The sequence below is a fragment of the Micromonospora rubida genome, from assembly GCF_009908295.1.
Taxonomy (GTDB): Bacteria; Actinomycetota; Actinomycetes; order Mycobacteriales; family Micromonosporaceae; genus Micromonospora; species Micromonospora rubida.
Genome location: NZ_JAAALO010000007.1, coordinates 287,285 through 343,006, shown reverse-complemented (window position 1 = coordinate 343,006; position 55,722 = coordinate 287,285). Strand labels below are relative to the sequence as shown.

Annotated in this window: 33 protein-coding genes and 1 pseudogene (1 of these 34 running past the window's edge); 15 read left to right on the top strand and 19 right to left on the bottom strand. The window is 72.9% G+C overall.

Annotation, left to right across the window (positions count from 1 at the left end; all coding sequences use genetic code 11):
- Window positions 1-456 precede the first annotated feature (456 nt).
- The 3 genes and pseudogenes from GVV04_RS25050 to GVV04_RS25040 all read right to left on the bottom strand — a co-directional run.
- Window positions 457-1,524 carry an ABC transporter permease gene (locus GVV04_RS25050; RefSeq protein WP_161691047.1) on the bottom strand — a complete coding sequence of 356 codons (1,068 nt, stop codon included), beginning with the start codon at window positions 1,522-1,524 and terminating at the stop codon, window positions 457-459.
- Window positions 1,521-2,414 (bottom strand): ABC transporter ATP-binding protein, encoded by an 894-nt coding sequence (locus GVV04_RS25045; protein ID WP_161691045.1) that lies wholly within the window; start codon window positions 2,412-2,414, stop codon window positions 1,521-1,523. Before GVV04_RS25045 ends, GVV04_RS25050 begins: the two co-directional genes overlap by 4 nt.
- Window positions 2,415-2,495: 81 nt before the next feature.
- Window positions 2,496-2,804 (bottom strand): annotated as a pseudogene (locus tag GVV04_RS25040) (response regulator transcription factor); the annotation flags it as partial.
- Window positions 2,805-2,906: 102 nt separating this feature from the next.
- Here GVV04_RS25040 and GVV04_RS25035 point away from each other — a divergent pair.
- Window positions 2,907-4,253 carry a lanthionine synthetase LanC family protein gene (locus tag GVV04_RS25035; RefSeq protein ID WP_161691043.1) on the top strand — a complete coding sequence of 449 codons (1,347 nt, stop codon included), beginning with the start codon at window positions 2,907-2,909 and terminating at the stop codon, window positions 4,251-4,253.
- Window positions 4,254-4,320: 67 nt separating this feature from the next.
- On the opposite strand, the gene GVV04_RS25030 is transcribed toward GVV04_RS25035, so the two are convergent.
- The gene (locus tag GVV04_RS25030; protein ID WP_328822562.1) at window positions 4,321-5,898 is read right to left on the bottom strand and encodes a Na+/H+ antiporter; all 1,578 of its coding nucleotides are present in this window, start codon (window positions 5,896-5,898) and stop codon (window positions 4,321-4,323) included.
- Window positions 5,899-6,045: 147 nt separating this feature from the next.
- Complete coding sequence (locus GVV04_RS25025) at window positions 6,046-6,837, bottom strand: hypothetical protein (RefSeq protein WP_161691041.1); 792 nt, start codon at window positions 6,835-6,837, stop codon at window positions 6,046-6,048.
- 229 nt (window positions 6,838-7,066) lie between these two features.
- Between GVV04_RS25025 and GVV04_RS25020 the strand changes: the two genes are divergently transcribed.
- Complete coding sequence (locus tag GVV04_RS25020) at window positions 7,067-9,184, top strand: discoidin domain-containing protein (protein ID WP_161691039.1); 2,118 nt, start codon at window positions 7,067-7,069, stop codon at window positions 9,182-9,184.
- 87 nt (window positions 9,185-9,271) lie between these two features.
- Entirely contained in the window at window positions 9,272-11,329 is a 2,058-nt protein-coding gene (locus GVV04_RS25015) for a glycosyl hydrolase family 28-related protein (protein WP_161691037.1), read from the top strand.
- Between the two features lie 736 nt (window positions 11,330-12,065).
- Here the strand turns inward: GVV04_RS25015 and GVV04_RS25010 are convergent.
- The 6 genes from GVV04_RS25010 to GVV04_RS24985 all read right to left on the bottom strand — a co-directional run bounded on the left by GVV04_RS25010 (window position 12,066) and on the right by GVV04_RS24985 (window position 17,339).
- Entirely contained in the window at window positions 12,066-12,275 is a 210-nt protein-coding gene (locus GVV04_RS25010) for an MbtH family protein (protein ID WP_161691035.1), read from the bottom strand.
- A gap of 216 nt (window positions 12,276-12,491) precedes the next feature.
- Entirely contained in the window at window positions 12,492-13,028 is a 537-nt protein-coding gene (locus tag GVV04_RS25005) for a flavin reductase family protein (protein WP_161691033.1), read from the bottom strand.
- Between the two features lie 103 nt (window positions 13,029-13,131).
- The gene (locus tag GVV04_RS34545) at window positions 13,132-14,679 is read right to left on the bottom strand and encodes a GMC family oxidoreductase (protein ID WP_161691031.1); all 1,548 of its coding nucleotides are present in this window, start codon (window positions 14,677-14,679) and stop codon (window positions 13,132-13,134) included.
- A 52-nt stretch (window positions 14,680-14,731) separates the two neighbouring features.
- The gene (locus tag GVV04_RS24995) at window positions 14,732-15,946 is read right to left on the bottom strand and encodes a beta-ketoacyl-[acyl-carrier-protein] synthase family protein (RefSeq protein WP_161691030.1); all 1,215 of its coding nucleotides are present in this window, start codon (window positions 15,944-15,946) and stop codon (window positions 14,732-14,734) included.
- Window positions 15,943-16,185 (bottom strand): acyl carrier protein, encoded by a 243-nt coding sequence (locus GVV04_RS24990; protein WP_161691028.1) that lies wholly within the window; start codon window positions 16,183-16,185, stop codon window positions 15,943-15,945. Before GVV04_RS24990 ends, GVV04_RS24995 begins: the two co-directional genes overlap by 4 nt.
- 26 nt (window positions 16,186-16,211) lie before the next feature.
- Entirely contained in the window at window positions 16,212-17,339 is a 1,128-nt protein-coding gene (locus tag GVV04_RS24985) for a beta-ketoacyl-ACP synthase III (RefSeq protein WP_161691026.1), read from the bottom strand.
- 212 nt (window positions 17,340-17,551) lie between these two features.
- Here GVV04_RS24985 and GVV04_RS24980 point away from each other — a divergent pair, with 212 nt between their 5' ends.
- From GVV04_RS24980 to GVV04_RS24955, 6 genes are read left to right on the top strand one after another with little or no spacing between them, the layout of a single operon-like run.
- Entirely contained in the window at window positions 17,552-18,442 is an 891-nt protein-coding gene (locus GVV04_RS24980) for a DUF5829 family protein (protein WP_328822561.1), read from the top strand.
- 14 nt (window positions 18,443-18,456) lie between these two features.
- On the top strand, window positions 18,457-23,583 hold the full coding sequence (locus GVV04_RS24975; RefSeq protein ID WP_161691022.1) for a non-ribosomal peptide synthetase: 5,127 nt from the start codon (window positions 18,457-18,459) through the stop codon (window positions 23,581-23,583).
- Entirely contained in the window at window positions 23,580-27,971 is a 4,392-nt protein-coding gene (locus GVV04_RS24970; protein ID WP_161691020.1) for a MupA/Atu3671 family FMN-dependent luciferase-like monooxygenase, read from the top strand. The genes GVV04_RS24975 and GVV04_RS24970 overlap by 4 nt, the downstream gene beginning before the upstream one ends.
- Before the next feature lie 6 nt (window positions 27,972-27,977).
- Window positions 27,978-32,300: a type I polyketide synthase gene (locus tag GVV04_RS24965; RefSeq protein WP_161691018.1), complete on the top strand. Its 4,323-nt coding sequence runs from the start codon at window positions 27,978-27,980 to the stop codon at window positions 32,298-32,300.
- Window positions 32,297-33,529: a metal-dependent hydrolase family protein gene (locus GVV04_RS24960; protein WP_161691016.1), complete on the top strand. Its 1,233-nt coding sequence runs from the start codon at window positions 32,297-32,299 to the stop codon at window positions 33,527-33,529. Before GVV04_RS24965 ends, GVV04_RS24960 begins: the two co-directional genes overlap by 4 nt.
- On the top strand, window positions 33,438-35,174 hold the full coding sequence (locus GVV04_RS24955) for an acyl-CoA carboxylase subunit beta (RefSeq protein ID WP_456238325.1): 1,737 nt from the start codon (window positions 33,438-33,440) through the stop codon (window positions 35,172-35,174). The genes GVV04_RS24960 and GVV04_RS24955 overlap by 92 nt, the downstream gene beginning before the upstream one ends.
- A gap of 10 nt (window positions 35,175-35,184) precedes the next feature.
- Here the strand turns inward: GVV04_RS24955 and GVV04_RS34540 are convergent, their stop codons facing one another.
- On the bottom strand, window positions 35,185-38,013 hold the full coding sequence (locus GVV04_RS34540; protein ID WP_161691012.1) for a helix-turn-helix transcriptional regulator: 2,829 nt from the start codon (window positions 38,011-38,013) through the stop codon (window positions 35,185-35,187).
- A 285-nt stretch (window positions 38,014-38,298) separates the two neighbouring features.
- Here GVV04_RS34540 and GVV04_RS24945 point away from each other — a divergent pair, with 285 nt between their 5' ends.
- The 5 genes from GVV04_RS24945 (at window position 38,299) to GVV04_RS24925 (ending at window position 45,216) form a co-directional block, all read left to right on the top strand.
- A complete protein-coding gene (locus tag GVV04_RS24945; RefSeq protein WP_161691010.1) occupies window positions 38,299-39,381 on the top strand; it encodes a ferritin-like domain-containing protein in 1,083 nt (360 codons plus the stop codon).
- Between the two features lie 37 nt (window positions 39,382-39,418).
- Window positions 39,419-40,981: an AMP-binding protein gene (locus GVV04_RS24940; protein WP_161691008.1), complete on the top strand. Its 1,563-nt coding sequence runs from the start codon at window positions 39,419-39,421 to the stop codon at window positions 40,979-40,981.
- 2 nt (window positions 40,982-40,983) lie between these two features.
- Window positions 40,984-42,240 carry an MFS transporter gene (locus tag GVV04_RS24935; RefSeq protein ID WP_161691007.1) on the top strand — a complete coding sequence of 419 codons (1,257 nt, stop codon included), beginning with the start codon at window positions 40,984-40,986 and terminating at the stop codon, window positions 42,238-42,240.
- A gap of 151 nt (window positions 42,241-42,391) precedes the next feature.
- Entirely contained in the window at window positions 42,392-43,348 is a 957-nt protein-coding gene (locus GVV04_RS24930; RefSeq protein ID WP_161691005.1) for a hypothetical protein, read from the top strand.
- Window positions 43,349-43,527: 179 nt separating this feature from the next.
- On the top strand, window positions 43,528-45,216 hold the full coding sequence (locus tag GVV04_RS24925; protein ID WP_161691003.1) for an AfsR/SARP family transcriptional regulator: 1,689 nt from the start codon (window positions 43,528-43,530) through the stop codon (window positions 45,214-45,216).
- A gap of 90 nt (window positions 45,217-45,306) precedes the next feature.
- Here GVV04_RS24925 and GVV04_RS24920 read toward each other — a convergent pair whose 3' ends face one another.
- From GVV04_RS24920 to GVV04_RS24890, 7 genes are read right to left on the bottom strand one after another with little or no spacing between them, the layout of a single operon-like run.
- Complete coding sequence (locus GVV04_RS24920) at window positions 45,307-46,047, bottom strand: response regulator transcription factor (RefSeq protein ID WP_161691001.1); 741 nt, start codon at window positions 46,045-46,047, stop codon at window positions 45,307-45,309.
- The gene (locus GVV04_RS24915; protein WP_161690999.1) at window positions 46,044-47,318 is read right to left on the bottom strand and encodes an ATP-grasp domain-containing protein; all 1,275 of its coding nucleotides are present in this window, start codon (window positions 47,316-47,318) and stop codon (window positions 46,044-46,046) included. Before GVV04_RS24915 ends, GVV04_RS24920 begins: the two co-directional genes overlap by 4 nt.
- A complete protein-coding gene (locus GVV04_RS24910; RefSeq protein ID WP_161690997.1) occupies window positions 47,318-48,865 on the bottom strand; it encodes a condensation domain-containing protein in 1,548 nt (515 codons plus the stop codon). The genes GVV04_RS24915 and GVV04_RS24910 overlap by 1 nt, the downstream gene beginning before the upstream one ends.
- A complete protein-coding gene (locus GVV04_RS24905) occupies window positions 48,862-50,115 on the bottom strand; it encodes a cytochrome P450 (protein ID WP_328822560.1) in 1,254 nt (417 codons plus the stop codon). The genes GVV04_RS24910 and GVV04_RS24905 overlap by 4 nt, the downstream gene beginning before the upstream one ends.
- Window positions 50,112-51,866, bottom strand: coding sequence for a non-ribosomal peptide synthetase (locus GVV04_RS24900; protein WP_161690995.1), 1,755 nt, complete (start codon window positions 51,864-51,866; stop codon window positions 50,112-50,114). Before GVV04_RS24900 ends, GVV04_RS24905 begins: the two co-directional genes overlap by 4 nt.
- On the bottom strand, window positions 51,863-52,600 hold the full coding sequence (locus tag GVV04_RS24895) for a thioesterase II family protein (protein WP_328822559.1): 738 nt from the start codon (window positions 52,598-52,600) through the stop codon (window positions 51,863-51,865). Before GVV04_RS24895 ends, GVV04_RS24900 begins: the two co-directional genes overlap by 4 nt.
- Window positions 52,590-53,411 carry a thioesterase II family protein gene (locus tag GVV04_RS24890; protein WP_161690993.1) on the bottom strand — a complete coding sequence of 274 codons (822 nt, stop codon included), beginning with the start codon at window positions 53,409-53,411 and terminating at the stop codon, window positions 52,590-52,592. The genes GVV04_RS24895 and GVV04_RS24890 overlap by 11 nt, the downstream gene beginning before the upstream one ends.
- A 334-nt stretch (window positions 53,412-53,745) precedes the next feature.
- Here GVV04_RS24890 and GVV04_RS24885 point away from each other — a divergent pair, with 334 nt between their 5' ends.
- On the top strand, window positions 53,746-55,722 hold the 5' portion of the coding sequence (locus tag GVV04_RS24885; protein WP_161690991.1) for a non-ribosomal peptide synthetase. It continues 1,182 nt past the right edge of the window; the window shows 1,977 of its 3,159 coding nt (coding positions 1-1,977); its start codon is at window positions 53,746-53,748; its stop codon lies beyond the right edge, outside the window.

The window sequence follows — 55,722 nt, the reverse complement described above, 5'->3', positions numbered from 1 at the left end:
AGTGTTGCCAAAGGAATCCCAACCAGCCGAAACCCTAAAGTCCGACCAGTCCGGGGTATAAATCATAATTGGCACTGGCTTATCAAGCACCCTGTTGAGTTCTCAAAGAACAACCACACACCATCCGAGCACCCCCACCAGGAGGGCCCCATCCGGGGCATTTCGTTCGTCCCGCACCCGCCGCTCTCGCGCCGGGCACTTTTACTACGTTACCCGCCGATTTCCGCCGTGTCAAACCGGTGTAACCCGATCCGACCTGCTTCCACCCAATTTACGGGCACCATTCGGCGACCGACTTTCGTCGGGCACTTTCTGGGGTTCGGCAGGCCGCCCGCCGTGGTCTCCCACTTGGCGTCCGTTTCCCTGCCGGGGCGAAACATTACCCCCTCCCCTCCGGCCCGCCAAATCGGCCCCTCCCCCAAACGGGAGGGGGCCGACCGGCGACACGGACCTCGATCAGCCGACCGACTCGCGGTCACGCCATGCGCGGCGCAGCGTCACCCGCCCGTTGGTCCGCAGCAGGGCGCCCTCGTACAGCCGGGCGCCTCCGGCCAGGCAGGCGGCGGTGGTCGCCAGCAGCACCAGCAGCGACAGGATTGGCTCCCAGCCGGCGGCGTCACCGGTGAACAGCCGCAGCGGCATCGCCGTCGGCGCGGAGAACGGGATGTAGGACAGGATCCGCATGGCCAGCGGGTTGTCGTTGAGGAACATCACCGCGAAGAACGGCAGCATCACCACGAGCTGGACCGGCATCGACACCCCCGCGATGTCCTCCTGCCGGCTGGCCAGCGCGCCGGCGACGGCCCACAGCGCGGCGAGCATGACGAAGCCGATCACGAAGAACGGCACGAACCAGCCCAGCGCCGGGCCGAGCAGCGGCAGGATCCCGCCCCCACCGTCGGCGATCCGCATGCCGGCGACCGCCACTGCGACGATCAGCGCGATCTGCCCCAGGGCCAGCACGCCGCCGGCGATCACCTTGCCGGCGAGCAGCGCCCGGACCGGCACGGCGGCCACGAGGATCTCCACGATCCGGGTCTGCTTCTCCTCAGTCACGCTCTGCGCGATCTGCACCCCGAAGAGCTGGGAGGTGAAGAAGAACGTCATGGCGAAGGCGAGCGGGACGAGGAACGCGGCCACCGGGTCCACGGTGTCGGGGTCCAGCAGCCGCACCGGCGGTTCGGTGCTCAGCGCACGGAGCACGTCGGCGGGGCGCTCGTCGAGGGCGAGGACCTGCGGGCCGGCGACCACCGCCGCGTCGACGTCGCCGTCGCGGACCAGCCGCTCGGCGGCGGCGTCGTCGGCGACCGGGCGGACGTCCAGGCCGGCCTGGCGCATCGCGTCGGCGTCAGCCGGCGTGGACACCGCCACCGACGTGGGCGTGCCGGCGAGCAGGGCCGGGAGGATGGCCGAGCCGGCGGCGAAGAGCAGGAAGAACAGCGTACTGATCAGGAAGGTCTTGTCGCGCAGCTTGACGCGGATCTCGCGGGCGGCGACCAGGCGGACGGCGGCGAAGGTGGTCACTGGGTCAGCTCCCGGAAGATCTCGGCGAGGGAGGGTGCGACGGGGCGGAAGGCGCGCACCGGGCCGCGGTCCAGCGCGGCGTGCAGGACGCGCTGGTCGTCGTGGCCGGGCGCGAGGTCGAACACGGCGCGGGCGCCGTCGAGGTCGACCAGGGTGATTCCGGGCTGGTCCCGCAGCCACCCGAGGTCGTCGTCCGCCACCAGCTCGTAGCGGGGCCGGGTGTGCGCGGCGCGCAGCTCGTCGCGCGGGCCGGCGGCGCGGACGGCGCCACCGGCGATGACCACCAGGTCGTCGCAGAGGCGCTCCACCACGTCGAGCTGGTGACTGGAGAACAGCACCGGCACGCCCGCGGCGGCCCGCTCGCGCAGCACGGTCACGAGGGTGTCGACGGCCGCCGGGTCGAGCCCGGAGAACGGCTCGTCGAGCACCAGCACGTCGGGGTCGTGGACCAGGGCGGCGGCGATCTGGGCGCGCTGCTGGTTGCCCAGGGACAGCGTCTCCACCAGGTCGCCGGCCCGTTCGCCGAGCCCGACCCGGTCGATCAGGTCCGTGGTGTTGGCGCGGGCCCGCTCGGCGGTCAGGCCGTGCAGCCGGCCGAGGTAGACGAGCTGGTCGCGGGCGCTCATCTTCGGGTACAGGCCGCGTTCCTCGGGCAGGTAGCCGAAGCGGCGGCGGGACTGCGGGGTCAGCGGGGCGCCGCGCCAGGTGACGGTGCCGGAGTCGGCCGCGAGCACGCCGAGGATGATCCGCATGGTGGTGGTCTTGCCGGCGCCGTTGGCGCCGACGAAGCCGGTCATCCGGCCGGCCGGGACGTCGAAGGAGACGTCGGTGAGGACCCGCCGGTCGCCGAAGCTGCGACTGACCCCCTCGACGCGGAGCAGATTGATCATGCGTTGGACGCTAGCCGCCGTCGGGGTCTCCTGCCGTCCGGCCGGAGGCGGACCCCGGCGTCCGCCGCGCGGTGGACCGGCTCACCCGCCGGGGCGTACCACCCCGTGCTCGTACGCGAAGACCACCGCCTGCGTGCGGTCGCGCAGCCCGAGCTTGGCCAGCACCCGGCTGACGTGGGTCTTCACCGTGGCCTCGCCGAGGTACAGCGCGGCGGCGATCTCGGCGTTGGTGACGCCACGGCCCAGCAGCTCCAGCACCTCGCGCTCGCGTGGGGTCAGCCCGTCGAGCAGGGTCGGGTCGGTCCGGGGCGCGCGGCCGGCCGGGGCGGCGAAGGTGGCGATGACCCGTCGGGTGATCTCCGGGGCGAGCAGGGCGTCGCCCCGCGTCAGCCGGGGCGGGCATAACCGGTGGGGTGGCTGGTCAGCCGCCCCTGGATGCACCCCGGCGCGGCCACCGCCAACGCGTGCCGCGCCCGTCGATACGGTAGCCGGATGACAGACGTAGTCGGGTACCGCGAACTGGGCGAGGCCGGGTGGGCGTGGGTGCTCGGCCAGGTCCGCGAGGACGACGGTCCGTGGCTGCCGGAGTCGGTCGCCGACGACGGGCCACCGGACGGGCCGGCCGGGGACCGCGACTCGCTGTACGCCGGCATCGCCGGGCTGGCCCCGGTCCTGGCCGAGGTCGAGCGGCACCGGGCGCTGACGGACGCCGAGCGGTCCCTCGGGGCGGGGATCGTGACCCGGCTGTCGGCCGGGGCGGCGGTGCGCGTCGAGCCGTCCCTGTGCGACGGGCTGGCCGGGGACGTGTTCGCGCTGCGACTGCTCGCCCCCGGACAGGAGGGGATCGCGCTGCGTCGGCTCGCCGAGCTGCGTACCCCGGCGGGGTGGGACACCACCCTGGACCTCGGGCCGGACCACCGTGGGCCACTCACCGATCTGATCATGGGTACGGCCGGCGTGGTGCTGGCCGCCGCCTGGGCGGGTGGCGAGGCCGCCGCCCCGATCATGTCGACCGGCGGGGAGGCGCTGCTGCGGGTGGCCGAGCCGACCGCCGCCGGGCTGGACTGGCGCCTGCGGCCGGGGCACTCGTCGAGCACGCCGAACTACTCGCACGGCACGGCGGGGGTGGCCACGGCGCTGGCCGTCGCCGGGCACGCGCTGGGCCGGGACGACTTCCTCGACGCCGCCCGCGCGGGCGCCCGGCACCTGCTCGCCGTGGGCTGCCTGGACGACGACGGTTTCGTCGTGCCACACACCATCCCCGCCTCGCGGCGGGAGGTGGAGCCGGTGACGTACGGCTGGTGCCACGGGCCGACGGGGACGTCGTACCTGTTCGCCGCGCTGGCCTTCGCCGGGGTCGAACAGGTCGCCGGGTTCACGGTCGGCGAGCTGCGGGAACGCTGCCTGCGTTCGGTGCTCGCCGCCGGGCTGCCCCGCCGGCTCCGCCCGGGTTTCTGGGACAACGACGGCCGCTGCTGCGGCACCGCGGGGGTCGGCGACATGCTGCTCGACGCCGCCCAGGGCTGCCCCGATCGGGCCGGCGCGGAGCTGCTGCTGCGGTCCGCCCGGACCATGGGCGACGCGCTGGTCGAGCGGGCGGTCCGCGACGACGCCGGCGCCCGGTGGCGGTTCGTGGAGCACCGGCGGGATCCGCCCCTGCTCCCACCCGGGACGGCGTGGATGCAGGGTGCCGCAGGGATCGCCGCGTTCCTGCTGCGCCTCGCCCGGGTGTGCGAGGCCCCGACCACCGCCGTCGTCGTCGACCGGCCCGAGCAGTGGTGGGCGGTCCCGCAGCCGCTGCGGGTCGCGTCCGCCGGTGGTGGTGGCGCGACGGTGTGAGGTCGGCGGCACACCGCGACCCCGGTGCTGCCCGTACCCGGTGGGGTGGCGGAGGCGCGGGCGGTCGTCACTCGGGGGCGGCCGGGCCCAGCAGCCGGATCTCCTCGATGTCGAGCGCGGCCTGGAGTTCCCGCAGCACCGTGTCGTCGATCTCGTTCGCGTCGCGCAGCCGGGTGATCTCGCGGCGCTTGCGTTCCAGGACCGCCAGCCGTAGCCGGCGCTCGAGGTCGCGGGCCCGCTCGGACTCCTCCCCCACGTCGGCGGCCCGGATGCCGTCGAGGTGGGCCTGGTAGTCGAGGCGCACCCGGTCGACGGCCTCCGGCGCCGCGCCCAGCCCACCCGCCACCTCCGGCAGCGCCGCCAGCCCGACCTCCGCCGCCCGCAACCGGGCCCGACGCGCCTCGTCGACCCGCTGCTGGTCCCCGACGAGGCCCGCCCACCGGACCACGAGCGGGAGGGTGGTGCCCTGGACCAGCATGATCAGCACGATCACCACCGCCGTGCAGAAGATGATCAGGTCACGTTCGTGGACCGGATCCCCGGCTGGGGTGGACAGCGGGACCGCGAGCGCCGCGGCCAGGGACACCGCGCCCCGGAAGCCGGCCCAGCCGGCGGCCGTGCGGATCCGCCACCCGACCCGCAGGGCCCGCTGCGACCTGCGGCGGTCGATGAGCTCCAGCAGGTACGCCGACAGGTGCAGCCAGGCCATCCGGGTCGCCAGCACCGTGGCGGCGACCACCACCGCGATGACCAGCCCCCGCGCCAGAGACGTGCTGGTGACCCCGCGCAACGCGCGGGGGATCTGCATCCCGAGCAGCACGAACAGCCCACCGTTGATCAGGAAGGTGCTCAGGTCCCAGAAGGCGAGGGCCATCAGTCGGGAGGGCGCGCGGATCACCCGGGGCCCGGCGTAGGCGAGCACCAGGCCCGCGACCACCACGGCGAGCACGCCACTGGAGTGCAGCTCCTCGGCGATCAGGAACGCGACGAACGGGGTGAGCACGCTGAGCGTGCCCTCCCGGAGCGGGTCGTCGAGGCGGCGGCGTACCAGGACGACCAGGCCGCCGACCGCCAGCCCGGCCGCGACGCCGCCGAGGAACGATCCGGCGATCCGCTCCAGGAGCGGGAGCGGCCCCGGCGGGGCACCGCCGGTGATCAGGCCGACCGCGACGGCGAAGAGGACCAGCGCGGTGCCGTCGTTGATCAGGCTCTCCGCGCGCAGGATGTTGAGGAACCGGCGGGGCAGCCGCTTGGCCAGGCCGGCGACGGCGGCGGCGTCGGTCGGGGCGAGCACGGCGCCGAGCACCCAGGCCGCCGGGCCGGCCACCCCGACCGCCTGGGCGACCCCCGCCACCGCGACCATGGTGACCGCCACCAGCGCCACGGCGAGCAGGACGATGACCAGCAGGTTGGCGCGTAACTCCCGCAGGCTGACGGTGAGGCTCTCCCGGTAGAGGATCGCCGGCAGGAACAGCAGCAGCACCACGTCCGGTTCGAGCACCACGTCGGACAGTGGCGGGGCGAACGCCAGCAGCACGCCCATGCCGATGAGCAGGACGGGCGGTGCGACGCGGTAGCGCCCGCCGAGGGTGGTGCCGAGCAGCACGGTGGCCGCCAGCACCACGATCAGCACGAGCCCTTCCACGTCGTCCCCTCGTCGCCCCTCACCGTCGGCGGGCGGCCGGCCGGGTCGAGGGGTCCCGGGGGCGCCCGCCCCACCATGGTTCTACGGCGGCCGGGTGCCGGAGGTTGGAACCGGCCTATTGGCGCGACCGGCACCGCCGGGCCGGGGTCAGGAGAAGCGTTCGATCGTGACGGGGATGAGTCCCTGCATCCGCAGCGCCGCGGTCAGCTCGCGCAGCAGCGGCCCGAGCGGGTCGGCACCGCCGGCGAGGTCGGCGCTCAGGTCGAGGCACCAGGGACCGCCGGCGCCGATCCGGCGCAGGTGCCAGGTGAAGGAGTCGGCCCCGACCCGGCGGGAGGCGACCCCGATGACCCTCGCCTCCGGGTCGGCGGGGTCACCCGTGCTCGCCATCCGCCAGCCGCCGCGCAGGTTCGCCAGCCCGTCCGGGCGCAGGTCGGCGGCGAACAGGACCCGGTAGACGCGGCTGTCGCGCATCCCGGCTCCGGCCGGGTGGGGGTTGAGCCGCAGCGGGGCCGCCCTGGACAGCGGCTGCCCGTCGTGGAAGTGGCCGCGCAACGCCTCCTCGCCGGGCAGTTCGCCGCCGCCGAGCAGGCGGTAGGCGGTCGCCGCCTCGTGCCGTGGCACCCCGACCACCCGGCGGCGCAGGTGGGCGTCGACCCGGATGCTCCGGCTGAAGGCCGCGCAGTCCCACCAGTGGCCGTCCGCCGGCGTCCACGCGGCGGAGTCGAGGCGCACCGCCGCCCAGTCCTCGCCGAGCACGAACTCCTCGACGACGAGCCCTTCCGGCGCGGCGACGCTCCCGCCCGGGCCGTCGGGGTGGACGAGGTAGTAGTCGAGCGCCGGCTGCGGTACCGGGGCGGCCGGCCCGGGCCGGTGCACCGCCACGGGGGCCTGCGGCGTGCCGCCCGGCCGGCTCTGCTCCGCGTGCCATGTCGTCACCGCAGCATTGTCGACCGGGGCCGCCCGCCGGCCCGGACGACTCGCCGCCGCGCCGTACGGCCCGTCGGGCGGAGGCGGGGCGACCCCGCCACGGCGGACCCGACCCGCCGGTTTCTTTCATTGCTCGGTCGAAACGTTTCTCTTACACGTTCGACTCTTGCACGCGGCAGTCCACTGCTGACACGATGACCGTCGATGCATCTTCGAAACGAACGGAAGGAGCAGGGCCATGGCGGTGTCCCGTCGGAGACTGATCGGATCCCTCGCAGCGGGATCCGCCCTCGCCGCAGCCTCCCCGACCGACCTGGTGTCGGCCCTTCGCGGCACGGCCCTCGCGGCCAGCCCGCCCGGCGACGTCGTCGGCAAGATCTCGGTCGGCTACCAGGGCTGGTTCAGCTGCCCCGGCGACGGGGCGCCGATCGGCGGCTGGTGGCACTGGAGCCGCGACCGGTTCCAGCCGCCGGCCCCGGCCAACACCACCATCGTCTCCTGGCCGGACATGCGGGAGTACGCCCGCGGCTACTCCACCGCGTACCCGGCCCTGGGCAACGGCCAGTCGGCGCAGCTCTTCTCCTCCTACGACCAGCAGACGGTCGACACCCACTTCCGCTGGATGCAGGAGTACGGCTGCGACACCGCCGCCCTGCAACGGTTCAACCCGGTCGGCGACGAGGGGCCCACGCGCGACGCCATGACGGTCAAGGTCCGCGGCGCGGCCGAGCGCTTCGGCCGCAAGTTCTACATCATGTACGACGTCACCGGCTGGACGTCGATGCAGACCCAGATCAAGGACGACTGGACCAACCGGATGTCCGCGCACACCGCCTCCCCGGCGTACGCCCGGCAGAACGGCCGGCCCGTGGTCTGCATCTGGGGCTTCGGCTTCAACGACGACGGCCGCCCCTTCGCGCCCGCCGCCTGCCTCGACGTGGTCAACTGGTTCAGGGCCCAGGGTTGCTATGTCATCGGCGGCGTGCCGACCTACTGGCGGCAAGGCATCAACGACTCCCGGCCGGGCTTCTCCGAGGTCTACCACGCGTTCCACATGATCTCGCCGTGGATGGTCGGCCGCACCGGCACCCTGGACGGGCTCGACTGGTTCCACACCAACGTCAACGTTCCCGACCAGGCCGACTGCATCACGCACGGCATCGACTACCAGCCCTGCGTGCTGCCGGGCGACCTGTCGTCCGGGCACCGCCGCCACGGCGACTTCTACTGGCGGCACCTCTACAACCTGACCCGGCTCGGCGCCCAGGGCCTCTACGTGTCCATGTTCGACGAGTTCAACGAGGGCAACCAGATCGCCAAGACCAGCGAGACGCAGGCGACCACCCCGGCGGGGGCGGGCATCCGGGCGCTGGACGAGGACGGCACCGCCTGCTCCGCCGACTACTACCTGCGGATCACCGCCGACGGCGGCCGGATGTTCAAGGGCCAGCTCGCCCTCACCGCCGTACGGCCGACGCCGCCCGTGCTCGGCGGTGGCCCCCCGCCCGGCGGGGACCTCGCCGCGGGCCGGCCGACGTCGGCGAGCAGCCAGAACGGCGGGTTCGCCGCCGGCAACGCCGTCGACGCCGACCGGGGAAGCTACTGGGAGTCCACCAACGGTGCCTTCCCCCAGTGGTGGCAGGTCGACCTCGGCGCGGCCCACCAGGTGGCCCGGATCGTGCTCGCCGTGCCGGCCGGCTGGGAGGCGCGCACCCAGACGTTGAGGGTGCAGGGCAGCACCGACGGCGTGACCTTCACGACGCTCGCCGGGCCGTCCGGGGTCCGGTTCGACCCGGCCACCGGCAACACCGCGACCCTCGCCGTGCCCACGACCGCCGCCCGGCACGTCCGGGTCACGGTCACCGGCAACACGGCCTGGCCGGCGGCCCAGCTCGCCCAGGTCGCGGTGTACACGACGCCCGACACCCCCACCCCGGGCGCCGACCTCGCCCGGGGCAGGCCCGCCACGGAGAGCGGCCACGCCCAGGCCTACGGCTGCGCGAACGTCGTCGACGGCAACCCCGACAGCTACTGGGAGAGCGCCGCCGACGCGTTCCCGCAGTGGGTGGGCGTCGACTTCGGCGCGACCGTCGGCGTCGGCCGGATCGTGCTGCGGCTTCCGCCGGCCGCCGCCTGGCAGCGGCGTACCCAGACGCTGTCGGTCGAGGCGAGCCCGGACGGCGCCGCGTGGACGACCCTCGTCGCGTCGGCCGGGCGGGTCTTCGACCCGGCCACCGGCAACCAGGTGACGCTCACCGTGCCGGCCACGCCGGCCCGGCACGTGCGGATTCGCTTCACCGGCAACACCGGCTGGCCGGCTGCGCAGCTGTCCCAGCTGGAGGTGTACGCCGGCTAGTGGCGGCGCGGCGTCCCCCACGCCCCCGCAGCACACCACCGGCCGCCGCGCGGCCGGCTCCCACCACCCCACGGAAAAGAGTCACCCATGTCCCGGAGCATCATCCCGGCGTCGCGGTGGTCGTCGCGGCGACCACCGCGGCACCGTCCCCCGGCGGTCGTCGCCTCCGCCGTTGCGCTCGCGACCGCCCTCGGCGTCCTGGCCGGGGCGCCCGGCCCGGCCGCCGCCGGCCCGGCCACCGGCGGCGGGCCAGTGGTGACCCGGGCCGGCCTCGACCCGGGGCTGGTCTCCGGGCGCGGGGCCGATGTCGGCTTCGCCGAGCAGGAGGCGGAGAACGCCGCCACAAACGGCGAGGTCATCGGCCCCGACCGCACCGCCTACACCCTGCCGGCGGAGGCCTCCGGCCGCCGGGCGGTCCGGCTGACCCCCGGCCGGTACGTCGAGTTCACCCTGCCGAGCGCGGCCAACGCGATCACCGTGCGCTACAGCATCCCGGACGCGCCGGGCGGCGGCGGCATCACCGCTCCGCTGGACGTCGCGGTGAACCAGCGGCGGGTCCGGACGATGACCCTCACCTCCCAGTACGCGTGGCTCTACAACCAGTACCCGTTCTCCAACGACCCGGCCGCCGGGCTGCTGCACCCGGACTGGTGGATCACCGAGTGCGGGTGCGTGCCGTCGGCCACCACCCCGTACCCGAGCATCCCCACCCCGTTCCGCCCCAGCCACTTCTACGACGAGCAGCGCCTGCTGCTCGGCCGCACCTACCGGGCGGGCGACCTGATCCGGCTCACCGTCCCCGCCGGCAGCAGTGCCGCCTGGACCGTGATCGACCTGCTCGACTCCGAGCTGGTCGGCCCGCCACGGGTCCGGCTCGCCGCCGCGAACGTGCTGGCCTTCGGCGCCGACCCGACCGGCCGGCGCGACTCGGCCGCCGCCCTGGACCGGGCCATCGCCTTCGCCCGGCGGGCGGACCTGCCGGTCTACCTGCCGCCGGGCACCTACCAGGTGAACCGGCACATCATCGTCGACGACGTGACGATCGAGGGCGCCGGCAGCTGGTACACGATCGTCAAGGGGCACGAGGTCGCGTTGCCGACGCCCGCCCCGGACGGCTCGGTGCACACCGGCGTCGGCTTCTACGGCCGCGACGCCGCCGACGGCGGCAGCCGCAACGTGCACCTCTCCGGCTTCGCCATCGAGGGCGACGTACGCGAGCGGATCGACACCGACCAGGTCAACGCGATCGGCGGCGCGATGAGCGACTCCACCATCGACGGGCTGCACCTGCGGCACACGAAGGTGGGCATCTGGTTCGACGGGCCGATGAGCGACGTGCGGGTCACGAACACGGTCATCGTCGACCAGACCGCCGACGGGCTGAACTTCCACACCGGCGTCACCGACTCGCTGGTCGCGCACACCTTCGTCCGCAACTCCGGCGACGACGGGCTCGCGATGTGGTCGGAGAAGGTCGGCAACGCCCGCAACAGGTTCGACCACAACACCGTGCAGTCGCCGGTGCTCGCCAACGGCATCGCCCTGTACGGCGGCACCGACAACACCGTGTCGAACAACCTGGTCGCCGACCCCGTGCGGGAGGGCAGTGCGATCCAGGTCGGGTCCCGCTTCGGCGCGGAGGCGTTCACCGGGCGGCTGCTGATCACCGGCAACACCACCGCCCGCGCCGGCACGTACGAGCTGAACTGGAAGATCGGGCTCGGGGCCATCTGGTTCTACGCCCTCGACCGGGACATCGACGCGACCGTCGAGGTGGTCGGCGACCACTACCTCGACAGCACGTACAACGCCGTCATGCTGGTCAGCGACTGGCCGGTGAAGGACCTCTACTCGATCAGGAACGTCCAGTTCCGCGACATCCGGGTCGACGGGGCGGGCACGTCGGTGGTCAGCGCCCGCTCGGCCGGCTCCGCCTCGTTCCGCAACGTGGACGCCCGCAACGTCGGCGCGGTCGGGGTGAACAACTGCGGGTCGTTCAACTTCACCCCGGCCGGCTCCGAGTTCGCCCTCAGTGACCTCGGCGGCAACGACGGCGGCTGGCTCGCCCCGTGGCAACTGCCGAACACCATCACCTGCGACGACCGCCCGCCGGTCGTACCGCCGCCGCCACCGGCGTCCTGGTGAGGTGCGGCCGGCGGGCGGTGGTCACCGCCCGCCGGCCGGACGCCACGCGGCACCCCGGTTGCCGACGCCCACGCGCGAAGGTCGTTGTCGGACGCGCGGGGACGCGACGAAGGACCGCGCTCAGGAGGCCGATCACCCATCCTGGTGAGGCGGCAGGGCCCCGGCAAAGTCGCGGGGTGCCGATTCTCATCCAGCCTCCGGGATTCCTGTTCCGCTGCTTGAGGATGATCCGAGATGCTGGCCAGGGCCTTGGTCACGGTCTCGCCGGTCCTGCACTGTCTCTGTCTCCGTTCCCGCGAATGCCTCGGAAGGTCGCCGCCACGCCGCCCCATACCGCCCCGCGCATCGGGCACCCGGGTGGCAGCCGGACGATTGCCCCCCGCATCCGGTCGGGGACCTGCCTGTCGGCCCCTTTGGAGCTGCCCCGTTTGTGCTACCGGTGGAGCGGGCGCGTAAACGGGGCAGCTCCAAAGGGGCCGACGGAGGGTCGACCGACCCGACGGCGCGCACCCCGGCCGCGCACCCCGGCCGCGCGCACCAACCTCGACCAGCTCGCCGACGGGCCCGACCCGGCGAAGACTGACCCCGCAGAGGACGACGATGTCGGTAGCGCACGTATCCCCTGGGACCTGCCAAGCCGGAGACCTCACGACTTTGCCGAGGCCCTGGGTGAGGCGGGCCCGAAGGCGGGGCACACCGGTTCCCGGCAGGTGGCAATGGTGCGGTGGGGTCGGGATCAGCCCTGCGTTTTCAATTGCTCCCGCAGGCTGCGCGGACGTAGGTCGGTCCAGACCTCCTCGATGTGCGCCAGGCAGGCCGCCCGGTCGCCGGTGACGCCCACCGCCCGCCACCCAGCCGGAATCTCCGATCCCTCCGACCAGATCGAATACTGTTCCTCGTCGTTGACCACGACGTGGTACCGGCGCAGTTCCTTAGATTCTTCCATCGCTGCTCTCCAGACGCGGCGGTGCCCACAGAATAAGACGCGAGAATTATAACGAACAACCGGCAGATGTGTTACCCCCTCAGGGATATCACAATATCCGATTGATCGCCCCACACGGAGCCGGAATCACAAATTCCATCCATTACGGTGAATTAGAATCGACTCGGCTCCGGTTGTCGACCGCACTGTCGGCGAATTCAGGTGACCGTCGGCGGCTCAGGCCACTCGCCCGGCGACCGGCTCGGGTCGCTTGGCCAGGTCCGCGTACCGGCCCCGGTGGTAGAGCAGCGGCGAGTCGGCCGCACTGTGCCGCAGCAGCTCCGGCTCGGCGAGCACGACAGCATGGTCACCCGCGACCACCCGGTCGATCACCCGGCACAGCAGCCAGGCCAGGGTGTCGTCGAGGATCGGCACCCCCTCGGGCCCGTGCCGCCAGCGCGTCGGCGCCGCGAACCGGTCGATCCCGCTGGTGGCGAACCGCTGGGCAAGTTCCTGTTGCTGGTGGGTGAGCAGGTGCACGCCAACGTGCCGGGCCCGGGAGACGGTGGGCCAACTCGACGAACTGAGATCCAGGCAGAACAGGACGATCGGCGGCCGCAGTGACACCGAGGTGAACGAGGTGGCGGTGAAGCCGACCGCCGAGGCGCCGGGAGCGGTGACCACGGTGACGGTGCTGGCCTGGTGGCGCAGCACCGTCCGCAGGGTCTCCGGATCGGCGCGAACCGGCGGAGAGTCGTCGACGGGACCGGTCATGGCGTTCCTCCCCGGTGCTGGGTGCCGTACCCGCCCGGTGCCGTCTCGATCCAGTCGCCGTCGACGAACAGCCGGCACACCTGGTCGGTCGTCGCCCCCGGGGTCACGACTGCTCCTGCCCGGTGTGCTGGCCGGCGGTGACGAAGTCGGCCGCCAGCTCGCCGATGAGGACCGCCGGGGCATGGGTGTTGGCGGTGGTCACCGCCGGCATGATCGACGCGTCGGCGACGCGTAGTCCCCGCACACCGCGCACCCGCAGCCGGGCGTCGACCACCGCCTGGTCGTCGGCACCCATCTTGCAGGTGCCGACCTGGTGGTGGAAGGTTCCGGCGGTGGCGCGGACGTAGGCGCGCAGGTCGTCGGGGGTACGCACCGTCGAGCCCGGATAGACCTCCCGCGCACCCCACTCGCCGGCCAGGGCTGAACCGGCACCCATCTCCCGGCACAGGATCACCGCCTCGACGAGCGCGTCGACGTCCTGCGCGCAGGCCAGCGCCGCGGGGTCGATGTCGAGCCCGGCGTGCGGGTCGTCGCCGACGAGGCTGATCCGTCCCCTGCTCACCGGGCGCACCAGGCCAGCCTGGAGGGTGAACCCGTCGGATGGGCCGGACATCCCCGGCTGGTACATCGGGACCGGGAAGTGCAGCGCCTGCACGTCGGGTACCGGCAGGCCGGACCGGGTACGCCAGAACAGGTGACTCTGCATCGGCGACAGGTCGGGAGAACGTCCGACCTGTCGGGCGGTACTGAAGATGACCGGGCTGAGCAGGTGGTCGTGCAGGTTGCGGCCCACCCCGGGCAGGTGCACCCGGACGTCGATGTCGTGCCGGCGCAGTTCGGCGGCGTCGCCGATGCCGGAGAGCATCAGCAGTCGGGGCGATTCGATGGTGCCGGCGGAGACGATCACCTCCACGTCGGCGTGGGTGGTGTGGGTGAGCCCGTCGCGCTTCCACTCGACCCCGGTGCAGCGGTCTCGGGTGAACAGCAACCGGCGGGCGTGCGCACGGGTGACCACGGTGAGCCCCGGATGGCCGAGGATGGGACGCAGGTAACCGACGGCGGCGCTCTGCCGTTGGCCGTCCCGGATGGTCAGCTGGGTCTGCGACACCCCGTCCAGCTCGCCGGAGTTGTAGTCGGGGTTGATCCCGACCCCGATCTCCTGCGCCGCCTTGATGCAGGACTCGAAGATCGCATCCGGGCGGTACTGGGACATGACGTGGATCGGCCCGCCGGTGCCGCGCAGCGGGGAGACGGCGTCGAGGTCCTCCATGCGCCGATGCACCGGTAGGACGTCCGTCCACGACCAGCCGTCGTTGCCGAGGTACGCCCAGTGGTCGTAGTCGGCGGCGGCACCCCGTGCCCAGATCATGCCGTTGAGCGCGCTGGAGCCGCCGAGAACCCGTCCGCGCGGCCAGTGCAGTCGCCGGTGCCCGGCGTGCGGCTGCGCCACGGTGTGATACGCCCAGTCCTCCTCGGCGAACCAGAGGTGGGCCAGCCGTCCCGGCGTACCGATGTCGGGGTTGGTGTCCTCGCCGCCGGCCTCAAGTACGACCACGCGCAGTCCGCGCTCGACCAGCCGGCGGGCCAGAGCGCAGCCAGCGGATCCGGCACCGACGACGACGACGTCGGCGCCGGCAGGTGTCGCTGTCACGTGTGTTTACCCCTTTCCGCCCGGCGAGGTGCCCGCCGGGCGACGTGTGGTGTCAGGCGGCGGCCAGCACCAGGACGGCGTTCTGGCCGCCGAAGCCGAACGAGTTGCTGAGGGCGACCTCGATGCGCTGCTCTCGGGCTGCCTTGGTGACCACGTCCAGGTCGACGGCGCTGTCCTGCTCGTCGAGGTTCGCGGTCGGCGGGACGAGACCGTGCTGCACCGCCAGCACGGTCAGGGCCGCCTCGATACCACCGGCGGCACCCAGGGCGTGGCCGAGGGACCCCTTGCTCGCGGTCACCACCGGCGACGGGCCGAGCAGGCGGTGGAGTACCCGCGCCTCGGCCAGGTCACCGGCGGGCGTGCCGGTGGCGTGCGCGTTGACGTGGTCCACGTCGTCCGGCACCAGACCGGCTCCGGTCAGCGCGGCCCGCACGGCCCGCTCGACACCGCGGCCCGCTGGATCGGGGGTGGTGGGGTGGTGCGCGTCGGCGCTGGCGCCGAAGCCGAGCAGCCGGGCCCGCACCCGGGCGCCCCGGGCGGCGGCGTCCTCGGCGCGTTCCAGGACCAGCAGGCCGCACCCCTCACCGAGAACGAAGCCGTCCCGGCCGACGTCGAACGGCCGGGACGCGGTCGGGTCGGCGCGCCGCGACAGTGCCCCCATCTGCGCGAACCCGGCCACGACGAGCGGGGTGATGCCGGCCTCGGTGCCTCCGGCCACCACCACGTCGCAGGTCCGGCTGCGCAGCAGGTCATGGGCCAGGCCAATGGCGGTGCTGCCGGAGGCGCAGGCCGTGGCGGTGACCAGGTTGGGACCGCCCGCGCGCAGGTCCATGCCGACGTGGCCGGCGGCCATGTTGGACAGCATCATCGGCAGCGTCAGCGCGGAGACCCCGTGCGGCCCCTCGGCCGCGAGGACGCCATGCTGGGCGGTCGTGGTGGACACCCCCCACATGCCGCAGCCGATCACCACGCCGACCCGGGCGCCGTCCCAGGTCACGGGGTCCAGGCCGGCGTCGGCCACCGCCTCCCGGGCCGCCACCAACGCGAACTGCACGATCGGGTCGTACTGCCAGTGGCGGCGGCCGAGTGCGGCGCGCGGGTCGAAGTCGGGCACCCGGCAGGAGAGGTCGACGGGTATGCCGGCCAGGTGGGGGTCGTGGGTCGCCGTGGAGACCCCGGCGCAGACCGTCTGCCAGGTCCGCGCCACGCCGATCCCGCCCGGGGTGACCAGTCCCAGGCCGGTGACGGCGGTCTCCGTCCCGGTCACGCCGCGCGGGCCAACGAGGCTTCGATGACGCCGGCGAGCGCGCCGATGGTGGTACGCGGCGTGGCGTCCTCGTCGGCGATCCTGATGTGGAACTCCTTCTGCAGGACCAGGGCCAGTTCCACCATGAACAGCGAGTCCAGGTCCAGTTCCTCGAAGGTCACGTCCGGACCTATCTCGTCGGGCTCCGTCTCGAATCGGGTGGTGAGGATCTCCACCATCTGCCGGTAGACGTCGGTCATGTCACACGCTCCTCGTGGTCCGTGGGTCACCGCGTGGCCGGGCCGGTGACCGACGGCTCGGACGTCGGTTGGTGCGGCGCCGGCGCCGGGGCCGTCCCGGCGCCGGCCGGGTCCGTCGCGACGGCGGGTTTCGGTGGGTCTTCCGGCCGCTCAGCGGGCCGCAACTGGGGCCAGACGAGCACCGTCGATCCCCAGGTCAGGCCCCCGCCGAAGGCGGTGAGCAGGACTCGATCGCCAGCGGCGACCACGCCGGTGGCGTCGGCGTCGGCGATGGCCAGCGGGATGGAGGCGGCACCGGTGTTGCCGACCCGGTCGATGTTGGACACGATTCGCTTCCGGTCCAGATCGAGTTCGTCGGCGAGGGCGCTGAGGATGCGGATGTTGGCCTGGTGGCTGACCACCCGGTCGACCTCGTCGAGCTGCCAGCCGACGCGCCGCACGACGGCGCGCGACGAGGCGGCCATCCGGGTGACCGCGTTGCGGAACACCTCGCGTCCGTCCATGGTGAAGTAGAAGTCGGCCGGGTCGGTGGGCCGACCGGACAGTCGCTGCCGGGCTCCGCCGGCGGCCACCTGGATCAGGTCGCTTCCGCCTCCGTCGCTGCCGAGGTCGAAGGGGCCGAGTGCGCCGGGCTCGTCGCGGCCGCCCGCGCGCAGCACGACCGCCCCCGCCCCGTCGGCCAGGACCACGGCGGTGGAGCGGTCGGCCGGGTTGGTCACGCTGGAGAGCGCGTCGGCGCCGATGACCAGGACCTGGTCGGCGAGCTCGGTGGCGATCAGGCCGGCCGCGGTGGCCAGGGAGTAGACGAACCCGCTGCAGACCGCGCCCAGGTCATAGGCGGCCACCCCGGTCAGCCCCAGCCGGGAGGCGACCTCGGGTGCGGTGGCCGGGCAGGACCGGTCCGGCGTCATGGTGGCGACCACGACCGCGTCGACGCCGGGCGTCCCGGCGGAGGCCAGGGCCCGCCGGGCGGCCTCGACTGCCAGGTCCGCCGTGGACATGCCGGGATCGACGAGGTGGCGTTGCGCGATGCCGGTACGGGACCGGATCCACTCGTCCGAGGTGTCCAGTCCGGCGGAGAGGTCCGCGTTGGTGACCACGCGCGGCGGCACCCAGCCACCCACCCCGGTGAGCACTGCCGACCGGGTCGTCACGGTACCCGCCGAATAGGTAGATTCATATTGAATCCCTTACATCTCTTTGAGTTCTAGCCAGTAGCCAGTTAACACCGCGACACCCGCACCGCGCCCCCTAGGTTCTGCCCGGTGGGGTTTCCCCCAGTACTCGGAGGCCCGGCGGCGAAATTAGGCTGATCACGCCTGAATCCCGTGGTGGAGCGGCCTCAGAACGACGAGAGGAAATCGACGTGCCATTCGCGCAGGGCCATGCGCACGCCATTCCAGCCCCACTACTGGACCACGTCGTGGTATTGCTCGACGAAGCCACCTTCCAAGAGATTCTCGCCTGCGACATGCTGGGTGAACAATTCGCCCGAGTGAAACCTAAAAACGTCACCAGCTCGGTCGCCGGGCAGTACTCGGCACTCGGGGTGGCCGGCGAGAACACCCTGCTGGAGTTGTTCGACGGCTCGCTTCCCGGATCGCACCGCCTCACCGGTGGTCTGGTTTTCTCCTTCGAGCACCCCGGCTCTGTGCAGCGGGCCCGGGAGGTCCTGGACGCCGGCCCCGGCGGCCGCTACGAACTGGTGCACCGCACCAGCGCCGACACCGGCGAGCCCCAACCCTGGTACCACATGCTGCGGGTCGACCTCGGCGAGGACAGCCCGCTGCTGATGTTCCTCAACGAGGTCACCGGGGAGTACTTCGACTCGGTGTCCGCCCGCCGGGGACCCGACGGGGAGTTGCTGCGCAGCGGCTACCTCGACGCGGCCTTCGGCGCCGGGACCCACGACCGGCGGTGGCTGCGCGACATCACCGCGGTCACCCTGCGGGCCCGCCCGCAGCGGGCCGCCCGGATGGCCGACGCGCTCACCGCGATGGGCTACCGGATCACGGCCGCCCCAGCCGGGCCCGCCGGTGATGCCGCCTCCGACACCGGCCCGACGTACCGGATCACCGGCCCGGGCGTCGACATCACCCTCGTCTGCTCGGCCACCGCGCCCGAGGGGGTTCTCGACATCACCACGGACCTGCACGAGGCACCGCAGCGGCACCAGTCGTTCGTCTTCGGCGGCACCTCGCGGTTGGTCCTACGGCAGGACGGCACCGCCCACTGGACGTTCACCCCACCGGCCTGAGGATAGGTACGTCGATGCCCGGCGATTCCGTGCTGTTCCACGAGGCGGTCCTCGCACACGCCGCCCGTACCCCCGACGCGGTCGCGGTGGAGTCCGCCGACCGGTCGCTGAGCTACGCCGAACTGGTCGCGCACGCCCACGGCATGGCCCGCCACCTGCGCCGCCACGGCGTCGGGCCCGACGTGCCGGTCGGAATCGCCCTGGACCGGTCGATCGAATCCGTCGTCGCGGCGCTCGGCATCCTGCTGGCCGGCGGCGCCTGGGTGCCGCTCGACCCGTCCTACCCCGCCGAGCGGCTGTCCTACATGCTCACCGACTCCGGCGTGGAGCTGGTCGTCGCCGAGGCGTCCACGATGGATCGGCTGCCCGCCGGGCGGGTACGCCGCGTCGACCCGGCCGAGGCGGTGGCGGGCTCCGGGCCGGCACCCGATCCGCCGCCGCGGCCGTCGACCGGTCGGCACCTCGCCTACTCGATCTACACCTCGGGGTCCACGGGGCGTCCCAAGGGCGTCCTGCTCAGCCACGGCGGCCTGGCCAACCTGGTCCGGGCCCAGGCCGACGCGTTCGGGGTGGGCCCCGGCGACCGGGTCCTCCAGTTCGCCCCGTCCAGCTTCGACGCCTCGGTGTTCGAGACCACCATGGCACTGGCCACGGGCGCCACCCTGGTCCTGGCGGACCGGGCCGCCATCGCCCCCGGACCGGACCTGGTCGGCACCCTGCGGACGCGGCGGATCAGTCACCTCACGCTGCCCCCGTCGGTGCTGGCCGTCCTGCCCGACGAGGCCCTGCCCGACCTGGCCGTGCTGATCTGCGCCGGTGAGGCGCTCGCCGAGCCGCTGGTGCGACGCTGGGCTCCCGGCCGGCGCATGTACAACGCCTACGGCCCCACCGAGGCCACCGTCTGGGCCACTCTGGCACAGGTGTACGCCGACGGCCGGCGTCCGTCCATCGGCGTACCGGTCAGCGGCGTCCACGTCGCCGTGGTCGACCCCGACGGCCGTCCGGTGCCCGACGGCGAGGTCGGTGAGCTGGTCATCGGCGGAGCCGGCGTCGCCCGGGGCTACCATGCCCGGCCCGCGCTGACCGCCGAGCGGTTCGTCCCCGACCCGGGCGGTCCGCCCGGCGTACGTCGGTACCACAGCGGCGACCAGGTGCGCCGCCACCCCGACGGCACCCTCGAGTACATCGGCCGCATCGACCACCAGATCAAGCTACGGGGGCACCGGGTCGAACCGGACGAGGTGACGGCCGTGCTGGCCGGGCATCCCTCCGTCACCGACGCGATCGTGGTCGCCCGGGGCTCCGGCGACGGCACCCGCCTGGTCGGGTACGCCGTCAGCGACCACGACCCGACCGGGCTGCGCGCCCACCTCGCCGAACGGCTGCCCGCCTACCTGGTGCCGGACGTGGTGGTCACCCTCGACGCGCTGCCGCTGACCGTCAGCGGCAAGATCGACCGGTCCGCCCTGCCCGAACCCGACCGGGCCAGCGCCGGCCTCACCGACACCGTCACCGTCCCGCGCACCGGCACCGAGCAGCTCCTCGCCGGGTTCGTCGCCGACCTGCTCGGCCACCCCGGCGCCACGGACCCCGTGCCGGCCGACCAGCGCCTCGGCGTGCACGACGACATCTTCGCGCTCGGCGCCAACTCGCTGATGGCCGGCCGGCTCGCCGCGCGGGTCCGCGCCGAGCTCGGTGGTGAACTGCCGGTCGGGGTCATCTACCGGTCCCCCACCGTCGCCGCCATGGCCGCCGCGCTCGACGATGCCGACGACACCGAGCGCGCACCCAGCCCACCGCCGCTGCGCCCGGCCGACCCCGACGCGGTCGTGCCGCTGTCCCTGCCCCAGGAGCGGATCTGGTTCCTCGACCAGCTCGACCCCGGTAACCGGGCGTACCACGCCCAGGCCACCATCCGGCTGCGCGGGCTGCTCGACCGGGCGGCACTGCGGGCCGCGCTCAACGAGATCATCCGCCGCCACGACATCTTCCGTAACGGTTTCGTCGCCGGTCCGGACGGTCCCGAGCAACGCGTCTCGGCCCACTGCGCCATCGATCTCCCGCTGGTCGACCTGTCCGCGTACGACGAGCCGGAGCGCGGCCGGCGGGCCGAGCAGACCGTGGCCGAGTATCTGCGCGAACCATTCGACCTGGCCAGCCCACCGCTGGCCCGGTGGGCGCTGATCCGGCACGCCGACGACGACCACACCCTGGTCCACGTCGAACACCACCTGGTCCACGACGGCTGGTCCTTCGCCGTCCTCATCGACGAGCTCACCGCCCTCTACGGCAGTTACGCCGCCGGGCGGGAGCCGGACCTGCCGCCGGTGGCCTGCCGCTACCGGGACTTCACGCTCTGGCAGCGCGGGTGGATGCGGGGTGAGCCGCTCGACCGGCACCTGTCGCACTGGACCCGGGAACTGGCCGACGCACCGCACGAGCTGGCGCTGCCGCTGGACCGGGCTCGCCCGCTGACCCAGAGCTTCACCGGCGCGTCGCTGCGGATCGACCTGGCCGGCGAGTTGGGTGAGCGGCTGCGCGCGTACAGCCGCCGGCACGGGGTCACCCTCTACGCCACCATGCTCGCCGGCTTCGCCGCCCTGCTGAGCCGCTACGCCCGCCAGGACGACATGATCATCGGCAGTGGCGTGGCGAACCGGCGGCTCGCCGAGACCGAACGCATGATCGGGATGGTCGTCAACACCCTGCCGCTGCGCGTCGACCTGTCCGGCCGTCCCGGCTTCACCGATCTGGTCCGCCGGGTGCACACCCGCGCCGCGCGTGCCTACGAGTGGGCCGACGTGCCGCTGGACCGGCTGGTGGAGGCCCTCGACCCGGTGCGCGACCCGTCCCGCAACCCGCTGTTCCAGGTCATGTTCAGCTTCCACGACTCCCCCATGCCGCGGCTGAGCTTCGCCGGGCTGACCGGCACCGTCCTGGAACGACACAACGGCACCGCCAAGACCGACCTGAACATCGTGGTCCTGCCCCGCGCGGAACAGCACGCCGGGCGCGGCCACCGCGACGACACCGCGCCGATCACCCTGATCTGGGAGTACGCCACCGCCCTGTTCGACGCGTCGACGATGCGACGGATGACCGGGCACTACATCCGGCTGCTCGACGCGGCCATGACCGACCCCGACCAGCCGGTCGGCCGGTTGCCGCTGCTCGGGGCGGAGGAGCAGGACCGGATCGTCCACACGTACAACCGCACCGCCGCCGCCTTCCCGGCGGACCGCACCGTGCCCGACCTGTTCGCCGAACAGGTGGCCCGGCGACCGCGCGCCCCCGCCGTCGAGTCCGCCGGGCAGACCCTCAGCTACGCCGACCTCGACGCCCGCGCCGACCGGCTGGCCCGGCTGCTGCGCCGCCGGGGCGTCCGCGCCGACACCCCGGTCGGTGTCCTGTTCGAACGCGGCAGCGACCTGATCACCGCATTCCTGGCCGTCCTCAAGGCCGGCGGCGCCTACGTCCCGCTCGACCCCGGCTACCCAGCGCAACGGCTGCGCTGGCTGCTGGCGGACTCCGGGGCCCGCGTGGTGGTCACCCGGGCCGACCTGGCCGGCGTGCTGCCCACCGACGACGTGGACGTGGTCACCGGCGACGACCCGCTGGCCGGGCCGGATGACCAGCTCGACGCCGTCCCGGACTCCCCCGCCGGCCCGGACAACGCCGCCTATCTCCTCTACACCTCCGGCTCCACCGGCCGACCCAAGGGAGTGGCCGTCGCGCACCGCGCGATCCTGCGCCTGGTCTGCGGCACAGACTTCGTCCGGTTCGGCCCACACGAGCGCATCGCCCAGGTCGCCGACGCGTCCTTCGACGCGATCACCTTCGAGGTGTGGGGTGCCCTGCTGCACGGCGGCACCGTCTGCGTCATCCCCCGCGACACCATCCTGAGCCCGGGTCACCTGGGCGACGAGCTGCGTCGGGGCGCCATCACCAGCATGTTCCTCACCTCGGCCCTGTTCAACGAGGTCATGGCGCACCGGCCGGACAGCTTCGCCACCATGACCAACCTGCTCGTCGGCGGGGACGCGCTGAACCCGGTCCGCATCCGTCAACTGCTGCGCGGCCCGCACGCCCCGGCCCGGCTGCTCAACGGCTACGGCCCCACCGAGACCACCACCTTCGCCGTGGTGCACCACATCACCGACCTGCCCGACGAGGCCACCTCCGTACCCATCGGCCGACCCATCGCCAACACCACCGCGTACGTGCTCGACGACGAGCTGCGCCCGGTGCCCGAGGGCGTACCCGGTCAGCTCTACCTCGGTGGTCCCGGCCTGGCCCGGGGCTATGCCGGCCGGCCCGCGCTGACCGCGCAGCGGTTCGTCCCCGATCCGTTCGGCGCCGGCGGCTCCCGCCTCTACGACACCGGTGACGTGGTGCGCTGGCGCACCGGAGGGGTGCTGGAGTTCCTCGGTCGGGTCGACGGCCAGGTCAAGATCTCCGGTTTCCGCATCGAGCCGGGCGAGGTGGAGAACACCCTGCTCGACCACCCGGCGGTGGCCGGCACGGCGGTCGTCGTCGACAGTCGGGCCGGTCGACGCCTGGTCGCCTACGTCGTTCCCGCGGCGGGTCGGGCCGAGCCGAGCGCCACGGACCTGCGGGCCTGGCTCGCCGAGCGGCTGCCGCCCTACCTGGTGCCCGCGGCGTACGTGTCCCTGGCCGCTCTCCCCCTCACGGAGCACGGCAAGCTCGACCGGGCGGCCCTGCCGGCCACCGAGGTCGAACGCATCAGCCTGCGGGTGGCCTTCCGTCCACCACGGACCGGCACCGAGCGGACCGTCGCCGCGATCTGCGCCGACCTGATCGGGCTCGACCAGGTCGGCCTCGACGACGACTTCTTCGCCCTCGGTGGGCACTCCCTGCTCGCCATGCGGCTGGTGGCCCGGGTGAACGAGACGTTCGGCGCCGACGTGGCACTGGCCCGTTTCCTGCGGACCCCCACCGTCGCCGATCTGGTCGCCGCCCTCGACACCCGTACGCCGGACGGCGACGCGGCCGGGCCGGGCCGCATCGCAGCCGGCAACTGGCACCAGATGGAGGACCTGTTGCTGAACGTCGACGAACTCACCCCCGAGCAGGTCGACCAGTTGCTGCACGACTTCGCGGACAACGAGGCGGACGGATGAGTGACACCGGCACCGACGCGCGGCGGGCCCTGCTGGCCCAGCACCTGACCCGACGGCTGGCCCAGCGCAGCCACCCGCTGTCCTACCCGCAGCGACGGCTGTGGTTCCTCGACCAGCTCACCCCCGACAACCCCGTCTACAACATCCCGCTGGGCTACCGCATCCGTGGCCCACTCGACGTCGACGCCCTACGACAGGCCCTGACCACGGTGGTACGGCGGCACGAGGTGCTGCGTACCGTGTTCCGGGCGGTGGACGGCCAGCCGCGTCAGGTCGTGCTGCCGCCGGCGGAGACACCCCTGGCCGTGCTCGACGTGGCCGACGCCGCCGAGGCCGCGGCGCTGGCCGGGGCCGAGGCGCGGACCCGGTTCGACCTGGTCAACGGGCCGGTGCTGCGGGCCGCCCTGTTGCGGCTGGGCCCGGAGGACCACTGGCTGTGCCTCACCGTCCACCACATCGTCTGCGACGGTTGGTCGCTTTCCATCCTCGAACGGGAACTGACCGCCGCCTACACCGGACGGCGGCTACCCGACCTGCCCGTCCAGTACGCCGACTTCGCCGAATGGCAGAGCAGTCACCTGACCGGCGCCACCCTCGACCGGCTCGTCGACCACTGGCGGGACCGGCTCGTCGACGTACCGCTGCTGGCCAGCCTGCCCACCGACCGGCCCCGCCCGCCCACGCAGACCTACCGCGGCGCGCACCTGGACCTGCGTCTCGACCCCGATGTCACCGGGACGGTGACCGCGCTGGCCCGGGAGGCCGCCGCGACCCCGTTCGCGGTGCTGCTGGCCGCGTTCGCCGTCGTCGTGCAGGCCCATACCGGTACGGCGCAGGTCGTCGTCGGCTCGCCGGTGGCCGGCCGGCAACGCGCCGAGATCCAGCCACTGGTCGGCTTCTTCGCCAACACCCTGGTCCAGCGCATCGACCTGACCGGTGCCCCGACCTTCCGGCAGCTCGTCGAGCGGACCCGCGACGAGACCCGCGACGCCCTGGCTCACCAGGACCTGCCGTTCGAGAAGCTCGTCGAGGAGTTGCACCCGAGCCGGGACCTGGCCCACAACCCGCTGTTCCAGGTGCTGTTCAGCTACCACGACGCCGACGCGGCGGGGCTGGCCCTGCCCGGCTGCACGGTCACCCCGGTCCCCGGCGACACCGCCACCGCGAAGTTCGACCTCACCCTGTCCCTCACCCGGCGCGGGCCGGACCTGACCGGTCGCCTGGAGTACAGCACCGACCTGTTCGATCCCGACAGCGCCGAACGGATGGCCGCCCGCTTCCGTCAGGTCCTCGCCGCGGCCCTGGCCCGTCCGGGCACCCCGGTCGGTCAGCTCGACGTCCTGACCCCGGACGAGCGCCACCGGCTGCTCACCGAGTGGAACGCCACCGGCGTCGAACGCCGCACCGACGTGCTCGTCCACGACCTCATCGCCGCGCAGACCCGGCGCACCCCCGACCGGGTCGCCGTGCGGGACGCCGGCCCCGGCGACCAGCCCGGGCTGACCTACCGCGAACTCGACGAGCGCGCCGAACGCTTCGCCGCCACGTTGCGCGGCCACGGCGTCGGCGCGGACGTGCCGGTCGGTGTCCTGCTGCACCGCGGCACCGACCTGGTGGTGACCCTGCTGGCCATCCTCAAGGCCGGCGGAGCGTACCTGCCGCTGGATGCCGCCCTGCCGGCCGACCGGCTCACCTTCATGGTCGCCGACTCCGGTACCCGGGTGGTGGTCACCACCGACCGCCTCGCCGGCCGGCTGGGCGGCCTGCCGGTCACCACCGTCGCCCCCGGCACCCCACCAGCCGACCCGGCACCGGCCGGGCCGGGGAGCGCCGACGACCTGGCCTATGTCATGTACACCTCCGGCTCCACCGGACGCCCCAAGGGTGTGCTGGTCACCCACCGCAACGTGAGTACCTTCTTCGCGGGGATGGACCGCGAGTTCGGGCCGGACGCCGACGGCGGCCGGGACCCGGTCGGGCCGACCTGGCTGGCGGTGACCAGCGCCTCCTTCGACATCTCCGTGCTGGAGCTGCTGTGGACCCTCACCCGGGGCTTCGAGGTCGTCGTCCGGGGCGACGAACCCACCTCCGGCGCCGCGACCGCCACCGGCGCCCCGGTGTCCGCCGAGGTGCAGGCCCGGCCGATGGACTTCAGCCTCTTCTACTTCGGCGGTGACCGGGGCGGCGCCGCCGACAACCGGTACCGGCTACTCGTCGAGGGCGCCCGCTTCGCCGACCGGAACGGGTTCCACGCCGTGTGGACCCCGGAACGGCACTTCCACGACTTCGGCGGGCTCTACCCGAACCCGTCGGTCGCCGCCGCCGCCATCGCCACCATCACCGAACGGGTGCGGATCCGGGCCGGCAGTGTCGTCGTACCGCTGCACGACCCGCTCCGGGTCGCCGAGGAGTGGGCCGTGGTGGACAACCTCTCCGGCGGGCGGGTCGGCATATCGGTCGCCTCCGGATGGCAACCGAACGACTTCGTCCTCGCTCCGGAGCGGTACGCCGACCGGAAAAACCTGATGCTGGCGGGCATCGACGAGGTGCGCCGGCTCTGGCGGGGCGGGACGGTCAGCCGTCCACGTCCCGGTGGCGACCACGTCAGCGTGCGCGTGTACCCGCCACCGGTGCAGCCCGAACTGCCCGTCTGGGTCACCAGCGCGCGCAGCCCCGACACCTTCCGGATGGCCGGCGAGATCGGCGCCGGACTGCTCACCCACCTGCTCGGCCACTCGGTCGAACAACTCGACGAGAAGATCACCATCTACCGCAGGGCCTGGCGCGAGGCCGGCCACGCCGGCTCCGGCCACGTCACCCTGATGCTGCACACCTTCCTCGGCACCGACACCGAGCAGGTGCGCGAGCTGGTCCGGGCGCCGCTGTGCGGGTACCTGAAGAGCTCCTTCGACCTGCTCTCCGGTCTCGGCGCGGTGTCCGGCAGCAGCAGCGACTTCCGCGCCCTGCCCGAGGAGGAACTCGACGCCCTGGTCGAGCAGGCCTTCGACCGGTTCTTCGACACCGCCGCCCTGCTGGGCACCCCCGAAGCCGCCGCGGACCTGGTGGACCGGCTCAAGGCGATCGAGGTGGACGAGGTCGCCTGCCTGATCGACTTCGGGGTCGACCACGACCACGTCCTGGCCGCCCTGCCGCACCTGCGGGCCGCCCGGGACATCAGCGAGGACCGCCGTCGGGTGGCGCTGGCCGACGAGCCCGTCGCCGCGCAACTGCGCCGCCACCGCGTCACCCACCTGCAGTGCACCCCGTCGCTGGCCGGTGTGCTGGCCGAGGATCCCGACACCCGCGCGACGCTGCGTGACCTGCGCCGCCTGCTCGTCGGCGGGGAGGCGCTGCCCGCCGCGCTCGGCGCCGACCTCGCCGGCCTGGTCAACGGCGGCGTGCACAACATGTACGGCCCGACCGAGGCGACCGTGTGGGCGAGCACCCAGCGGGTCACCGGTGACCGGCCCGTCGCCTCGACCGTGCCGCTCGGCCGCCCCCTGGCCGACGTACGCGCCTACGTCGTCGACCCGGGCCTGCGGCCCACTCCGGTCAACGTGCCCGGTGAACTGCTGCTCGGTGGTCCGGGCGTCACCCGTGGCTACCACGGCCGCCCCGCGCTGACCGCGGAACGCTTCGTTCCCGACCCGTTCGCCGCCGACGGTTCCCGCCTGTACCGCACCGGCGACCTGGCCCGTTGGCGCCCCGACGGCACGCTGGAGTTCCTCGGTCGGCTGGACCACCAGGTAAAGATCCACGGCCATCGCATCGAACTCGGCGAGATCGAGAGTGTGCTGGCCGCCCAGCCGGACGTCCGTGCCGCCGTGGTCGTCCTACGCGGTGACGGCGCCCACCGCAGCCTGGCCGCCTACTGCCAGCCGGCCCACGCCGGCGACCCGGCGGCCGACCCGGCGGCCCTCCGGGCCGCGCTGGCGCGCGCACTGCCGGACTACATGGTGCCGGCCACCGTCACCGTCCTCGACGAGCTGCCGCTGACCCCGAACGGCAAGATCGACCGCAACCGGCTGCCCGACCCGCACACCGCCGGGCCCGACCGCTACCTGGCTCCGCGGACAGACGTCGAGCGGACCATCGCCGAGGTGTGGGCTCAACTGCTCGGCCGCGACCGGGTCGGCCTCGACGACAACTTCTTCCACCTCGGCGGCAACTCGCTGCTGGCCGTCCAGGCCAGGGCCCGGCTGTTGGCCTGCGACGTGACCGGGTTGTCCCTGGTGGACCTGTTCCGCTACCCGTCGGTGCGCGCGCTCGCGGCCGCCTGCGCCACCACCGGCGACCGCCCCGACACGCTGGCCGGGGCCCAGCAGGCAGCCGGGCGACGCGCCGCCGCCCTGTCCGCCGCCGTCTCGCGCCGGGCGCGAAGGAGCTGACCGACCGTGACCGCACACCTGGACAGCACCGGAACCGCCCCGGACGGCGGTCCCCCCGACGGGGTCGAACCGATCGCGATCATCGGCATGGCCTGCCGGGTACCCGGCGCCGACACCGTCGCCGGCTTCTGGGCCAACATGCTCGACGGCGTCGACTCGATCACCCGCTTCACCCCCGACGAACTTCGCGCCGCCGGCGTGGACCCGCACCTGCTCGCCGACCCCGAGTACGTTCCGGCGGGCGCGGTGATCGACGACGCCGACCACTTCGACGCGGAGTTCTTCGGCTACAACGCCGCCGAGGCCGAGACGATGGACCCGCAGCAGCGGGTCTTCTGCGAGACCGCCTGGGCGGCCCTGGAGGACAGCGGCCACACGCCGGACCGCGTCGACGGCGCCGTCGGCGTGTTCGCCGGCATGTTCATGAACAAGTACCTGATGGCCAACCTCGCCACCAACCCCCGCTTCCAACGTTCGGCGATGGCGCCCCTGGCCCGCATCTTCAACGACAAGGACTTCCTGGCCACCCGGGTGGCGTACCTCCTCGACCTGGACGGCCCCGCGTACACCGTGCAGACCGCCTGCTCGACCTCCCTGGTCGCCACCCATCTGGCCTGCCAGTCCCTGTTGACCTACGAGTCGGATCTGGCGCTCGCCGGCGGGGTGGCGATCAACCTGCCGCTGAAGGCCGGCTACTCGCGCGCCTACGGCGGGGTGTTCAGCCCCGACGGGCAGTGCCGGCCCTTCGACGCCGACGCCGAGGGGACCGTGCCGGGCAACGGCGCCGTGGCCCTGGTGCTGCGCCGGCTCTCCGACGCCCTGGCCGATCGGGACCACATCTACGCGGTGATCCGGGCCAGCGCGGTCAACAACGACGGCGCGGTCAAGGCCGGTTTCACCGCACCGAGCGTTGACGGGCAGGCCCGCGTCGTCACCGCCGCGCACGCCCTGGCGGCGGTCTCGCCGGGCAGCATCGGCTACCTGGAGGCCCACGGCACCGCCACCCGGGTGGGCGACCCGATCGAGGTCGCCGCGCTCACCCAGGCGTTCCGCGTCGGCACCGCCCGGCGGGGCTTCTGCGCCCTCGGCTCCGTCAAGGCCAACATCGGCCACCTCGACGCCGCCGGCGGAGCCGCCGGCCTGATGCGCGCCGCCCTGGCCGTACAGCACGGACGGATCCCGCCCATGCGGAACTTCCGCTCCCCCAACCCCGACCTCGACCTGGACACGTCGCCCTTCTACGTGCCAACCCGCGTCACCGAGTGGTCGGCCGGTGCCGGACCGCGCCGCGCCGGGGTGAGCGCCTTCGGGGTCGGTGGCACCAACGCCCACGTGGTCCTGGAGCAGCCACCGCCCATCCCCGACCCGGCCGGCACGGCACCCGCGACCGGCTGGCACCTGGTGCCGCTGTCCGCGCGCAGCCGCACCGCCGTCGACGCCGCCACCCGGCGGCTGGCCGACCATCTGGAGGACCACCCGGACCTCGACCTGGCCGACGTCGCCTTCACCCTCCAGGACGGGCGGCGCGGCTTCCCGGTACGCCGGTTCGCCGCCTGCGCCGACCTGACCGACCTGGTGGCCGTGCTGCGGGGGGAGCACCCGCACCGGCTGGTCACCCGCGCCGCCCCGGACACCGTCCACCGGGCCGTGTTCATGTTCCCCGGCGGCGGCAACCAGCACCGGGACATGGGTGTCGACCTCTACCGCAGCCAGCCGGTGTTCCGTGAGGAGATCGACCGCTGCGCCGCCCTGCTCCGCGACCGGCTCGACGTCGACCTCACCGCGCTGCTGTTCCCGGGCGGCGGTGGCGGGTCGAGACGGGGACGCGCGCTCGGCCGCGCCGAGGGGCCCGGCGTGGTCCCCGCGCTGTTCGCCGTGGAATACGCGCTGGCGAAGCTGTGGATGTCCTGGGGCGTGGAGCCGGTCGCCCTGTTCGGCCACAGTCTCGGCGAGTACGTCGCCGCCTGCCTGTCCGGGGTGTTCACCCTCGGCGACGCGCTCGCCGTCACCTACGCCCGTGGTGAGTTGTTCGCCCGGATGGCCCCGGGCCGGATGCTCGCCGTACCGCTGCCCGAGGCGCAGGTCACGGAGCTGCTCGACGAGCGGCTGTCGATCGCGGCGGTGAACGCACCGGAGCTGACCGTGGTGGCCGGCCCGGACGACGACGTCGCCGCCCTCGACCGGCTGCTGGCCGGCCGGGGCGTGGACTGCGGGCGGCTCAACGTGCCGGCGGCGAGCCATTCCTGGCTGGTCGAACCGATGCTCGATGAGTTCACCGCCCGGGTGAAGGAGTGCGACCTGCGTCCACCGCACACCCCGTTCGTCTCCTGTGTCACCGGCACCTGGATCCGCCCCGAGGACGCCACCGACCCGCACTACTGGGCGCGTCACCTGCGTCAACCCGTACGCTTCGCCGACGCGCTGCGGACCGTCCTGACCACGCCCGACCGGGTGCTGCTGGAGGTCGGGCCCGGGCGGGCGCTGACCGCGCTGGTACCCGGACAGCGGCTCGCCCCCACCCCGACCGCGGTCGCCTCGCTGGGCCACCCCCGCGACCGGCTGCCGGACACCGCGCACCTGATGGCCGCGGTGGGCCGGCTCTGGCAGGCCGGGGTGAGCGTGGACTGGCCGGCGCTGCACGCCGCGCGGCCGGCCCGACGGGTCAGCCTGCCCGGCTACCCGTTCCAGCGCCGCCGGTACTGGGTGGAGCCGGGGGCGACCGCCGTCGGTGCCGACACCGGACCGGCCGACACCTCCGACACCTCCGTCGCTTCGACCTCCGGCGGCGTCGATCCGGACGACGCACCGGACGACGGCTATCTCGGCCCCCGTGACGAACGGGAACGCCAGGTCGCGCGGGTGTGGTGCGACCTGCTCGGCGTGGATCGCGTCAGCGTCACCGACGACCTGTTCGACTGCGGCGCCCACTCCCTGATGATCACGCAGGCTGCCCGGGAGCTGCGCCGTCTCGGCGCACCCCAGCTCACCGCCCGCGACGTCCTGGCCAGCCCCACCGTCGCCGGTCTGGCCGCCCGGATCGAGGCCGCCGTGTCCGGGCGACCGCTGATCGAGGTGCACGGCAGCGGCCCCGACCTCACCGCCGAGGTCGTCCTCGACCCGGCGGTCGCCCCCGACGCGGGCGCGTCGGCCCGCACCGGGCCCCCTCGGGTGGTGCTGCTCACCGGTGCCACCGGGTTCGTCGGCGCGTTCCTCTGCGCCGAACTGGCCCGGCAGACCAGCGCCGAGATCGTCTGCCTGGTCCGGGCCACCAACCCCGAGGAGGGCACCGAACGCCTGCACGCCACCCTGACCTCCTACGGTCTACCGATGCCATCCGCGCACCGGCTGCGCGTCGTCCCCGCCGACCTGGCCAGGCCCCGACTCGGCCTGGCGCCGGCCGACTTCGACGCCCTCGCCGACGAGGTCGACGCGATCTACCACTGTGGCGCCTGGGTCAACTTCGTGCGCCCCTACCGGTCCCTCAAGGCCACGAACGTGCGCGGCACCGAGGAGATCCTGCGACTGTCCGCCCGGGGTCGGCCCACGCCGGTGCACCACATCTCCACCCTGGCCGTGCTCGCCGGAGCCGTGGCCGCCGGCGTCGGGCAGATCCACGAGGACGACCCGCTGCCGCCGCCGGTGGGCCACGACACCGCGTACAGCCAGAGCAAGTGGGTCGCCGAGGGTCTCGTCGGCATCGCCCGGGAACGTGGCGTGCCCGTGTCGGTCTACCGGGCCGGTGCCGTGCTCGGGGACAGCCGCACCGGCGCGACCAACCGGGAGGACTACGTCACCAAGGTCATCCAGGGCTGCCTCGACCTCGGTCTGGCTCCCGCCCGCCGGTACGCCTTCGCCGCCGCCGGCGTCGACTACGTCGCGCGCACCGTGGTCGCCCTGTCCCTGCGACCGGAGACCCTCGGCGGCACCTTCCACACCGTCAACCCCGACCCGCTGGACTGGAACGACATGTTCACCCACCTGCGGACCTGCGGCTACCGGGTGCCGAGCGTCGACTGGCAGCGCTGGCACCACCAGCTCACCGAGCAGATCGAGGCCGACGAGACGTCGAACAACCTCGCCCCGCTGATGGCGATGCTCGGCGACACCCCGGACCGGGACATGCCCCGGATGCGCTGCGACAACGTCTGGTCGGCACTGCCGGCCGAGCTGGCCCGTCCACCGGAGCTGGACGCCGCGTTGTTCGCGCGGATGCTGGGTTTCCTCGCCCGGGGCGGGGTCCTGCCCGCGCCGCCGGACGCCGGTCCGGACCGTCCCGGCACGACGCCGGCCGTTTCCCCCGACCCCGCCCAGAAGGACCTGGTGCCATGACCATGCTGTTGACCGGTGCCACGCTCATCGACGGGCTCGGCGACGAACCGGTGACCAACCGGGCCGTACGGATCGAAGCCGACCGGATCACGCAGGTGGGGGCCCGGGTTCAGGCCGACGGCGCCGACCTGGTCGACCTGAGCGGGCTGACCCTGCTGCCGGGGCTGATCGACGCGCACACCCACGTGGGCTACTCCAGCGACGTCCGCGCGGTGCTCAACGGGGAGCTGTCGGTGGCCGAACGGGCCGCCGACATCTTCCGCAACCTGCGCGAGACCGTGAACGCCGGGTTCACCACGATCCGTGACTGTGGCGGCCTCGACCTCGGGGTGCTGCGTACGGTGCGACGAGGGCTGGTGCCCGGCCCCCGGATCTGGGCCGCCGCCGTCGCGCTGTCCCAGACCGGCGGTCACGGCCGGCTGGGTTCGCCGCTGGCCCCGGCGGGCCCGTCGCCCCTGTCGGTACGCGGCCTGACCGGGATGACCCCCAACGCCGACGGCGTCGAGGAGGTCCGCCGAGCCGCCCGCGAGTGCTTCCGGCAGGGCGCGTCGTTCCTGAAGATGGCCGTCACCGGCGGGGTCATCTCGGTGTCCGACTCGTTGGAGGACACCCAGTACACCGTCGAGGAGATCGCGGTCGCCGTCGCCGAGGCCCGCGCCCGCAACACCTACGTCACCGTGCACGCCCACAACGGCGCCGGTATCCGCAACGCCGTCCAGGCGGGCGTGGGCTGCGTCGAACACGGAACCGGCATCGACGAGGCCACCGCCGCGATGATGGGTGCCCACGGGGTGCACCTGGTGCCCACCCTGGCCATCGCCGAGACGATGCGTACCGACTCCGCGCGGCAGGGACTCGCTCCCAGCTTCCGGGACCGGGTCGGCGACACCGCACAGCGCATGATCGACGCCATGCTGCTGGCCCGCGAGGCCGGCGTGCTGGTCGGATCCGGCTCCGACCTGATCGGACCGGACCAGAACCACCGCGGACTGGAGCTCGCACTCAAGGCCCGCGTCCTGGGGCCCATGGCGGCGATCGTCTCCGCCACCTCGGTCAACGCCCGCATCATGCGGGTCGCCGACCGGGTCGGGTCGGTCGAGGTGGGCAAGCTGGCCGATCTCGTCGCGGTGGACTTCGATCCGCTCAGCGAGCCGCACCTGTTCGGGGACCCGGACCGGGTCGTCCTCGTCGTCCGCGACGGCGAGATCGTCAAGGACACCCGCAAGTGACCCGGCGCAGCGCGGACATCCGCCGATGACCGCCGCCGTGGAGCCGGGCCGGGCCAACGGCCGGCCGGCCGGCGCCGTCGCCGACCTCTGCGCCCCGACCACCGCCGAGAAGGTGGCCGAGCTGCGCCGCCGACGCGCCGAGGCGGAACAGCCCGGCTCCCCCCGGGCCGCCCGCCGGCTGGCCGCCCGGGGCCGGATGACCGCCCGGGAACGGATCCTGGCGCTGCTCGACCCCGACTCGTTCGTGGAGACCGACCGGCTGGCCCGCCGGGACGTCGAGGGGTACGCCGGGCCGCAGCCGCCCGGTGACGGTGTCATCACCGGTCTCGGCACGGTCGACGGCCGCCAGGTGTGTGTCTACGCGCACGACGCGACCCACCGGGGCGGTAGCGCGGGGGCGGTCTTCGGCGCCAAGGTCTGCAAGATCCTCGACCACGCCCTGCGCGTCGGCTGCCCGGTGGTCGGCATCAACGACTCCAGCGGCGCCCGGGTGGAGGAGGGGGTGCTGGCCCTGGCCGCGTACGGCGAGGTGGCCCGTCGGATGGTGACCGCCTCCGGGGTGATCCCGCAGATCTCCCTCATCATGGGGGTCTGCGCGGGCGGCGCCGTCTACACCCCGGCGTTCACCGACTTCGTGGTCATGGTGGAGAACACCTCGCACATGTTCGTCACCGGCCCCGACGTCATCCGGGCGGTGACCGGGGAACGGGTGGGCATGGAGGCCCTGGGCGGCGCCACGGTGCACGCCACCCGGAGCGGGAACGCCCACTACGCCGCCGCGAGCGAGGCCGAGGCCATCGACTACGTCCGGGACCTGTTGTCCTACCTGCCGGCCAACAACCTCGACCCGGCCCCCGGCTGGCCACCGGTGTCCCGGCTGGAGCCCACCGACGCCGACCGGGAACTCGACGCGCTCGTACCCGATCGGGCCGCCACCCCGTTCGACATGCACGAGGTGGTCAGGCGGATCGTCGACGACGGCGACCTGCTGCCGGTGCACCCCGACTTCGCCCCCAACATCATCTGCGGCTTCGCCCGCGTCGACGGTGTCCCGGTGGGGGTGGTCGCCAACCAGCCGCTGCACCTGGCCGGCGCCATCGACATCGACGCAGCGGAGAAGGCCGCGCGGTTCGTCCGCTTCTGCGACTCGTTCAACATCCCCCTGCTCACCCTCGTCGACGTGCCCGGTTACCTGCCCGGTGCCGCCCAGGAGCACCAGGGCATCATCCGCAGGGGCGCGAAACTCGCGTTCGCCTACATCGAGGCGACGGTACCGAAGATCACCATCGTGGTACGGCGGGCCTTCGGCGGCGGGTACGCGGTCATGGGATCCAGGGAGCTGGGCGCCGACCTGTGCTTCGCCTGGCCGACCGCGCAGATCGGCGTGATGGGCGCGGCGGGCGGGGTCGCCCTGCTGCACCACCGTATCCTCGCCCAGGCCGACGACCCCGCGCTGTTGCGCCAGGTCCTCGTCCACCAGTACGAGGACCAGCTGCTCACGCCCTACCGGGCCGCCGAGCACGGCTGCGTCGACGACCTGATCCTGCCGTCGGAGACCCGACCCACGGTCGTCCGCGCACTGCGCGCCCTGGCCGACAAGCGGGTCATCGGTCCGGCCAAGAAGCACGGCAACATCCCGCTGTGACCGGCCGCCCTCAGGTCGCTGCCGCCTCCCCAGCCGGCACCGCCGCACCGACCGGCTGCCCGGTGGCCCCGATGAGACGGGCAACCACCGCTCGGGAGGACACGCCGAGCTTGGCGAAGATGTTCGCCAGGTGCATCTCCACCGTCTTCTCGGTCACGAACAGCTCCTGCGCCACGCGCCGATTCGTCAGGCCCTGGCTGACCAGCACGGCGACCTGCCGTTCCCGACGCGTGAGCAGGTTCAAACCGGCCGCCTTCTCGCGGTCGTCCGGGCCCGTACGGCGCGACGAACGCGCCGCGAGGCGACGCCGCTCCAACACGGCCTGCCGAGCCAGCCGGTGCGCGCCCCACCCCTCGAACGCGGCCTGCACCGCCTTGATCTCCCGGTAGCTGTCGTCGACCAGGCCGAGTGCGGCCAGCGGCCCGACGGCGACCATCCGGGCCCGGGCGGCGTCCACCACCATGCCGGCGGAGGCCAACTCCCGCGCCGCCACCTGCGCGGCGGTCACCGCCCGTGCCGGGTCGTCGGCGGCCAGCACCTGCGCCCTGGCGAGCAGGGCCAGACCGGTGTGGCCCGGCAGGTCGAGCACGGCGGCGACTGCGTCGGCGCGGTCGGCCCAGTGCGCCGCGAGCTCGGCCCGACCGGCGGCGAGTTCCGCCCGCGTCATCGCCTCGCACCAACCGGCCTGCGAGCACAGGTCGGAAGCGGGCGGGCCGGGGCTGTCGCCGAGCTGCGTGCGGGTCAGGTACCCGGCCACGTTCCCGCCGGCCAGCCCGATCTCCACCAGCAACCGACGGACCAACAGCGAGTACGGTCCGTCGGGCAGCACCGGCAGGGCATCCACCTCCGGGTCGGTCCCCGCCGTCGCCCGTACCTGGCTGTCCATCCAGGCCTGCAGGATGCGGGCCACGGCGATCTCCCGCTCCCCGCCGACCGCGGTGGCCACCTCTGCCGCCCGCTGCGCACACTCCTGTGCCTGCGGCAGCCGGCCCTTGACCTGCAACGTCACCACCAGGGCCGCGTAGAGCCGGGCCAGCAGCAGCAGCTGCCCGCTGTGCTGGGCGCCGGAGACCGCCCGGTCCAGGTGGCGTAGCGCGTCGTCGAAGCGCTCGTGCAGCACCTCCGCCTCGATGACCCATGCGGCGGCCCGCAGGCTGCGGACGAACTCGCCGTCGAGCATCGCGTCGAGCAGGTCGACCGCCTGATCCAGGTGGCGACGCGCGGCCGGCATGTCCAGCGCGGCGGTGTCCGCCACCGCCAGCAGGGCGAGCGTGGTGGCCTCCGCCGAGCGGGCCTGATGGCGCTGGGCCGCCGTGTACGCCACGGCGGCCAGTTCGCGGGCGACGTCGGCGCGGCCCGCGGCCAACTCCAGACAGGCGAGTTCGAAGCTGAGCATGGCCCGTCCGATGCTCTGGGCGGCAGGCAACGCGGCCAGCTCCGCCCGGGCCAACGCGCCCGCCTCGGCACGTCGGGACAGCGACAGCTCCACCATGACGCAGAGGGCCACCGCATACGCGCGACGGGTCGTCGGGCGACGTTGCAGCATCCTGAGCGCCTCATGCAGCGCGTCGCGGCTGGCCAGCAGGTCACCGACGACGGCGGCCAGCTGAGCGAGGCGGACCAGCAGCACCACGCGCCGCTGGTCGTGTTCGGGTCGATGCGGCAGCAGCCGCAGGGCCACCCGGAGCCAGTGCGCCGCGGTGACCGGCGCGTGGTGCTGCATCGCCATGGCGGCCCGGTGCAGTATCGACACCGCGCTCAGATCGCCGGGGCGGGCGGTGCGGGCGACGTGCGGGGCCAGCGCCTCGGGCGGGGCGCCGCGCCGGCACAGCGCGGCCGCCGCCCGGTCGTGCGCGACCAACTGCCAGCCCGGGCTGACCGCGTCGTAGACCGCCCGCCACAGCACGGCATGCCGGAAGCTGATCAGCCGGCCACCGGCGACCGGGCGGACGACGTCCAGTTCGGCCAGTTCGTCCAAGGCGCGGTGCACCTCGGCGTCGCGGCACTGGCCGATCTGCGCGACCAGCGCCGGCTCGAACACCTCTCCCGCCACCGCCGCCGCGTCGAGGACGATGCGGCTCAGCGGGGAGGCGGCTTCCAGCTCCCCGATCAGCCTCATCCGCAGCGTGACGGGCAGCTCGCCGACGACCACCGAGGCGGTGCTGCACAGCCCGGTGGCGGCGGCGGCCAGCGCGTGCAGGTGCAACGGGTTGCCGTCACTGTGTCGGTAGACGGCCCACTGCCACGGCACGACGCACTGTGGACCGAGCAGGGTCTGCGCGTCCTGCTCGCTGATCGGCCCGAGCGGCACCTCCCGCACCCAGTCGTCACCCGGTGCGCCGACCAGCGCGGTGTGCAGGCGCACCGGGGCCTGGCGGGGCCGGTACGCCAGCACGACCAGCAGCGGCACCGGCGACGGGGTGCGCACGAGCTGGGTCAGCAGTGCGATGGTCGTCTCGTCGGCCCAGTGCATGTCGTCGACGAGGACGACCAGGCTGTTGGCGTCCGCGTCGCCCGTCCGGTTGACGAAATCGCGCACCAGTTGGATGGAGGCGGTGGCCCCCGTCGGCGGCTCACCCGGGTCGGTCTTCCGATTCGCGCAGCGGTCGCAGTCGACCAGCGGGGCCAACGGTTGTGACCGCGGGCCCCGGGTGGCCGAGCTGGACACCACCCGGGCGCCCCGGCGGCGGGCGAGCTCACCGAACTCGCTGAGCAACCGGGTTTTCCCGATGCCGGGGTCGCCGGTCACCGCCACGACCCGGACGCCGGCCCGGCCTGTCGCCTCCAGGCCACTGCGCAGGACTGCCAGCTCGGTGTCGCGGCCCACGAACGGGGGCATCAGCACCACTGTCCCGACGCAGACCCGCTGCCACCGTCTGGTTTCCACCGAACCCCGGGACCGGCCATTCTAGATCGACTCCCGCCTTCTGCGATACGCCGCCATCCGCTAATAAGACATTAGCACGCTTAGATTTGCCTTTGTGCGCTGACTCTCGACACAAAAGCCGCACCACGCAGCAGAACCGGACCTACGGATACCCCTTACCCTAGGGAACTCCCCAGTGCCCGAAAAACAACCACAAGTAGATGATAGACGTTAGCCATTTATGAGGCGGAGGCATCATTGAGCAGCCGGCTATACGCCCTCCCTGTCGACCAGACGGGCTGGCACATCAAGGCAGGGAACACCACCGTATTCGACTGGAACTACGACGAGAGCCGGGACAAACTGCTCACCCTCTACGAAAAGGGCAAACAGCGGCAGTGGAACGCGGCGGAACGACTCGACTGGACCATCGAAATCGATCATGACGACCCGATGGGCATACCGGAAGAATCGGTGGCCATCTACGGATCGCGCACCTGGCAATCACTGAACCGCAGAGAAAAGGCCAACGTCCGACTACACATGAACTCGTGGCAGTTCTCCCAGTTCCTCCACGGTGAACAGGGTGCCCTCATCTGCTCCGCCAAGATCGTGCAGACCGTACCGGACATCGACTCCAAGTTCTACGCCGCGACCCAGGTCGTCGACGAGGCCCGCCATGTCGAGGCGTACTCCCGCTACCTGCGGGAAAAGATCGGCTTCGCCTACCCGATCAATCCGCACTTCAAGGACCTGCTCAACGACATCATCTCCGACTCCCGCTGGGACATGACCTACCTGGGCATGCAGGTCCTCATCGAGGGTCTCGCCCTGGCCGCGTTCGGGCAGATCCGCGACTACTCCAAGGAACCACTCGCCCAGGCGCTCAACGCCTACGTCATGCAGGACGAGGCGCGTCACGTGGCCTTCGGCCGGCTGGCCCTGCGCGACTACTACCCCGAGCTGACCCAGGCCGAGCGCGACGAACGCGAGGAGTTCTGCATCGAGGCCTGCCACATGCTCCAGCAACGCTTCGTCGGCGAGGAGGTCTGGACCGCGCTCGACCTGGACGCCGCCGAGTGCATGGCCTTCATGCGCGACTCCGAGCACTACCAGAACTTCCGGTCCAAGCTGTTCTCCCGGATCGTGCCCACGCTCAAGGACATCGGCCTGTTCGGCCCGAAACTGCAGCGGGCCTTCGCCGACATGGGAGTGCTCAGCTACCAGGACGCCAACCTCGACCGGTTGATGACCGAGGACGAGGACGTCGCCGACGAGGTCGACAGGCTGCGCCAGGAGCAGGTCGCGCGGGCGATCCGGCTCGGCTCAGAGTCGTCCTGACCCCCGCACCGAGCTTCCGGCCCGAGGAGATCGCCCCGTGGACACCCCAACCGCTGTACCCGCCAACTACGTCCCGCAGGCGTTGGCGCTGTTCGAGAAGTACGGTCCGGCGGAGGCGATCGTGCACCAGGGCCGCCGGCTGACCTACGCCGACCTGCGGTGCGGCGTCCTGCACCTGGCCGAGGCCCTGCGCGGGCAGGGGATGGCCGCGGGCCGGGCCGTGGCGGTGGTCGCCAACAACCACCCGGACGTGGTCATGTTGCACTTCGCCCTGCACCTGCTGGGCTGCCGCTCGGTCTGGGTGGCCAACGCGCCCCTGGAACACCAGTTGGACTTCCTCGGCCAGGCCCGCCCGGACGCGCTGGTGTACGACCCCCGCACCCACGCCGAGGCCGGCGTCGAACTGGCCCGACGGTCGGCTGCCCCGGCCGTGTTCAGCCTCGGCCCCGCCGCCCTGGGCACCGACCTGTGGCAGGCACCCCGGCGGGCGCTGGACCCGGCCGACACCGCGGGCGAGCCCGCGTCGGTGTTCCAGACCAGCGGTACGACCGGACGCCCCAAGCTGGTCCACCACCGCAACGTGCTGTTCCAGACGATCCTGGAACTCGCCACCAGGTGGGCGGGCGAGGGCCGCCCGACCCGCCACCTCTACTACGGCGTCTTCTGGCACGTCAGCTCGCAACTGGGCGTCATGGGCATGCTGTTCGCCGGCGGGACGCAGGTGATGTGCGACTCCTTCGACGCCAGGCAGTTCTTCACGCTCATCGAGCAGGAGCGCATCACCAGCACGAACGCCGCCTCACCCCGCCTGTACGAGCTGCTGGACTGCCCGCTGCTCGGCCGGACCGACCTGAGCAGCCTGGAGATGATCACCCTGGGCGGCTCGACCGTCGCCCCCGCCCGGCTGACCCAGGCACTCGAACGCTTCGGGCCCATCGTGCGCGTCGCGTACGGGATGAGCGAGGCGCCCCTGATCACCGAACTCAACGGCGACGAGCACGACCCGAGCCGACCCCACCTGCTGCGCTCCTGCGGACGCGCCTACGGTGACGTGCGCATCGCCGTCCGGGACGAGGCCGGACGGGAGCTGCCGCCCGGGCACCACGGTCAGGTGTGGATCACCGGTTCGCTGGTGATGGCCGGGTACTGGGGACAGCCGGAGCTGACCGCCGGGACGCTGGTCGACGGCTGGCTGCGCACCGGGGACACCGGACGCCTCGACGAGGACGGCTACCTCTACCTGGTGGGACGCGACCAGGAGCTCATCGTCACCGGTCCCGGCGCCGTCAACGTCTACCCGGGACCGATCGAGGATGTCCTGACCGCCCACCCCGACGTCCACGACGCGGCCGTCGTCGCCGTGCCCGACGACGCCTATGGTGAGGCGGCGTACGCCTTCGTCGTGCCCGTACCGGGTGCCACCGTCACCCCCGAGCAGCTCCGCGACCTGGTCACCGAGCGCCTCGACACCAACTGGACCCCGCGCGACGTGGAGTTCGTCGACGCGTTGCCCATGATCGGCTACGGGAAGGTCGACAAACGCACACTGCGTGACCGCTATCTCGCCCGTACCGGCTCAGCAGTCGGTTCACCGGAGTGACGGTGTCCAGTCGGCCCCGGGCCGCCCTCGTCGGGCTGCTCACCGCCGGAACGATCTCCGACACCGGCACCCGGGTGTCCACGGTGACGCTGCCCTGGCTGGTCCTGGTCAGCACCGGCAGCCCCACCCGGATGGGCCTGGTCGTCGCGGCCGAGATGCTGCCCTACGTGCTGACCAGCGCGCTGGGCCCGCCGCTGGTGGACCGACTCGGCGCCCGTCGGGTCTCCATCACGGCCGACCTGGCCAGTGCCGCCGGCATGGTGCTGCTGGCCGTCACCTACCAGTTCGGGTTCGCCACGCTGCTCGGCCTGGTCGCCGTCATCGGTGTCCTCCGGGGTCTCGGCGACAACGCCAAACGGGCGATGGCGCACGCCACGATCGCCGCGGCGGGTGCCTCGATGGCGCGGGTCAGCGCCATCGACGACGGCCTGCACCGGATGAGCATCCTCGTCGGCGCACCGGTCGCCGGTGTGATCATCGCCTGGCTCGGCATCACCCAGGCCATCCTCATCGACGCGGCGACCTTCGCCGTGGCCGCCGCCGTCGTGACGGCGCTGATCCCGGCGTCCAGCGGACGGCCCACCCACGCCGCCACGACGGAGCGGGAACCGTACCTGAAGGCGCTCGGCATCGGGCTGCGCCACCTGCGACAGGACCAGGTCGCCGTCGGGATCTTCGCGGTGATGTTCATCATCAACCTGTTCAACCAGGCCAGCGTCGCCGTCTACATCCCGCTCTGGGTCGACCGGGTGCTCGACAACCCGGCCGCGCTCGGCGCGGTCAGCGGCGCGCTCGCCCTCGGCGCGATCGTCGGCAACATCGGCTTCTCCATCGCCGCCACCCGGCTGCCCCGCTACGTCACCTTCACGCTCGGGCTGCTCGTCGGCGGGGCCCCGCGCTTCCTGGTCCTGGCGTTCAGCCACGACCTGCTGGTGGTGATCGCCATCACCTTCGTCTGCGGCCTGGCGCTGTCCTCCGTCAACCCGATCATCGCCGCGACCATCCTGGAACGCACCCCGCCGCCGTTGCAGGCCCGGATGTTCGGGCTGGCCACCGCGTTCTCCTGGGCCAGCATCCCGATCGGCGGCGTGCTCGGCGGCTGGGCCGCGTCCGCCCTCGGGTTGACCGCCGCGATCACCCTGAGCGGACTGCTGTACCTGATGGTGGCGCTCACCCTGGTGCTGCGCCCCGCCCGGTGGCGCCGCCTGGACGAACCACCGCCCACCGCGGCGACCATCACCGAACCGGTCCGGACGTGAACGCCACCGCGGCCGCCCGGTCGCTACCGTTCCCGTCGTCCCCGGCCGGGCCGGCGCGCGTCGCCCGGCCCGGCGAGGTTCCGGCGACCCCCGACAGTCCCCCTCCACGATCCACCCGCGACCGGCAAGCACTGCGGAAGGTGCCCACGACATGCGCGTTCGAGACGACTACGGGCTTCCCATCGCCGAAGCGGACGCGCACGAGGCACTCGCCGCACACCGCGCCGGCGACCTACCCCCGGTCGCCCTCATCAGGGTTCCCGAGCCGCCCCCCGACACCTGGGCGGACCTCGCCCAGGCCGGGTTCATCCGCAAGCCGATCTGGCTGAGCTGGCGGGCGCCCACCCCACGCTCGGTCGACGACTACGCCGCCCGGCTCGCCCGCAAGGCCCGCCAGGACCTCCGCCGGGCCGTCGACCGGGCGGCCAGCGCCGACGTGCACATCGAGGTGCACCGGACGCTCAGCGCCGACCGACTCGACCCGTTCCTCACCCTGTACGAGAACCTGGTCGACGGCATGGCCTTCGGCTTCTCGTTCGCCGGCCCGATGCGCGCCGGCATGATCGACAATCCGACGACCTTCGGCGTGTTCGCCTACGAGAAGGGTGAACTGGTCGGCGGCTGCCTGTGCCGGGAGTTCCCGCAGGACAATTCGGTGTGGCTGCTCTTCTCCGCCGTCGAGGCCCGCTGGCGGGAACACAGCCTCGCCCGGGTGATCTACCTGCGCGCCTTCGAGGAGACCCTCAGGCGCGGCTATCCCGAGGTGACCATGGGCAACGACCCCAACCTCTACGGACACGTCGCCAAGCCCGGCCTGTTCCTGTTCAAGACCCGCCTCGGCTTCGAACCGGTACCCGCCAAGCCCATCGGCCGGGCCCCGGCGGGCGACTGCGCCGACCTGCTGCTGTCGGTCGGGGCATTGAGCACACCCGTGGTCATGCTGGGTTACGCCGACGCGGACTCCCACGCCGCCGCCAGCACCCCACGCCTGACCAGCCACGTCTTCGGCGCCGGGCCGGAGGTCGACATCAACCGGTACACCACCCGCACCGTCGACACGGCCAGCCGCGTCGACCTGCCGGCGCGGGTAACCCCTACCACCGCCTGACCCCTGAGTCGCAGTCCTGCTCCACCGCCGTACCCACTGGCCGCTCCGGATGTGCCCGCAGGGGAAACCAGAGCCGCCCAGCCACCGATTGTGAGGGCGGAAATGGTCTGTTCGCTCGTCTGCGCCTGCTCGTCCGACGAGGCGACGCACGCGACCCGTCGTTGGATCCTGATCTCTCCATGAACACGGACCTCAGCCAGGAAAGATCCACACCCACCCGCCGGTCCGGGTCGGCAACGACGAGGATCTCCGTCCTCGGGCCGTTGCGCCTCGAGCACCTCGAGCACACCGTGCAACTCGGGCCGAAGGTCTCCGGTCTCCTCTCGGCACTGGTACTCCACGCCGGCCGGCCGGCCGACGCGGGCCAACTCGTCGACCTGCTGTGGGGAAAGTCCGCCTCCGCGGCAGCCGAGACGACTCTCCGCAGCCACGTCTCACACCTGCGCCAGAAGTTCGGGCTCCCGCCCGGCCAGGACGGCCCGGTGGCCACGGTGCGGACCGTGGGCACGCCGGCCAGCCGGGGCTACCTGCTGGAGCTGGCGCGGGACAGCATCGACGCACAGGTCTTCGAGAGCGCGGTGGTGGAGGGCAGCCGGCTGCTGCGGACCGGCGGCACCGCCGAGGCGCGGCAGGCGGCGAAGCTGCTCCGGGACGGGCTCGCGCTGTGGCGGGGCACCGCCTTCGCGGACATCGCCCACTGGTGGGGCGCCACGGCCGAGATCAACCGGCTGGACGCGCTGCGCCGTTCCGCGATGCAGATCCGCGCCGAGGCGCTGGTCGAGATCGGCAGCTACCTGGAGGCCACGGGCGAACTCGCCGGCATGATCGCCGTCGACCCGTACAACGAGAAGGTGCGGCGCCTGCTGGCGCTGGCGCTCTATGCCGACCAGCGGGTGGACGAGGCGGCTGAGGTCTGTCGGGAGGGGCTGACCCTGTTGGCGTGCCGTGGCCTCGACGCACCCGACCTGCACGACCTCCAGCGGAGGATCCTGCGGCGTACGGTGTCCGTCGGGGCGCGCCCGTCGGTGCCGCGGCTTCTGCCGCCGGCACCGTCGATCTTCGTCGGCCGCACCGCGGAGCTGGAGATCGGCACGCGACTGTTGGGCGGCACGGGCGGGCGCCCGACGACGCTCGTCCTCAGCGGCCCGGCGGGTATCGGCAAGAGCACCTTCGCCGTCCACCTGGCGCATCGGCTGGCCGACCACCTGCCGGGCGGGCAGCTCTACGTCGACCTGCGCGGTTTCGACGCCGTCTGCCCGCCGCTGTCCGTTCCGGAGGTCATCCGGACCGTGCTGCTGGCCCTCGGGGTGCCGCCGGAACGCCTGCCCGTCAGTGTGGACGGCCAGTTGGCGCTGTACCGCAGCCTGCTCGTCGACCGTCGGCTGCTGATCGTGTTCGACAACGTGGCGGACGCCCACCAGGTCCGGCCGCTGCTGCCCGCGGCGGCGGGTTGCCCCGTCATCGTGACCAGTCGGAGCAGCCTCACGAGCCTGGTGGCGACCGGGGCCGCGCTGCCACTCCCCCTCGGCCCGCTGTCCGACGCCGAGGCGCGGGAGCTGCTCGACCGGCGACTGGGCGTCGATCGGACCACCGCCGAGCCAGCGGCGGTGACCGAGCTCGTCGACCACTGCGACGGCAACCCGCTGGCCCTCGCGGTGACCGCCGCGCAGGCGGCCAACTTTCCGGGGCTGCGGCTGGAGCAGCTGGCCGCCGAACTGCGGGTGCCCGAGACCCCACTCGACGCCCTGCCCACGGTCGACGTGGCCGGCACCCTCTCGGCGTCGTACCGGATGCTCAGCGACGGTGCGGCGAGGCTCCTCCGGCAACTGGCCCCGAACGTCGCATCGGAGTTCACGTCCACCCGGTGACAGGTCCGCTCGGCCCGGGATTCCCACCGGACACGCCGACCTCCCGGCGGGCGGGCCGACCCATCCACGGTCACGGCCGGTCCCACGCGGTCAGCCCGCGGCGACATCCGGGGCCCGGTACGCCGCCGGCGCCGGGGCCCCCAGAGCGTCACGCACCATGAGGACCGCCTCCAGGCGGTTACGGGCGCCGAGCTTGGCCAGGGCGTGCGACACGTGGCTCTTGACGGTGGCGCTCGACACCCCACAGAGTGCCGCCGCCTCGGCGGTGGTGAGTCCCTCGCCGAGGCGGCAGAGCACCTCGCGTTCCCGGGCGGTCAGTTTCCGCACCGCGTCCTGGGACCGCCGGCCCACCCCGGCCGGGTCGACGTAGAAGTTCAGCAGGGCCGTGGAGAACACCCGGTTCCTGCCGGCCACCGCCTGCACGCTGCCGGCCACGCCGCTGAGATCGGTCTCCTTCACCAGGCAGCCGGCGGCGCCGGCCGACACCGCGGCGTCGAGACTGCGCCGGGACCAGTCCAGGCACAGGAGAACGACCCTGATCCGCCGGGCGGTCAGCTGTCGGACCGCACCGACCATCGGTTCCCCGTGGCTGGCTCCGAGGACGGCCACGTCGACGCGCCGCAGCGGCCAGTCCGCCAACGGCCGGCGGCTGTCGACTTCGGCCACGACGTCGAGCTGGCTGTCGCCGTTCAGCACGTCGTGCAGCAGGCGACGCCAGAGCGGATCGTGGTCCGCGACCAGGACCCGGGTCCGCATCCTGGTGCGGGTCTCGCCACCGTCGGGCTTCGATCGCGACCGGAGCTGGCGCGTCGCATCCTGGACCACAGTCATGTCGGCACCTCCCGATGCAGGTCGGCTGCGCTCAGTCGCCGGATGCCGTCGCGGAACCGGAACTCGTAGGAGAGCCGACGCTGCGCCGCACCGATGAGCGCGGCCAGGTCGGCAGGCCGGTCACAGCGCCCCCAGAGCAGGTCGAGATGCCGGGTCATCACGTCGGCGTCGAGGACGTCACCCACCCGTGCGTACGCCCGGAAGCCGTCGATGCCGTCGACCTGGCGGACGTCGGCCGCGCCGGTGATCGAGAGGAGCTCGCAGGGCTCGACCGGGGCCAACGTGTGGTACTGGAAGTGGACCCTGTCCGGCTGGTCCATCGGGGGCACGGTCACCGGTTGGCCGAGTGCCAGCTGCCCGGCGAGACGCACCACGTCGAAGCCGGCGCAGTGCCGGGCCAGGGCGGCGGTGTGGCCGCCCAGCCGACCGTTCACCTCGATGATCCGTGGCCCGCGCTCGGTCAGCTTGATCTCGGTGTGGGTCAGACCGGGGCCCAGGTCGAACGCGGTGAGGGCACGGGTGGCGAGATCGAGGATCTCCTTTCGCTCGACGTCGGTCACCGCCGCCGGCCAGAACTGCCCCGTCTCCCGGAAGGGCGACACCAGCGGGAGTTTCCCGGTGACGGCGAGATGCCGCAGCCCCTGTGGCCCGTGGTAGCTCTCCACCGACACGTAGTCACCGTACGGCCCGCCCGGCCGGCCCACGAGCAGCTCTTCGACCACCAGGGTGGACGCCCGGCCGGCCGGCAGGAGCGGGCCGAGCACCCGGTGCGCCGCCGCGTCGTCGGTGATCACGTACGTGTTCCGGCTGCCCTGGCCGTAGACGGGCTTGACCACGGCGGGCAGGCCGACGTGGTCCCGGGCGGCGGCCCACTCGTCGATCGAGGAGATCGGGCGGCTGCGTACGTCGTCGACGCCGCACAGGCGCAGTCGCTCCCGTTGCCGCACCTTGTTGGTCAGCAGCCCGGTCGTGGCGATCGGGTGGAACGGCAGGCCGAGCGCGTCGGCCAGCCACGCGGTGACCGGCAGCATCGGCTCGGAGAAGGTCAGGACCGCCGCCGGGGTGAGCCGGCGCACCGCCGCCAGATCCGCCTCGCGGTCACCGGTCAACGGTACGACGTCCCCCAGCCGGCGCAGCACCTCCCCGGTCCGGTCGGTGTACCCGCTCGGGTTGACCAGGAACACCACCGGGCCGAGCGCCCCCAGTCCGACGGCGATCTCCGCGGCCGACGCGGCGCCGCGGTCGTACACGACAACCAGCGGGCCGGCCATCAGTCGGGCATTCCCGCCGCCGCGTGCAGCGCACTGCGGTACAACTCCAGGTACGTCGTCGCCTGCGCCTTGTCGAACAGGTCGGGATCGTAGGCCACCGCGACGGCGGTGCCCAGGTCACGCGAGTTGATCATGAAGTCGACCATGAACGGGAAGCTGGCCTTGTCGAAGGCCCACCACGCGCCGGGCCTGATCGCGGTCAACTGCGCCAGCCGGTCGTACACGTGGAAGTGGGTGAAGTTGAACGCCGCGTCGAACGGTGGCCGGCCCAGTCGCTGCTCGATCATGGCCAGCGGGTACCGGCGGTGCCGCATCCCCCGCTGCTCGGCGGCGAGGGCGCCGCGACACAGTTCCACCTGGTCCTCGGGCACCACCGGCACCCGGATGGGAACGGTGTTGAGGAACAGTCCGACGAGGAGGTCCGCCCCGGCGGTCTCCGGCCGCCCGTTGACCGTCAACCCGGTCACCACGTCGCGGTCCCGACCGGTCCAGGTGCTCAGGGCCCGGACGTGACACCCGAGAACCAGACTCTTCAGGGGGACGCCGATGGTGCCGGCCGCCGCTCTGAGGCCCTCCAGCAGGGCCTCCCCGACCTCGAAGGTGAGCATCTCCCGTGGGTCGGCCGCGCCGCCGAACCGCCCACGGTCGAGCAGCAGCCCGGGCACGTCCGCCTCGGCGTGCCAGAAGGCGGCGGCCTCCCGGTTGTCGATGGCCTCCCGTTCCAGCCGGAGGAACTCCCGTTGCCCGGAGGCCGGTGGCAGCGGCAGGTCCGCCGGCCGGCCGGTGAGCCTCGCGTCGTACAGCGCGAGAAGCTCGTAGCAGAGTCGCGCGTAGCTCCAGCCGTCGAGGATGGCGTGGTGGAGGGTGAGGGTGACGTGGAAGCGGCCCTCCAGTGCCACCACGTGGCAGCGGAGGACCGGTGGCCGGCCCCAGTCGATGGCCTGGGACAGCTGCGTCTCACGCCAGCGGCCGACCGGTTCGGCCGTGGTGGCGTACTCGACGGTCAACGGCGGGTCCACGGAGGACCACAGCAGTTGCGCGGGGACGCTGAATCCACCCAGGTCGAAGGAGGAGCGCAGGGCCTGGTGCCGGCCGCACAGCTCGTCGAGCGCGGCCGTGAACAACGCCCCGTCGAACGGCCCGGTCACCTCGACGCCGATGAGGTCCTGGTAGAGGCGGGGGTCGCCCGACGCCTCGCTCAGGTAGATGAGCCCCACCTGCAGGGCCGAGGCGGGCCAGGCGTCGCGTACCTCCGCCGGCATCAGCGCCCGGTCGTAGGGGTCCAGGAGACTGAACGGCTGGTAGTCCCCCACCCCGTCGGCGGGTCCGTCGCGGCCGGCGACCGCCGCCACCAACTCACTGACGGTCGGAAAGTACAGCAGGTCGCGCAGCTCGACCGGAATGCCCCGCGCGTTGGCGTCCGCGACGACCCGTAGGGCGATCAGCGAGTCCCCGCCGAGGGCGTAGAAGTCGTCATCCGGGCCGATCGGCTGGTCACCGAGGTGCCTGCGCCAGATCTCCACCATGGCCTGCGTCGTGTCGCTCATTCGGCGAACTCCCTCGGGGATGCCGTGCGCCGCCGGGTCAGCACGGGCAGGTGGGTGATGCCGGCGATGAAGTTCGATGCCAGGTGCTCCACCGGGCCGTTGAGCTCGATCCGTTCGAACGCCCGGAACAGCTCGGCGAAGAAGACGGCCAGCGTCACCCGCGCCAGCGGTGCGCCCAGGCAGTAGTGCGGGCCGAACCCGAAGGCGATGTGCCGGTTGTCCGGGCGGGTGATGTCGAACCGGTAGGGATCGGTGAAGACGTCCCCGTCCCGGTTGGCCGACCCGACCCAGACCGCGACCGCCTCGCCCCGGCGGACCAGGCCGCCGCTGAGTTCCACGTCCTGCCGGGCGTGGCGCAGGAAGCTGTTGGCCGGCGAGGTCCACCGCAGGCCCTCCTCCACCAGGCCGGTCAGCGCCTCCGGTGCGGCGACGGACTGCGCCGGGTGTTCGATCAGCGCGAGAACGGTGCCGGTGACGGCGTGCGGGGTGGTGGCGTTCGCGCCGAGCAGCAGGCTGTAGCAGTTGTAGATGACCTCTTCGGCGGTCAGCCGCCGACCCCCGGCCAGCATGCGGGCCAGGTGCCCGATCAGGTCGTCGCGTCGCTGGCATCCGTCGTCGCGCAACTGCCTGGCGAAGTAGTCGAACAGGCCGTGGTGGGCGATGGCCAGGGTGGCGGCCGGATGACGCACACACAGCCCGGGGTCCTCCGGCGCGGCGGCCATCGCGGTCCACCGCGTCAGCTCGGCCCAGTCCGGTTCGGGAATTCCCATGAGCATCCCGGCGACCGCCATCGGCAGCTGGGCGACGCACTCGGCGAGATCCCATTCCGTACGGTCGAGCACGGGCAGCAGGATCCGGCGGACCGCCCGGACGACGTCCGGTTCGAGGTCGCGCACCGCCCTGGCGCTCAGCACGCGGTTGAGCGGGGTGCGCAGCTCGGTGTGCCGGGGCGGGTCGGTCGACACCAACATCAGGCCGGCCGCCCGGTCGCCGTGGCCCAACTGTTGCAGGAGGCTGCCCTGCTCCGAGGTGAACTCGCGATGGTCGCTGAGCACCCGGCAGGCGTCCCGGTACCTGGTGACCGACAGGAAGGTCCGCCCGTCCGGCAGTTCCTGCCGGTGCAGCGGGTGCCGGGCCCGCATCTCGGCCCACACCGGGTGCGGGTCACCCGTGGCGTAGAGGTCGGGGGCGAACAGGTCGACGTCCGCCACCGGTGTCGTCAGGGGTTGGACGCCGCTGGAGATCCTCACCGGATCTCCTGCATCTGGTGGGCGGCCTGCACGGTGCGGGCCAGTCCGGCCGGTGTCGGGTCCAGATAGAACGACAGCGGGGACACCTCGACGCCGTGTGCCTGCCGGAGTTCCGCGAGGATCCGCACCCCGAGGAGCGAGTGGCCGCCGAGTTCGAAGAAGTCGTCGTCGGCACCGATGCCGTCGAGGCCCATGAGGTCCTCCCACAACTGCGTGATGCCCCGCTCCAGCTCCGTAGCCGGTTTCCGGTGGTCTGCGCCGACCTCGGGTCGGCTGTGGGACTCCCGGCCAGCCAGATCCGTCCGGTCGACCTTGCCGTTCGCGGTCAGCGGCAAGGCGTCCAGCCTGGTCACCCGGGCGGGGACGGCGTACGACGGCAGCACCTCGGTCAGCCGTCTGCGGAGCTCCAGCACGGAGGCGGCCCCGGTGAAGAAGGCCGCGAGGCGCCTGCTCCCGCGCGCGTCGTCCTGCACCACGACCGCGACGTCGGTCACGCCCGGCGCCCCGACCGCCGCGGCCTCCACCTCCGCCGGCTCGACCCGGAAGCCCCGGATCTTGACCTGCCGGTCCCGCCGACCGACGAACTCCAGCTGCTCCCCGGTCCGCCGGACGAGGTCGCCGGTGCGGTACATGCGTGAGCCGGGGGTGGCGGCGAAGGGGTCGGCGACGAAGCGGGTCGCGGTGAGGGCGGGGTCGCCGAGGTAACCGTGGGCGATGCCCGTCCCGCCGACGTACAGTTCGCCGACCTGACCGTCGGCCACCGGCCCGAGCCGATCGTCCAGGACGTACGCCGTGCTGCCGTGGATCGGCTGCCCGATCGGGACGGTGCTGCCGGTGACCACGGAAGTCATCCGGTGGCAGGTGCTGAAGGTGGTGTTCTCCGTCGGCCCGTACCCGTTGATCACTACGGTGTCGGGCAGCGCCGCCACGGCGCGGTTCACGTGCGGTACGGAGAGGACGTCCCCGCCGGCCAGCAGGTGCCGCAGTCCGCGCAGGTTGTCGAGGCCGGCCTCGACCGCCCGGTGGAACAGGCCGGCGGTGAGCCACAGCACCGTGGCGCGCTGTGCGGCGACGTAGGCGCAGATCTCCTCCGGCGAGAGATCGCCCGGCGGCGGGATGACGAGGCAGGCCCCGTTGAGCAGCGGGCCCCACACCTCCAGCGTGGACGCGTCGAACGCCAGGGGCGCGTACTGGACGAACACGTCGTCGTCGCGGACCGGCAGGAAGCCGTTCTCCACCACCAGGCGGACGACGGCCCGATGCGGCACGCACACCCCCTTGGGCCGGCCGGTGGAGCCCGAGGTGTAGGCGAGGTAGGCGACGTGGTCCGGGCCGGTCCGGACCACGGACGGGGCGGCCGGCTTGTCGTCCAGGTCGTCCAGGTCGTCCGGCACCGTCAGGGCCCGGCAGCCGGTCGGCAGGTCCGGCAGTCCGGAGGGTGTGGTGAGGACCAGGTCGACGGCCGCGTCCCGCAGGATGGCGTCGCGGCGCTCCGGCGGGTAGCGGTCGTCGAGCGCGACGTACGCGGCGCCGGACCGGAGAATCGCCAGCAGGCCGACCACGGCCGCGGCGGAGCGTGGCAGGTGCACCCCGACCACCGCCCCCGGTGCCGTGCCCGCCTGCTGCAACCGGTGGGCGAGCCGGTCGACGCGCCGGTGCAGCTCGTGGTAGGTCAACTCGCCGTCCCAGGCCCGTACCGCCGTCAGGGCGGAGTGCCGTGGGGCGATCTGCCGGAACAGCTCGTCGATCATCGCGGGGCACGCTCCTGTAGTTGCGCCGACAGCAGGGCGAGCAGCGTCTCGGGTGCGTTCAGGAACTCGTAGTGGCCCCCCGCGAGGACGTCGAACCGCACGTCGTCGCTGTAGTGCTCCCAGCCCCGCAGTTCGGCCTCGGTCACCTCGGGGTCGTCGGCCCAGTGCAGCACCGAGATGTTCATCGGGACCGGCGCCGGCTCGTCGAGTCGGTAGTGGCGGTTGGCCTCCAGGTCCTCGCGCAGTACCGCCATGCCCAGTGCCAGCATCGCGGGATCCGGTTGCCCGCCGCGCCGCACCGCGAGGTCGGCCAGCTCGTCGAGGAGTTCGGCGTCGGTGAGGGCCAGGAACCGATCGCGCGGGCAGTGGTGCGGCGCGACCTGGGCCGAGACCACGAGGCTGGCCGGGTGCGGCAGCCGGTCGACGGGCAGGCGGCGTGCCGTCTCGTACGCCGGCAGCGCGCCGGCGCAGTGACCGAAGAAGGCGAACGGTCGGTCGAGCAGCGGTAGGAGTTGTTCGGCCAGTACGTCCGCCAACTGTGCGTAGCTGCGGTAGTGGGGCTCGCGGACGCGGTTCTCCCGACCGGGTAGTTGCACGAGGCAGACCTCGATTCCGCCGATCCAGCGCGGCCACCGGTTGAACATCGACGCGCCCATGCCGGAGTACGGGAAGCAGAAGATGCGGCCGGCGGACTCGTCCGACGGGTCGCGCAGCAGCCAGCGGTTACGCTTCACGACTCGCTCCCTGCGTCGGGCCCATCGGTGCCGAGCCGGTCCCGCACAGCAGGGGTAGCTGCCGGCGGATGAGATCGCCGAGCTCCGCCGCCCGGTCGCGGTAGTAGAAGTGGTCGCCGGGCAGCAGGACGGTGGTCGCCGGCCCGAGGGTCAGGGCCTCCCAGCCACGCAGGTGCTCGGGAGTGATGTCGGGGTCGGCGTCGCCTCCGACGATCAACATCGGGCAGGGCAGGGGCTGCGGCGACTCGACGTGCCGCGCGGCCAGCAGCGTGTCGGAGCGGATCGCCTGGATCGCGAGGCGCAGCATCTCCGGGGCGTCGAGGATCTCCTCGGTGACGGCGTTCTCCTCCCGGAGGACGGCGACCCACTGTTCGACGCCGCGTGATTCGATCTCGTCGGCGCACAGTGTCTTGAACGCCGTCGGTTGGGCCGACGAGATCACCACGAGTTCGACGTGGCGGCCGGAGCGGGTGAGCCGGTGTGCCAGCTCGAAGCAGAGCAGCCCGCCCAGGCTGTGCCCGAGGAGCACCAGGTTGCCGACGGTGTGCTGGTCGATGTCCTGCGCCAGCTGGTCGGCGAGATCGTGCAGGCTGGCCGTGGGCGGCTCACCGATGCGTGGCCCCCGTCCCGGGTACTGCAGGACGAGCGTCTCGTCGGCGGCGGGCGCCACGTGCCGCAGCAACTCGTGCACGGAGTAGGCGCTGCCGCCGCCGTACGGCGCCACCACCACGGTACGGGTGGCCGGGCGGCTGGGCTCGCCGGCAACGCCGCGATACCGCCACAGCCCACGCGTCATTGGCTCCAGCGCCATGCGGCACACTCTCTTTCGTCAATGGATCTCGGCCCAGTGAAGCACTCGGCTGTGGAACCACTGTGGAACCGGCGTGGAAGGCGGGATCCGGTCGCCGGTCACGGACCTCCACCCGGTGCCGGGCCTCCACCGATGGTGGAGGCGGGGCGCACGTCCTCCACCATCGGTTGAAGACAGGCCGCCGCATCAACGACATGATCTGGGAATTCGCCGGGCTTCTGTTCTCCGGTGCGCGCCTGGGCCGTGCCGCATCGGCACTGCCGAGCAGGCACCGCCGAACTGGCCGGGCTCACCGCCAGCGCCGTGCTTGCGTCACCGCGAGTGAAGGATGAGCATGCCCCCAACCGAATCGCGCCGTGGTGTCGGCGGCTGGGCCGAGACCCTGCTGGCCGGATTCACCCACTCCGTGCGTCGTCATCCCGACCGGACAGCCGTCATCGCGGACGGGCGGGTGCTCACGTACGCCGAGCTGGACCGGGCCGCCGAGGCGGTGGCCGCGCAACTTCAGGCCCGGACCGTCGACCCTGGAGCCCACGTCGGCATCTTCCTGCCCCGCACCGCCGACCTGGTCCTGGCGGCGGTCGCGGTGATCAAGGCGGGCTGCTCGTACGTTCCGCTCGACCCGGCGAGCCCTCGGGCGCGGCTGGAACGCGTCCTCGCCGTGGCCGAGCCCGCCCTGGTCATCACGACGAGCGACCTGGCGGGCAACCTGCCGCCGGGCACCGCGGTGATCCGGCTGGACCACGATCGGCCAGGGGACCTGCGCTACTCGCCGCCGTCGGTGGACTCCTCCGCCTGCGCGTACATGATCTTCACCTCGGGCACGACCGGCCAGCCCCGGGGCGTACGGATATCGCACGGCAACGTCCTGCACCTGTTCGACTCGACGGACTCCCTCTTCGCGTTCGACGCTCACGACGTGTGGTCGATGTTCCACTCCTTCGCCTTCGACTTCGCCGTCTGGGAGATGTGGGGGGCGCTGCTCCACGGCGGTTCCGTGGTCGTCGTACCGGAGCCCGCCGTCCAGGACCCGGCCGCGTTCCGGCGGCTGCTGCGGGACCGGGGAGTGACGGTGCTCAGCCAGACGCCGACCGCCTTCACCCAGCTGGTCGCCGAGGAGCAGCGGCACGACGACAGGTTGTCGGTGCGTCGGGTCGTGTTCGGCGGCGAGGCGCTGCGCTTCTCCAGCCTGGCGCCGTGGGTCGCCAAGTACGGCGACGAGGCGGTCGAGCTGATCAACATGTACGGCATCACCGAGACGACCGTCCACGCCTCCTACCGCCGGGTCCGCGAAACCGACCTGCGCCAGGGGGCCAGCCTCATCGGGGTACCGCTGCCGAACTCCTCGTTCCTGCTGGCCGACGACCAGCTCCGTCCGGTGCCACCAGGCGAGGTGGGCGAGATCGTCGTCATCGGTCCGGGTGTCGGGCTCGGGTACCACGCGCAGCCCGAGCTGACCCGGCAACGGTTCGTCGAGCTGACCGACGCCGACGGGCGGGCGATCCGTGGCTACCGTTCGGGTGACCTCGCCCGGCTCCGCCCGGACGGCGACATCGAGTACCTGGGCCGGGCCGACGACCAGGTCAAGATCCGCGGGTTCCGGATCGAGCTCGGCGAGGTCGAGGCGGCGCTGGCCCGGCATCCGGCGGTACGCGCCGGCGCGGTGGCCGTCCGCACCCTGCCGACCGGGGACGAGGGCCTGGTCGGATACGTCGTGCCCACCGACGGGACCGCGCCGGACCAGCGCCGGCTCCGCGACGATCTCTCGCTGGTCCTGCCCGGCTACATGGTGCCGGCGGCATTCGTACCGCTGGACGCGCTGCCCCACACCGTCAACGGAAAGCTCGACCGGGCGGCCCTGCCGGAGCCGACCCTCGCCGCCACCACCGGTCGCGCGCCACGGTCGTTGGTGGAGGAGCTGCTCTGTCAGCTCTTTGCCCAGGTGCTCGGCCGTCCCGTGGTGGACCCGGACGACAACTTCTTCGTGCTGGGGGGACACTCGCTCACCGCTGTCCGCCTGGTCACCCGGATCAGGGCGGTCCTCGGGCTGGAGGTGAGCATCCAGGAGCTGTTCGAGTCGCCCACCGTCGCCGCGATCACCGCGAAGATCACCGCCGCGACCGGTCGTCCGCCGCTGACCCGGCGTACCGACGGCGACGTGGTGCCCCTGTCGCACGCGCAGCGACACCTCTGGCTCCGCCATCGGACGCCCGGCACCTCCCCGGCCGATCACGGGGCGTACGTCCTCCACCTCAGCGGTCGGGTCGACGTGGCGGCGCTCGACGCCGCGCTCGCCGATGTCGTACGCCGG

What these genes read in the sequence shown, in the direction of transcription:
- GVV04_RS25045 (WP_161691045.1), bottom strand. Translation starts at nt 2,414, where the DNA reads ATGATCAATCTGCTCCGCGTCGAGGGGGTCAGTCGCAGCTTCGGCGAC.
- GVV04_RS25035 (WP_161691043.1), top strand. Translation starts at nt 2,907, where the DNA reads ATGACAGACGTAGTCGGGTACCGCGAACTGGGCGAGGCCGGGTGGGCG.
- GVV04_RS25020 (WP_161691039.1), top strand. Translation starts at nt 7,067, where the DNA reads ATGGCGGTGTCCCGTCGGAGACTGATCGGATCCCTCGCAGCGGGATCC.
- GVV04_RS25015 (WP_161691037.1), top strand. Translation starts at nt 9,272, where the DNA reads ATGTCCCGGAGCATCATCCCGGCGTCGCGGTGGTCGTCGCGGCGACCA.
- GVV04_RS25010 (WP_161691035.1), bottom strand. Translation starts at nt 12,275, where the DNA reads ATGGAAGAATCTAAGGAACTGCGCCGGTACCACGTCGTGGTCAACGAC.
- GVV04_RS25005 (WP_161691033.1), bottom strand. Translation starts at nt 13,028, where the DNA reads ATGACCGGTCCCGTCGACGACTCTCCGCCGGTTCGCGCCGATCCGGAG.
- GVV04_RS24990 (WP_161691028.1), bottom strand. Translation starts at nt 16,185, where the DNA reads ATGACCGACGTCTACCGGCAGATGGTGGAGATCCTCACCACCCGATTC.
- GVV04_RS24975 (WP_161691022.1), top strand. Translation starts at nt 18,457, where the DNA reads ATGCCCGGCGATTCCGTGCTGTTCCACGAGGCGGTCCTCGCACACGCC.
- GVV04_RS24970 (WP_161691020.1), top strand. Translation starts at nt 23,580, where the DNA reads ATGAGTGACACCGGCACCGACGCGCGGCGGGCCCTGCTGGCCCAGCAC.
- GVV04_RS24960 (WP_161691016.1), top strand. Translation starts at nt 32,297, where the DNA reads ATGACCATGCTGTTGACCGGTGCCACGCTCATCGACGGGCTCGGCGAC.
- GVV04_RS34540 (WP_161691012.1), bottom strand. Translation starts at nt 38,013, where the DNA reads ATGCCCCCGTTCGTGGGCCGCGACACCGAGCTGGCAGTCCTGCGCAGT.
- GVV04_RS24930 (WP_161691005.1), top strand. Translation starts at nt 42,392, where the DNA reads ATGCGCGTTCGAGACGACTACGGGCTTCCCATCGCCGAAGCGGACGCG.
- GVV04_RS24925 (WP_161691003.1), top strand. Translation starts at nt 43,528, where the DNA reads ATGAACACGGACCTCAGCCAGGAAAGATCCACACCCACCCGCCGGTCC.
- GVV04_RS24920 (WP_161691001.1), bottom strand. Translation starts at nt 46,047, where the DNA reads ATGACTGTGGTCCAGGATGCGACGCGCCAGCTCCGGTCGCGATCGAAG.
- GVV04_RS24915 (WP_161690999.1), bottom strand. Translation starts at nt 47,318, where the DNA reads ATGGCCGGCCCGCTGGTTGTCGTGTACGACCGCGGCGCCGCGTCGGCC.
- GVV04_RS24910 (WP_161690997.1), bottom strand. Translation starts at nt 48,865, where the DNA reads ATGAGCGACACGACGCAGGCCATGGTGGAGATCTGGCGCAGGCACCTC.
- GVV04_RS24900 (WP_161690995.1), bottom strand. Translation starts at nt 51,866, where the DNA reads ATGATCGACGAGCTGTTCCGGCAGATCGCCCCACGGCACTCCGCCCTG.
- GVV04_RS24890 (WP_161690993.1), bottom strand. Translation starts at nt 53,411, where the DNA reads ATGGCGCTGGAGCCAATGACGCGTGGGCTGTGGCGGTATCGCGGCGTT.